We start from the raw sequence: 56,763 nt of genomic DNA, 5'->3' as shown, positions 1-56,763 counted from the left end.
ATAAATATCCAACAAGAAAATGTCAAATACTCTTCCCCGTTCAAGCTCTTCGCTGAGAAGAAAAGAACTGTCATAGAGCGTATAGCGGATTTCTTCCGTGTGATTTCGCAAGCAACGTTCACACATCGACTTTATATCATGAAGCTGCTTTGTGTCATCATCACATATGGCTATGCGTATCATACAGATTTACCCCGTGAATTCCGACTTCATTACATGATATATAAGTACAATATATTTTAGTTATTTAAATTATAACATATATTTATATATACAGTCCATGTTTTGTCATAAAACGGCGTCTATTTATCCTGAAGCGACGAGGCGGAAAATCGATTTACAGGAATATTAAAAAACGGGCACCTCCATGATATGTTCATGAAGATGCCCGTTCGCTTACAGTTGTGAAAACAGCCTGTTTTTTGTGTATTCCGCGTCCGCTTTGATGCGTTCAATATCCAGGGTTACGAATTCTTTGTGTTTCATCAGGATGTTCCCGTCCACTAAAACCGTATCTACGTCCATGCTGTTAGCCGCGTACGCCAGCAGGGACAAGGTGTCGTTGCGCGGGTACCAGTGAAGCCCCGAACGGTCGATAAGCGTAATATCCGCTTTATAACCTTCTTTGAGCTTGCCGATATCCGTGTAGCCGAGCGCTCTGGCCCCGTCTTCGGTAAGCATGCGGACCGCCCGTTCCGCAGGGATTGCGGTCGGATCCAGCGTGTCGGCTTTATGTATAAGGGCGGCCAGATGCATTTCTTCTAAAATATCGAGATTATTGTTGCTTGAAGCTCCGTCCGTGCCCAGGGACACGGTAATGCCCTTGGCAAGCATTCTGCCGAGCGGCGCAATACCGCTGGCGAGCTTTAAGTTGCTGCCGGGATTATGGGCGACGCGGACCTTTTTTGCCGCCATGATATCTATGTCGGCTTCATCGACCCAGACGCAATGTGCGGCCAGGCAGCCACAGTCGAACACGCCCGCGTCATTTGCCCATGCAATAGGGGATTTGCCGTACTGCCTGCGGATGTTTTCGACTTCCCCTTTTGTCTCGCAAAGATGCATATGGATTTCCGCGCCGACGGACCGTGCCGTTTCGACTACTTTGCGCAAATAGTCTTCAGGGCACGTGTACGGCGCATGCGGACCGAACATGACCGTAATACGGCCGTTGCAGCTGTTATGCCAGTCCATGAAGAAGTCTCTGTTTTCGGCCAGCGCTTCGGCCGCATTAGGCGTAATACCGGTGAGGCCGCGGCTGAGGCAGGCACGGATCCCCGAATCGCGGACGGCTTCGGCCACGTTGTCCATAAAAAAGTACATATCCGCAAAGCTCGTCGTACCGCAGCGCAGCATTTCCGCAATGCCGAGCAGCGTTTGCGCATAAACGGTTCTGCCGTCCAATTTCGCTTCGGCAGGCCAGATTTTGTTTTCCAGCCAATCCATGAGCCGCATATCATCGGCGTAGCTGCGAAAGACGGTCATGGCGATGTGATTATGCGTGTTTACAAATCCCGGCGTTGCCAGCATGCCTTTTCCGTCTATGATTTCGGCGTAACCGGTTACGTCGGCAATATCTGTAGGGAATGCGGTAATCCGATCGTCCGTGATTTCAATATTCCGGCCTTCTTCTATTACGCGGTTACGGTATACCGCAACATTCTTCAGCAGTTTTTTCGACACGGTATGTCCCCTTTTCAATCCAGATTTAAATAGGCGCGCTGTTCTTCGGTGAGCGAGTCTATGGCATAGCCCATGGACTGCAGCTTTATCATCGCTACGGAGATATCCGTCTCACGGGGCAGGACGTAGACGCGGTTTTCCAATGTCCCTGCGTTATCGAGAATATATTTGGCTGCCAGTGCCTGAACGGCAAAGGACAGGTCCATGATTTCCGCGGGATGGCCGTCTGCGGCCGCCAGATTTACCAGGCGGCCCTCGGCAATGAGATTGATAATATGGCCGTTTTTAAGCTCGAATCCTTCAATATTATGCCGGGCTTCAAACTGCCGCACAGACAGGGCCTTTAATTCGGCCTTATTGATTTCCACGTCGAAGTGCCCCGCGTTGGCAAGGAGCGCACCGTCTTTCATCTTCGCCATGTGTTCGCCTCTGATGACATCCTTGTTGCCGGTGAGCGTGACAAATATGTCGCCTATTTCGGCGGCTTTATCCATGGGCATGACGTCAAAGCCGTCAAAGACGGCTTCAATAGCCTTTATGGGATCCACCTCCGTTACGATGACATGGGCCCCCAAGCCTTTTGCGCGCATGGCGCAACCGCGCCCGCACCAGCCGTAGCCGGCAATAACCACTTTTTTACCGACAACGGTCAGATTGGTTGTGCGCATAATGCCGACCCAGGTAGACTGGCCCGTACCGTACCGGTTATCGAAAAGATATTTGCAATAGGAATCGTTGGCCGCTATCATGGGGAACTTCAACTCGCCCGCTTTAGCCAGGCCGTGCAGCCTGACAACGCCTGTCGTCGTTTCTTCCGTTCCGCCGAGCAGCCGTTCCGCCGCATCTGTACGCGTCGTGTGTAGGAGATGCACCAGGTCGCCGCCGTCATCGATGATAATGTGCGGTTTGTGATCGAGGGCCTTATGTAAATACATAAAATATTCCTCTTCCGTACAACCGTGGGTCGCATAAACCGTGAGGCCTTCGTCAACGAGAGCTGCGGCTATATCGTCCTGCGTAGATAACGGATTGCTGCCGGTTACGATGACGTCGGCGCCGGCACGGTGCAGGACAATTGCCAGATACGCCGTTTTAGCCTCTAAATGAACGCTTATGACTACGGTTTTCCCCTTGAACGTCTGTTCCTCTTTCAAGGTTCTTCCGATAGCGTTCAGGGTCGGCATATAGCGGTCGACCCAGGAAATTTTTTTATGGCCGCCCGGAGCGGCGCCGATGTCGTGAATAAGGGAAAGCATACGGGCTCCTTTCTATGTTCTGAAAAATGCGGAAACAGTTGTTTCGGACGGTTTTTCTATCGTCCCTTTTTCCGTAAAGATAGCTTCAATATTTTGATGCGGCGTTACGTCGAAGGCGGGATTGAAGACATCCGCGTCGGCTAACGCGAGCTGTACGTCCCGCAGCCTTCGCACTTCATCATGATGCCGTTCTTCAATAGGTATTTCTTCGCCTTTTGTCATGGACAGATCAAAGGTGGATAGGGGGGCGGCTACATAAAAGGGTATCCTGTGTTCTTTGGCCAGGACGGAAACGCTGTATGTGCCGATTTTATTGGCCGTATCCCCGTTTGCCGTAATCCTGTCCGCGCCGACGATAACCGCGTCCACCCTTCCGGTTTTCATTACCCAGCCGGCCGTGCTGTCCGTTATCAGGGTTACAGGAATCCCGTCGGCTTTAAGTTCCGTTACGGTCAGGCGCGCGCCCTGCAGCAACGGCCGCGTTTCATCCGCATAAACGCGTTCAATGAGGCCGCGTTTATGAAGGGCGCGAATAACGCCCAGGGCCGTCCCGATATCGGCCGTTGCCAGGGCGCCGGCATTACAGTGAGTGAGGACGGTCAGTTTTTTTGCTCCCTTTTGCATGATAATCGCCGCTGCGCCGTATGCGGATATGGACCTGTTGATCTCTATGTCCTTCGCATGAAGCGTTACGGCTTCCCTTTCGAGAGCAAGCGTAATTGCCGCGCTGCTCTTTCCCGCGGCCAGTTCTTTTTCGGCCGTCTTCAGCATGCGTGTTAACGCCCAGTGCAGGTTTACCGCCGTAGGACGCGCCGCGTCAAGGGCTGCGGCAACGGTTGCCAGACCGGCCGAGAAGACGGCGGTATCCGTGATTTTGCGGCGCAGCAATTCCGACGCCCCTAAAACGAGGCCGTAAGCGGCGGCCACGCCGATTGCGGGAGCGCCTCTCACGGCGAGGACGGAAATTGCGTCTTTTACGTCCTGCCAGGATGTACAGCGGCGGTATGTTTCTTCTGCCGGCAATTTCGTCTGATCCAATATGATCAATTCGTTACGGCGCCATTCAAGTGTCTTCATTATGCTTTAAACCCGCCGTACTCCGCCAAGACGTGGCGGCAAGGACAATCGTCGTCCCCGTATAACTCAATGGCGCGCATTAACAGGGTTTGAATGCGCTTGGCATTATCTTCCATACATTCGTTGACCTCCGCATGTGTTTGGACCTGTTCGGAAACGCCGGCAGCGTAGTTGGTAATCATCGAAACGGTAGCGTAACAAAGTTCCGCTTCTTTGGCCAGGCATACTTCCGGTACGGTCGTCATGCCGACGAGGTCGCCGCCGAGGCGGCTCAGCATCTTAATTTCCGCAGGCGTTTCGAAACGCGGCCCTTCCGTGCAGGCATACGTGCCGCCGTTATGAACGGGATACTTCAATGCGGCGGCGGCTTTGCAGACGGCTTCGCGCACTTTCGGGCAGTACGGCGTCGTCATATCGACGTGCACTACGCCGTTGGCCCCGCCGTCAAAGAAGGATTCATGCCGGGAATGAGTGAAATCGATAAATTGATCGGGCAGGACAAAATCACCCGGTTTATATTTTCTCGTCATGGTGCCGACGGCAGTTGTCGAAAAAACGGCCGTGACACCGAGCTTTTTTAAGCCGAGTATATTCGCTCTGTAATTAATCAGGTGAGGCGGGATGGAATGGGCCTTGCCGTGACGGGGTAAGAAAATGATTTCCTTACTGCCGTATGTACCGCGTAAATAATGGATCATGCCGTAGAAAGTGGGCAAACGTTCCTGCCGTACATTGTTCAACATTTTCACGTCGCAGACGCCCGTACCGCCGATGATAGCAATCAGACTCACAGGGATCACTCCTTAGTATCGTTTTCGGACCGTTTTTTTTCCTGCCGCAAACAGGGCTTCCAGTTCATCATGACTGATTACGTATTTTGTACCGCAATAGTGGCAGGTCATTTCCACCTGAGGATCCGTCAGAAGATCTTTTTTGTCTTCCTCCCGCAGTGAAAGGAGCACATTTTCTATGCGTGCAAGTGAACAGGTGCAGCGCCAGTACAGGGGCCGGCGGAAGATCTCTTTGCAGTGAAAGCCGGCCATAACGGTTTCGGCCAGTCCTTCTCCGTTTGTATGTTTCGTCAGATAAGCCGTGATCGGGCCGATTTTTTTAATGTTCTCTTCTATTTTTGCCAAATCGTCGTCCGCAGCGCCCGGCAGCGCCTGTACAAGGAACCCTCCCGACGCGGCGACGGAATAATCGCGGTCGACGAGAACGCCGAGGCTGATCGTCGCCGGTATCTGTTCGGACGTATACAGATAATACGCCAGATCTTCCGCGATCTCCCCCGATACGACGGGCGAGCGGCTCGTATAGGTCGTTTTTTCGGGCGTAAAGCGTGTTACCGTCACTTCCCCGTCCGTACCTACGGCCGTGCGGACGTCCAATTTCCCGTTAGAGGCCAACGGCAGGTCGATAACGGGATGGTCCACATACCCGCGTACCCGGTTCGAGTTGAAGGCGTCGACGTGAATGACGCCCAGAGGGCCTTTGCCGTCGATGCGGATCGTCACGCCTTCGCGGTTTTTATAATCGCCTGCCAGAAGCAGGGCGCCCGTCATCGTCCGGCCTAAGGCCGCACAGGCCACGGGGGCCAGCGTATGCCGCTGCCGCGCCGTTTCGACGCAGTCTCTGGTTACGGCGACGGCAAGGCGGATATTTTCATCGCTCGTATAATGAACGATACTGTCTCTGTATTCCATGCAATCCTCATTTCCGGGAAACAGCCCGTTGACCGGTCTTCGCGGCCGGCTGTCCTTATAATCCTTGCAGAACCGTCAATTCTGCCGCTCAGGTATAGCCCCCCTGCCGAAAGGGGGACGGCATATTTCGGTACATGCGGGGCGTGCACCGTTTCTCCGGGCTTTTATTGTATTGCCGTTTCCAATGCAACGGTCACCATGTCGTTAAATCCGGTCTGCCGTGCTTCGGCGCTTGCCCTCGCGCCGGTGAGCAAGTGGTCACTGACCGTAAAAATACCCAGGCATTTTGCCCCGTATTTGGCGCCCAGCGTATACAGCGCGGCCGTTTCCATTTCTACGGCCAGGATGCCGTACTCTCTTAATTTATCGTTATCGATTTCATCATCGTAGAACCGGTCGACAGAAATGATATTGCCGACTTTTACGGGAATACGCCGCGCTCCGGCTGCGGTATACGCCTTGCATAAGAGTCCGAAATCACCGAGGGGCGCATAGTTTATGGAAGCCCCGAAAATATTCCGGATAAGGGAGGAATCGGTCGTCGCACCCTGTGCGATGAGAACGTCGCCGATGTCCAGCTCCCGGTTCATGGCGCCGCATGTACCGACGCGGATCAAGGTGCGCACGCCATAGTCGCGCATCAGTTCCGTAGCGTAGATGGAAATTGACGGTATACCCATGCCCGTTCCCTGCACGGATATACGTTCACCCCTGTACATCCCCGTATATCCGAATATGTTGCGCACCGTATTGTAACAGACGGCGTCTTCCAAAAAATTTTCTGCAATATATTTGGCCCGCAAAGGGTCGCCGGGCAATAAAATCCTGTCCGCTATCGCACCGGCCTGTGCCTCGATATGAATGCTCATGAATGAGTGTTCCTCCTATGCCGTTATATTTATCCGGTCGTGTACGCAAGAAAGACTCCCGCCGTACAGATACAGGGAGTCTTCCCGAATTTTGGGACAGGGGTTACATTTCTTTTAATAAGTTTGCCATTTCAATAGCGGCCGCGGCAACATCAAAGCCTTTATTGCCGGCTTTCGTACCTGCCCGTTCAACGGCCTGTTCGATATTTTCCGTTGTAACGATGCCGAAGAGGACGGGAACTCCCGTATGCAGGGAGATCTGGGCCACGCCCTTGGCCACTTCGTTGCAGACGAGATCATAATGGCTCGTCGCGCCGCGGATAACGGCGCCGAGGCAGATGACGGCGTCGTATGCGCCCGATTGGGCCATCTTCTGCGCGGCCAGCGGGATTTCGAAAGCGCCGGGGACCCATGCCGTCGTAATATCATCATCGTTTACACCGTGGCGGTGCAGGGCGTCGTATGCGCCGCCGAGGAGACGGCTGCCGATAAATTCGTTGAAACGCGCCACCACAATGCCTACGCGGAGACCCGCACCGAGCAGTTGACCTTCTTTAATATGTGCCATGAATAAACACTCCTATCCGTACAGTATGATTAAAACCCGTTTTCCAAAAGCATATCCCATGAAAGGGAGCCGCTTTTTCCCTCATGGGGGCCTGTAAATTTTTTTACATATTTACCGACAATATCGGTCTCCAAATTGACACAGGTGCCCGTCTGTTTTTCCGTAAGCGTCGTATTTCCCAGTGTATGGGGAATGACGGAAACGGAAAACTCCCTGTTCGTGACGGCGACGACGGTAAGACTGATGCCGTCGATGGCGACGGAGCCTTTCTCCACGATATATTCAAGCAGTTCCGGCGCCGCGCCGATATGATACACCTGAGCTATACCGTCTTTGTCAATGCGGGAAATCGTCCCCGTGCCGTCGATATGGCCGCTTACGATATGGCCGCCCATACGTCCGCCCATTTGCACGGCCCGTTCAAGATTGACCCTGGAGCCGCTGCGGATATCTTTGAAAGAGGAGCGGCGTATCGTTTCATGCATCACGTCGGCACAAAACGAAGCGTCGGTCATAGCCGTCACGGTCAGGCATACGCCGTTTACGGCTATGCTGTCGCCCGTCCTTGTGCCGGCCAATACCGTATCGGCAAACACGGTCAGGCGCATCGAATCGGGCCGTCTGTCCATTGTGCCGATCGTTCCCAGTTCTTCAATGATTCCAGTGAACATACGCGCCCTCCCTGTTCCTGTTGTATGCCTCGATATACACGTTGTTATCGTGGATTTCGGCCGTTTCGTAATCAAGGGTGACGCTTTCCGACAAATCATCGGCGCCCAGGCCGCCGACAGAGGTCTTGGAATCAACGCCGCCGATAACTTTAGCCCCGATAAAGGCATATATTTTATCGACAAGATTACTGTCGAAAAAGGTTCCCTGTACGGTACTGCCGCCTTCGACGAGGATGCTGTGAATCCCCTTTTCATACAGCGTATGTACCATGGCCGGCAAATCCACCCTGTCGTCATCACGAAGAGGGGCGACCAGCACTTCCACGCCGGCCCGCTCCAGGGCTTCCTTTTTTTCAACGGGGCAATGTTTTGTCGTAATGACCATCGTTCGGGCCTGTTTGTCCGTTACCAGCAAGGCCTGCAGGTCAATACGCCCCGTAGAATCCAAAATGATGCGGAACGGTTGGTGCGGCGCGTCATGGCCTTCACGAACGGTACGGCTCGTCAACAAGGGGTTATCCGCTTCAACCGTGTTGATACCGACAAGGATGGCGTCATAGAGAGAGCGTAAATAATAGCCCCGCTTACGTGCCCAATCATTGGTGATCCATTTCGATTTGCCTGTCCGGGACGCCGTTACGCCGTCGAGGCTCTGCGCCAGCTTGACGGCAATAAAGGGTTGCTGCGTAATCATGTTCTTGATGAATACTTCATTAATTTTGATCGCTTTCCCCGACAGCAGGCCGACGATGACGGGGATGCCGGCATTGCGTAAAATTGCGGCGCCCTTGCCGGCTACCAGCGGATTGGGGTCCAGCATTGCGCAGACGACCTTGGCGACACCCGCTTTGACCAATGCCCGCGCACATGGCGGCGTTCTGCCGTAATGAGCGCACGGTTCCAAGGTTACGTAAACCGTGGAACCTGCGGCGCGCTCCCCCGCTTCGCGCAGAGCCCAGACTTCCGCGTGAGGCGTGCCCGCGCGGTGATGGTAGCCGCGGCCGACAATTTCGCCGTCCTTGACGATAACGCACCCGACCGAAGGGTTCGGCGATGTATAGCCCAGCCCCATCCGTGCCAGCGCAAGGGCTTCTTCCATATATGCAGCTTCATCCAACGGATTTCACCTCTTTCGATCATGTGAAAAGGCTATCGGTACATAAACCAATAGCCTTTAGTTGCATTGCCGTAAAAAAGGATGTCTTTTTCATCCAGACTGTTACTGTCGGTACCGGGTTCACACCGGTTCAGCCCCTCAGGGCTCGCGGACTGTCACCGCCGGTCAGGACTTGAAAGCAGTGCTTTCTCACCTTGCCTCAAAGACTATGAGTACATATGGAAATTCTCTGTAAATTATATCATAGCCGTACCGGCAAAACAAGGCCGCTATGCCTTTAACGCGGCAATTGCGGCCGCCCTGTCCGCCCTGCCGAAGACCGCGCTGCCCGCAACCAGCCACGTAGCCCCGGCGGCCGTTACATGACCGATCGTGTCCGCCGTAATGCCGCCGTCCACTTCGATTACGGCCGCCGTATTTCCCGCATTTTCCAGAAGTTCCGCCGCGTCTCCCACCTTGGCGACGGTATAAGGGATGAATTGCTGGCCGCCGAACCCGGGATTGACACTCATAATAAGAATCATGTCCAAATACGAGGCAACGCATTCCAGTGTACTTACCGGTGTAGCGGGGTTCAGGGCCGCGCCGCATTTCATCCCTTTTTCCCTGATCTGCTGCAATACTCTGTCCAAATGGGGGCACGCCTCCTGGTGAACTGTTACGTACTGCACGCCTGCGGCGGCCAGAGCGTCAATGTAGGTTTCCGGATGTTCGACCATGAGATGGGCGTCAAAAACGAGGGCCGTGTGGCGGCGCAACGCCGCCACAAGAGATACGCCGAAGGTCAAATTGGGAACAAAATGGCCGTCCATCAAATCGAGATGGAGGAAATCGGCGCCGCCTTTTTCGATATCGCCGATTTCCTCTGCAAGGCGGGAAAAATCCGCCGCTAAAAGTGAAGGACCGATGTGAATCATAAATACTTATTTCCTTTCCGCAATAGAATCCTCTATTTTGCAATAGGTATCGTAACGCTCCCGTAAAATTTTGCCTGCCGCCAGCGCCTGTTTGACGGAACAATCCGGCTCGGAACGGTGAAGACAGGAAGAAAAGCGGCAATGACCGCTGTATTTTGCTAAATCGGGCATGAGCGACGTAATTTCTTTTTCTTTCAGGTGTGTAAAATCAAGCGCGCTGAACCCCGGCGTATCGATGACGTACGTATGCTCCCGCAGCTTCATGATTTCAGAATGACGCGTTGTATGACGGCCGCGGCCGATCTTGTCGCTGACCTTGCCGACGGCCAGTTCTCTGCCGATAATGCGCATTAACAGGCTTGATTTGCCGACGCCCGAAGGCCCTGCGAAGGCCGTAACTTTGCCGTCAAGGAGCGCCTTAAGGCTGTCGATTCCTTCTCCCGTGCAGGCGGAAACCGGATACGCGGCGTAACCGCAGCGCCTGTAAAAGGCCGCGTATTCTTCGGCCAGGGGTTTATCAAGATCACATTTATTAAAGCAAAGCGACGGATGTATGCCGTCGTATTCGCAAGTCATCAGCATCTGATCGATCAGAAACCTGCTCGGATCCGGCGCGGCGGCCGCCATGACAATGAACATGGCATCAATATTGGCTACGGCCGGGCGGCGCAGCGAGTTTTTACGGGGTTCCGTTTTTTCAATCACACCCTTCTGCGCGCCCGTTGCCGTAAATTCGACCATGTCGCCGACGAGGATTTTTTCTTTCATCTTGCCGCGACGGCGGCATTCCACGGCCCCGCCGCTCCCCGGATCCACATAGTAATAGCCGTTATAGTTTTTTATGACTCTTCCTCTGGGCATATTTTACAGTTCCTCTTCCTGTACAAGGGCATTGTTAATGTACACTTTAACTCGCGTACGCCCCGTGCCCGTCACGTTTTTACTGATATTGTCGCCGCCGGACTGCATGCGGTCGTACACCGTTTTTGAACCGGTATCGTCTTCCACGATAATTTGAACGCGCTGGTTCGATGCGCCTCCGGGGATACTGATGCTTACATTGCCCGTGTGGGTGGCGCCGCCCGACGGCGAGGTGCCTGACGCGTATTCAATGCCCATGTCGACCGTATTGCCGCTGCCCGGCGTCTGAGAGGTTACCTTTGCCTGATTGTTCGATTTATTTGCGTCTATGCCGCTGATGGTACCGATGGTATAGCCCGCGTTTTGGAGCGTTTGAATCGCCGTATCCAGGGTCATGCCGATAGTGCTGGGAGCGTCTTTGGCCTTTTTGCCGTCGTTTTTGCAGACGACTACGTCAATTTTAGCGCCTTTCGACGCTTTTTCCGGAGACGAGGGGGTCTGGCCGATAATCTTGCCGTCCGGATATTCATCACTGGGGGCATAGGTGACACTGCCTACGGATAAATGAATTTCCCGCAGTTTCCTGTCCGCCTCCGAAACGGTCAGGCCGCGCAGATCGGGAATGAGGACTTCCGCCCCTTCATTACCTTTGCTTACTGTCAAATAAATGGTCCTGTTCGCTTTTACGACGGCCCCCCCGCCCGGTGTTTGGGCCATGACCTCTCCAATGGGGACATCGGCGCTCTCCACTTCTTTTACGGAAACGGAAAGATGTTTCTTTTCCAGCATGGAGCGGGCAATTTCCACCTGTTTTCCCGTAACGTCGGGAACGGTTATACTCTCGGTACTCCAGAAATTACCGAACGAAAAGAAGGCCCACAGAAATGCGATAAGGAAAATCCCGATCATACTGAAAACAATGGTTTTCTTTGAATGATTGCTGATGTTGTCGACTGCCCGGATAAAGAGATTTTTTTTCTTCTCTTCTTCCGCCGGCGGCCTGCGGACCGTCTGCAGCTGCTGCGTGTTGAAGTTATTCTTGATAATCGGCAGGGCCCCTTTATTGCTGTTTACGAAGCCTTGCGAGAGACGGAGCTCGGACATCATTTCACTGACGGTCTGGAAACGGTCGTCCGGATTTTTGGACATGGCTTTTAAAATACACCGTTCGACAAGATGAGGGATCCGGCGATTGTATTTTGTCGGCCGCACCACGTCGTCCTGCACATGCTGTAAGGCTATCCCGATTGCGGTATCTCCTTCAAAGGGGACGACACCCGTCATCATTTCGTACATGACGACCCCTAAAGAGTAAATGTCCGTGCGTTCATCTATCGGTTCGCCCGCCGCCTGTTCGGGAGAAAAATAGTGAACCGAACCGACCACGGAGTCGTCCTTGAGATTATCCGTGTTGGCGTTGACTGCGCGGGCGATGCCGAAATCCGCCACTTTGACTTTTCCCGCCTCCGTCACGAGAATATTGTGCGGCTTGATATCGCAGTGGACAATGCCGTTGGCATGGGCATGTTCCAGAGCGTCGCCGATATCAAAGGTAATCTGCATCGCCGTGTTTATCGGCAGATGGCCGTGTTTGTCGATATAATCTTTGAGGGTCTCGCCGCGTACAAATTCCATGACTAAATAGTGTACGTCCTGGTCGAACCCGACATCGTACATATTGACTATATTGGGATGGGATAATTTTGCCGCCGCCTGGGCTTCCTGATGGAACCGGACGACGAAATCCCTGTCTTTCCCGTACTTGCCGTGTAATATTTTCACGGCCACGATGCGGTCCAGAAGGATATCCTGTGCTTTATAGACACTGGCCATACCGCCGGAACCGACTTTTTCCAATATTTTATATCTGTTATCCAATATATGACCGATCATATCAGAATTTCCACCACTTTCATTCCAATCGAATTATCCGAACGCAATCTCTAGAGTGTCTTGATAATGACCGTTGCATTATCCGGAGCGCCTTCATCATAAATTCTTGCAAATAAGGATTTTACCGTTTGCCGTTCTTTGCCGGCGGCATGTTTGAGATACGTCGCTATCTCCCGCTCGTCAAGGCATCCGGTCAGGCCGTCCGAGCACAGGAGGATACAATCGCCTTTTGTAACCGTAACGGTCCCGCTGTCGACAGGCATGTCCTTATCGACGCCGACGGCACGCGTAAGGACATGCTTTTGCGGATGTGACTGCGCTTCGTCCGCCGTAATACGGTGGCCTTCCATGAGGTCGTGAATAACCGTGTGATCCGTAGAGATCTGTCTTAATTGGCCCCGGCTGTAAAGATAAATACGGCTGTCGCCGACATGGCCCCAATACGCCTTGTCGCCGACGACAGTGACAACGGTCAGCGTCGTCCCCATTCCCTGCAGGGCGGGATCTATGGTAATTTTGCTGAGGATGCAGTCGTTGGCATAGGCGATGGCCTTTTCCAATTGTCTGGCGGAAGCGTACGTATAATTGGAAAAATAATAGGCTACGGATTTAACGGCTGTCCGACTGGCTATTTCGCCGCCCACATAGCCGCCCATCCCGTCCGCGACGGCCATAATGTCGGCCTTTTCACTGATATAGAAAGAATCTTCATTTACACTTCGAACCAGACCGATCCGAGATTCACCGTATATACCCAATACTTCACTTCCTTCCGGCTGCCTGCATGCGCATTGCTGCAACCTTATACACGTTCTTTCCGGCGTTTGCTGCGGAGCTGTGCTCGGACGGCCTGTATGCCGCTTCCCATTTCCCGGCGCAGCGTGATATGTACGCCGTGATTTTTTACATAACGGCAAAAATCGTCTATTTGTTTCTTTTCCGGGCGATGGAGGCCGACATCGTAATTATCATTAACGGGGATCGCCTTGACGAGGATATTTTTCCCGGCTAAAAGCCTGACCAGCTGTGTCGCACAGTCCGGGGTGCAGGTGACATCCCGGATGAGGATATATTCAAACGTAACCCTTCGTCCGGTAGCCTTAAAACAGCGATCCGCCGCTGCCAGAATATCTTTCAGCGCGTACGTCCCGGCAACGGGCATGATGCGCCGTCTGATCCGGTCATTCGGTGCATGAAGCGATACGGCCAGATTGACGGGAAGCCCTTCGGACGAGAATCTGTCCATGGCCGGGACGATGCCCGATGTGGATAGAGTCATGTTCCTATAGCCCAGATACAGCGTTTCTTTTTCGTGAATGAGCCGCATAAAGGCAAGCACATTGTCATAATTGAGCAGCGGTTCCCCCGTCCCCATAAGGACGATTGAATGCAGATCAGCGGTTACATATTTCCGAAACGCGAGAAGCTGGCTTACCATTTCGCCGACAGTGAGATTTCGGATAAACCCGTTTTTCGCGGAGGCGCAGAAGGCGCAGTTGACGGCGCAGCCGACCTGTGACGAAAGACAGACGGAATTACCGTAGTCATGCTTCATAAGCACCGTCTCGACGGTCTGCCCGTCGATAAGTTCAAGTAAAAGCTTTACCGTATTGCCGTCGCCTGAAATTTGTTTAGCGACTACGGCGGGAACATAAAGAGGCAGCTCTTTTTTTAGAAGCGTCCTGTCGCTCTTGGGCAGAAGGAGCATATCGTCCCAATCATATACATGCTCCTTGTAAATGTAATGTAAAATTTGATCGGCCCTGAATTTCTTCATTCCCTGAGAAAAGAGAAAGTCTTGCAAAGCCGGGCGGTTCATTGCGAAAATATCGTTCATATCAGGCTTTCTGCATTTTTGCGATAAAAAATCCGTCCAGGCCGTCGCGCTGCGGTAATATGCACAGATACGGAGTATCCTGCCGAAAGCCCAGGCTGTCTCCTACGGGTACGGCTTTGAACTCTGCGTGAGCGGCGAGGAAAGAATCGACAACGGCGCCGTTTTCCTCTTCGTTTATGGTACAAGTGCTGTATACCAGGATGCCTCCCGGTTTAACGCATTTCGCCGCGCTTTCAAGCAGCTGCCGCTGGAACGGGGGCAGGGCTTTCAGGTCCTCGGGGCGTTTGCGCCAGCGTAAGTCCGGCTTGCGCCGTAAGATGCCCAGACCGGAACACGGCGCGTCTACGAGCACGCGATCCGCTTTGGCCGCGTACTTACGGCCGAGCAGAACGGCATCCTGAAGAACGGTCCTGATATTTTCCAGTCCCAGCATGCGGGCATTTTCTTTGATGAGTTTCAATTTATGTTCATATATGTCAAACCCGTAAACCAGACACCCGCGGCCGCCCAGGGCGGCGAGATGCGTCGTTTTTCCGCCCGGCGCGGCGCATACGTCAAAGATGACTTCACCGGCCTGTGGGGCGACAACATGGGCGACGAGCTGAGAAGGCTCGTCCTGGATCATACCCAGGCCGCCGGCAATTTCCGTAAGCGTACGGATACCGGGATTTTTCTCCAGATAAATCCCTTCCGGTGCATGCAGCGCGCAACGGCAGGGCACCCCTTTTTGCGTGAAAAGGGTCATCAGCGCCTCCCGTGTCGTACGCGTCGTATTGGTACGGATGCATAAGTCGGGCACACGGTCGAAGTAACGGCATAATGCAGTCGTTTCTTCTCTGCCGAAGTCCTTTACCCACTTGCGCACCAGCCAGGCCGGCTGATGGTACGTTAAGGACAGATGCAGGATCGCATCCTCTGTCGGCGTCGGGACAGTGAATGTTTCTTTTTTCCGCAGACTGTTACGCAAAAGGGCGTTCACAAATTTAGCCATGCCGGCGTTGCCGAAACGACGCGCCGTTTTTACCGCTTCATTACAGGCGGCGGACGGCGGTACTTTATCCATAAAGAAAAGCTGGTATAAGCCGCAGCGCAGGATGGCCAGGCATACCGGATCGAGCTTTTTTATGTCGCGAGTGCTGACCGTACTGATAATGTGATCCAAATAATTAAGGGTCCGCAGGGTACCGTATACGAGTTCCGTATAAAATCTGCGGTCCCGGTCGTCGAAATTTTGCTTTTGTATGGTTTTCGATACGATAATATTACTGTAGCCGCCGTCTTTGCAGACTGCGAGTAAACTGTGAAAAGCCGCCTCACGAACGTTCATTTTCATTCTCCCGCCGCCGGTCAACGCCGCAGCCTTCCGTCAGAACCGTACCCGCCGTCAGCCGGTGGCTTTGCAGGAACTGCGCCGAGCTCATCCGTTTACGGCTTTCCGGCTGCACTTCTTTAATGCAAAGCGCGTCTTTTCCCGTCTGGACAGTGAAAAATTTCTTTGTGACCTCAAGGATCGTGCCTGCAGGGGCATTTTTCCCGGGAACTACGTCGGCCGACCAGATTTTCAGGCGTTTTCCGTCAAAAAAAGTATAGGCGCCCGGCTGCGGGTCAAGCGTGCGCAGCAACCTTTCTATTGTGACCGCTCCGTCCCGCCAATTGATACATGCCGCGCTTTTATCGATTTTCTTTGTATACGTCGCTTTTTCCGGCTCCTGTTTTACGGCCCGCCGTTCATATGTATCCAAGTCGTCAAGAACGGCGAGCAGCGTATCTTTCCCGAGAACGGCGAGCGTATTGAAAAGCGTTCCCGTCGTTTCCTTCCCGTCAAGCGGGAGTCGGGCCTGAGCCAGTATATCCCCCGTATCCATGCCCTCATCCAGCTTCATTATGGATATCCCCGCTTCCGTTTCGCCGTTCATGACGGTATATTGAATCGGGGCGGCGCCGCGGTATTTCGGTAACAGTGAAGCATGAACATTAAGGCAGCCGTGCGGCGCAAGCGTCAGCAGTCCGGCAGGCAGTATTTTTCCGTAAGCGATGACGACGATGACATCCGGGGTAAGAGAACGAAGCGCTGCAAGTACCCGTTCGTCACGGAGCGTTTGAGGTTGTAAGACGGATAGTCCCAGTGCCGCCGCTTTTTCTTTTACCGGCGGAAAGGAAACGGTCTTGCCCCGGCCGCGCTGTTTGTCCGGCTGTGAAACGACGCCGACGATCTCATGGCCGGCCTGGACGAGTGCCGTCAGGGAAGGGACAGCAAACTCGGGCGTGCCCATAAACAGTATTCTCATTGTCCTTCATCCACTTTTCGCAGATTTACCGCTTTTTCGGTAAATAAATGTCCCGCCAGATGATCCATTTCATGCTGGAAGATACGGGCTAAAAATCCTTCCGGCTCATACTCAACCGCTTCGCCCCGCCTGTTTTGGGCACGTACTTTTATTTTTGTATGACGGCGGACCTCTCCGTAAATCCCCGGCACGCTCAGGCAGCCTTCCGGTCCGTATTCCATCTCTTCCGATATTTCGAGAAGTTCGGGATTGATTAATTCAATTAAGCCGTTGCCGTCATCCAGGACGATTAACTGCAGCGATTCGTTGATTTGCGGGGCGGCCAGGCCGACTCCTTCTGCGGCATACATGGTTGCGGCCATATCGTCGAGAAGGTGTTTAATGCGTTTCGTAATTGCTTTTACAGGTTTCGCCGTAGCGTTTAATACAGGCGCTCCTGCTTTGACTATGCGTAAAGACGCCATTCTGTATATCTCCTCAGGGTAAATCCGGATAAACACACATTTTCAGTGTATTCATTATTATATCGCATTTTTTTTTGTAATACCAGTCAGGCAACGGAAAGACCCGACTAAAAAGCCGGGTCTACATCAATGAGGACGCCTCGCTCAAAAAAAGCCGCATTGTCCCGCATATATGCTTTAATACTGGTAAGATCCGGCCCGCGCAATAAAATGACTGCTCTGTATTTGTTACGTATTTTTTTTATAATATCGACATACGGGCCGATTATTTCCGGGGCGGGATCAAGCCGGATATCCTTGTAACGGCGCAGCTCATCGTACAGGCGGCGCCCTTTTTCCCAAAGGGCGTTTTCGTCTTCGTCGATAAGCACGATTTTAACGAGCTGCGCAAAAGGCGGATATGCCAATTCCCGGCGATACGTTATCTCTTCCTCGTAAAATCCTTTGTAATCCTGATTTTTGCTGTGTCTGATGACATAATGATCCGGCGCGTATGTTTGCATTACCACTTTACCGGGAGCGGTGCCGCGTCCGGTCCGTCCGGCCGCCTGCGTAAGCAGTTGAAAGGTTCGTTCTCCCGCCCAATAGGCCGGCATGTTGAGCAGGCTGTCGGCAGCCAATATGCCGACGGCCGAAACTTCGGGGAAGTCATGGCCTTTAGCCACCATCTGTGTCCCCAAGAGAATATCGTAATCATGGCGGCGAAAGGCTTCTCTATTATGGCGTCTCCGCTGTTTTTCCGCATTGCAGTGTCCTGATCCAGCCGGATAACGCGCGCCGAAGGAAAGGTCTGCCGCAGCTGGGCTTCCGCTTTTTCCGTGCCCGCCCCGAAAAACTTGATGTATTTACTGCGGCATGCCGGACAAAAAGCGGGCGCTTCTTTTACGGCTTCACAATAATGACAGCGTAAATGTTCGGAATCCTTATGATATACCATCGGCACGTCACAGGTATCGCACTTGACCACGTAACCGCATTTACGGCACATCACAAAGGTGGAAAACCCTCTTCGGTTCAAAAGGACGATGGCCTGCTTTTTTTGTCGTAACGTTTCGCGTAAAAGGTCGCAGAGCTTAGCGGACAGGATGTTGTAATTGCCGCGTGCCAGTTCATCACGCATGGTCGACAACGTCTATCTCCGGCAAAGGGTGGTCGAGAACGCGGCGTTTGAGTTCAAGAAGCCCGTACTCACCGGTGAGCGCCTTATGGTAATCGCTTATCGCCGGCGTCGCGCTGCCGAGTACGACGGGGCAGCCGTAATAGGCGGCACGTTTTCTCGCGACGGCAACGGCATGGTAACGGGGCGACTCATCCTGTTTGTACGAACTGTCATGCGCCTCGTCGACAATGAGCAGTCCCAGATCCGCAAGCGGCGTAAAAACGGCCGACCTGGCGCCGATACATATATGGCTTTCACCGTTTGCCATACGCCGCCTGTTGTTGATACGCTCCCCTTTTGAAAGTTTGCTGTGCATCACGACCACATCTTCGCCGAAACGGGCTGTGAACCGCCGTACGATCTGTCCGGTCAAGGCGATTTCCGGGACCAGGAGAAGCACCTGCTTTGCCGAAGCGATAACCTCCCCGGCCAACTGCATGTACACTTCCGTTTTTCCGCTGCCGGTAATACCGTGCAGCACCCAGGTCCTGCCGTCCCTGTCCTCTTGCACCCTGCGGATCGCTTCTTCCTGTTCATGCATGAGCCGCCAGGTTTTGTCCGTGCCGACGGCCAGTGAAAGATAATCGGTTTTCTTTTCGCGTTCTTCAACGGCAAGGAATCCGGCCGTTATGAGGTTGCGGACCGTATCCCGGCTGAAGCCCGCGGCAAGAACGGCCCGCAAGGAGAGGCACTCTTTGCCTTGCAGCAGCAGAAGCAGCTCGGCCTGCCTTTTTTTTCGCATCAGCGTGCCGTCATCAGGACGCTTGAACCGCAGCCATTTTTCCGTCTTGGGCGCCACTTTATTGCGTAATATCTCCAGTTTTCGAACGGTTCCTCTTTTGACGAGTTCTTCTACCGGGAGCGGCCCGAAGAGCTTATACATAATTTTTTCGGACGCTCCCGGATGTGTGTCCAGGTAGCTTAAAATCTTCTTTTCCTCCGGGCTCTCCCGGCCGTCTTCATGGCCCTTGAAAAGCCGATAATCCCAGGAAATCCCTTTTTTTTCGACTAAAAAAAGGCGCAAGGCGTCTGCAAGGCTACAGAGATAATACGTACTTATCCAAAGGGCCGTTTCAATAATTTCAGCCTGAGCGCCCGCCTGGACGGACAATACGGCTTCAACGGGCTTTAATTCAAAATCCCCCGTCCTTTCTGTATCATCCCCCGTCCGTATGACAATGCCCTCTTCCCGTCGTCTGCCGAAGGGGATGAGGACCCGGCTGCCCGGCCTGACTGTTTCCGCCAACGCCGGCGGGACTGAATATGTAAATGTTTTTTGTAAGCGTTTGGCCGTTATATTGACAATAATCTGGGCGATCATACAGGCTCCTGAAAAAAAGGGGAGACACGGCGGCCTCCCCCAAAAACAGTATTCTTATACCCCCGCTTCTTTGCGGAGAATATCGGCTTTATCCGTTTTTTCCCAAGGCAAATCGAGGTCGTTGCGGCCGAAATGACCGTATGCGGCAACCTGCTTGTAAATGGGACGCTGTAAGTCCAGCATTTTGATGATGCCCGCCGGACGAAGATCAAAGTGCTTGCGGATGAGTTCAACCATCTTAGCGTGAGCGCATTTTCCCGTGCCGAACGTTTCCACGTGAATGGAAACGGGATGTGCCACGCCGATGGCATAAGCAAGCTGTAATTCGCATTTATCCGCCAGGCCTGCCGCGACGATGTTTTTCGCCACATAACGTGCCGCATACGCTGCGGAACGGTCGACTTTCGTAGGATCTTTACCGGAGAAAGCGCCGCCGCCGTGGCGGGCCATGCCGCCGTACGTATCGACAATGATTTTACGGCCCGTAAGCCCGGCATCGCCCTGCGGCCCGCCGATTACAAAACGGCCCGTAGGATTGATGAAGAGTTTCGTCTTTTCGTCAAAGAGGCCGTCGGCAAGTACCGGTTTGATAACGAACTCTACCATATCTTTTTCAATTTGGTCACGCGTTACTTCCGGACTGTGCTGTGTGGAAATGACGATTGTATCGACATGCACGGGCTTGCCGTCTTCATATTCTATCGTAACCTGCGTTTTGCCGTCCGGACGGAGATAGGTCAGGATCCCTTCTTTGCGGACCTTTGCCAACCGACGGGCCAATTTATGTGCCAGCGAGATCGGCAGGGGCATATATTCCTCCGTTTCGTTCGTTGCGTACCCGAACATCAACCCCTGGTCGCCGGCGCCGATAGCGTCGAATTCGTCTTTATTTCCTTCTTTCGCTTCTTTCGCTTCGTCTACGCCCATGGCGATGTCCGACGACTGTTCGTCGAGAGAGACAAGCACGCCGCAGGTGTCGCAGTCAAAGCCGTATTTAGCGCGCGTATACCCGATGTTCCGTACAGTTTCACGGATGATATGGGGAATATCGACATAACATTTTGTGGAAATTTCCCCTACTACGTGGACAAGCCCCGTCGTCACAAGCGTTTCGCAGGCAACGCGGGCGCCGTTATCCTGGGCCAGAATGGCGTCCAGGATACCGTCCGAAATCTGATCGGCCATTTTATCGGGATGCCCCTCCGTAACCGATTCGGATGTAAAAAATTCACGATTTTTTGTCATTTACTGTAACTCCTCCTGTAGTACACTCCTTTTGGCTAAAAAAAATCCCTCTGTAAAGAGGGGTTCAAAGACCCATCTTCCCGCCTGACGGCTGTTGGACTTAGCACCTTTTCCTTTTAGAAGGTTGCTGCGGCATCATGGGGCCAATCCCTCCGCCGACTCTTGATGGAACGATATGTTGTTTTGACTGTCTATCATTATAAAGGAGATATGCTGTAATTGCAAGCAATAAATTTATGGTGTCAGCATACGCTGCACCGGGCAGGCAAATTGTGTAAAAAAGACGTCCGTAAGCGGAAAGTCCGGCTCGCGGGGACGGGCTTATTCCCGCTGCCGCTTTTTCTCGCATATAGACGCCACGCGTTTAATGATTTCTGCCGCCAAGGCATCTTTCGACATCAGCGCTAAAGGCTCGCTTGTACCGTCCGCATACAGGAAGGTTGCAATATTCGTCGTGCCTTTAAAGCCCGCTCCCTCGGCCGTAACATCGTTGGCGACGAGCATATCCAGGTTCTTTTTCTTTAACTTCTCCCTGCCGTGTTCTATGACATTCGTCGTTTCCGCCGCAAAGCCGACGAGGATCTGATTTTTCTTACGCTGTCCCAGCGCAAGAAGTATATCCGGGTTTTTGACCATATCAAGCGTCAATACATCGTCATTTTTCTTGATTTTCTGCGGCGACGGTTCGGCCGCTCTGTAATCCGCCACGGCCGCCGCTTTTATCACTATGTCGCAGTCATCATATAAGGCGTCTACAGCCGCTTTCATTTCGTTCGTCGTCAGGACGTCGACGCGCTTAACGGCGGACGGCGTGGGCAGATTCACCTGCCCGGCCACCAGGGTGACGTCCGCCCCGGCAAAGGCGGCCGCTCTGGCTATGGCAAAGCCCATGCGCCCGCTTGAATGGTTGCCGATATAGCGAACGGGATCTATCGCCTCGCGCGTACCGCCGGCCGTTACAATCACTTTTTTTCCCTTTAAGCAATCCGTGCGCATAACCGCGTACTCAATATACTCGGCAATATGTTCCGGTTCGGGCAAGCGTCCGGCGCCGACCGTGCCGCACGCGAGAACGCCCGATTCGGGGGGCATGATCATATAACCGAGCTTTTCCAATTTGGCCATATTTTCCTGAACAATCGGATTGGCGAGCATATTTGTGTTCATGGCCGGTACGATGATTACCGGTACGGTTGTAGCCATAACGGCCGTCGTCGCCAAATCATCGGCGATACCGTTGGCGATCTTTCCGATAATATTTGCCGTAGCCGGTGCGATAACGAACAAATCGGCCCATTGTGCCAGCGCAATATGTTCCACCCGAAATTCGGGCACATCCCCGAACAGGGAAACGGCTACGGGATTACCCGATATTTCTCTGAGCGTCAGGGGGGTAATGAATTCCGCGGCATGAGCCGTCATGATACATTTGATTTCCGCGCCTTTTTTACGGAGCAGGCTGATAATCACCGCGGCCTTATAGGCGGCAATACCGCCGCTGACCGCCAAAACGATTTTCTTGTGGTCTAACGACATGCTGAAAGCACCCTCTCTTTATTTGATGCCGGACTGAGGTGATTCATACGTGATTTTACCTTCATCTATTTCGTCCATCGCGATGGAGACGACTTTATTCGTTTTCACTTCGACAAAGGGCGCATCGCCGTCCGTAAGCTCACGGGCGCGTTTCGCCGCTAACGTTACGAGCGTATATTTACTGTCTACCTTTTTCATTAATGACTCCAACGTCGGTCTGATTAACATAATTTATCTCTCCTGTTTTGTCATATACATTTTTTTGATGGAAGCAATGAGATTATCATTGCGGCACGAGCGGCATTCTTCCGCGCGGATAATGGAAGCGGCCAAATCTACGGCCGTTTTTAGATCATCATTAATGATGACGTAATCATAGTTGCCGATCCAGTCAAGTTCGGCGCCGGCCTTTGCCAACCGTTTGGCAATGACGGCATCGGAATCGGTGCGGCGCAAATGCAGCCGCTGTGACAGGACTTCCATACTCGGCGGCACTATGTAAATAAATACGCCTTCAGGATATTTTTCTTTTACCTGCATCGCTCCTTGAACGTCGATTTCCAGCATGACATGATTTCCCTTTTCCAGCTGGCTGAAGACGTAGTTTTTCGGGGTGCCGTAATAATGGTCGTATACTTTCGCGTGTTCGAGAAAAGCGTCTTCCGCAAGAAGCTCTTCAAAACGGCGGGTATCGGCGAAGAAATAGTTTACGCCGTCAAATTCCCCTTTTCTCGGTGCGCGGGTCGTCATGGAAACAGAATAATGTATCGACGGAAACCGAAGACGCAACGCATCGCAGATAGTCCCCTTGCCGGCGCCGGACGGCCCCGAAACAACCAGCAAAAGACCTTTATCCTTCATGGGCGTTCCCCTTTTTGCCGTCGTCTCCGCACTCATCATGAGGTTCATCACCGACATGCAGGATGCGGTGGGATACCGTTTCGGGCTGCAAGGCGGAAAGAACGATTTGTCCGTGATCCATCACCAGGACAGACCGTGTTTTTCTGCCGAAAGTCGCGTCGACAAGTATATTATGTTCCCGCGCATCCTGGATCATGCGCTTTATGGGAGCCGATTCGGGACTGATAACAGCCACTACTTTATGGCCCATAACCATATTTCCGAAACCGATATTTATGAGATCCAAAGTTCATGTTATCACCGTTATTCAATATTTTGTATTTGTTCGCGAACCTTTTCCAGTTCGTTTTTAATATGTAAAACCGTCTCCGTGACGTCCATATCCTGTGTTTTGGCGCCGACCGTATTTGTTTCCCTGTTTATTTCCTGAATGAGAAAATCAAGGGAACGGCCGACATCGCCGCCGCTGTTCAATAATTTTTTTAATTGTAACACATGACTGCGAAGACGTACAACTTCTTCCGTGAAATCCGATTTATCCGCAAAGACGGCAACCTCCTGTAAAATACGACCTTCATCAACCGGCACACCGGCAGGTTCCAGGAGATTGACGATACGGTTATGGAGACGTTCGGCATAGGCCGTCACGATATCTTCCCGCTTCCCGGCGATGGAATCGATATACTCCTCCATGAGGTCGGCGCGTTTTAAAAGATCCGTATGGATAATTTCGCCTTCTCTGTCCCTCATGGCGGTAATCGCGTCAAGGGCTTGTGTAACGGCGTTGTCAAAAACGGGCCGGACCGCTTTCGTGTCGATGACGGGAGGTTCCTGCGTGAACCAGTCGCTGCAAAGGGAGATGATTTCGCCGAGCGTAGCCGGCTCATCATTGAAAAATCGTTGCTTGGCCGTATCGAGGGCAACTTTGCAAGCTTCAAGGGCCGCATAATCAATACGAATTTCTTGCGGCTGCCGTTCCAACTCCGTCACCGTTACGAACATATCCACCTTGCCGCGGTGGATCGTTTTTTTTACGGCGTTCCGCAACCTGTCTTCCAAGGCCATGTAAGCACGAGGCATACGAATATTAAGTTCGAGAAAACGTTGATTGACAGCCTTTATTTCTATCGTAACGGACAATTTCCCGTCACTGAACGTGCCGCTGCCGAACCCGGTCATGCTGCGCAATGTTGAAGTACCTCCTTCTGCGAGAAGCTCGGAATATGTTTTATCGTAATACGTCCCGCCGGCGCTGTCAATAAGGCGGCGGCATACCCCGTTTCCTCAGCGGCCGGGGCCTATATACTATTACAGCCAAATCGCCTATAATAAGAAGCACAGTAAAAGGAGCAAACGGAAATGAACTTGGACGGCATCACTTTACATTCTATCGTACGCGAATTGGCGGAGGCCCTGCAGGGCGGTCAAATTTCAAAAATATACCAGCTTAACGGGCGGGGGCTCTATTTTCGGATTTTCAGCGGCTCCGGGCCGCACCACCTTGTTGTTACCCTTGACGGTTCACCGCGCGTGTATCTGGCCGATACTCCGCCGGCCACGCCCGATGTGCCTACGGCGTTGGTCATGTTCTTACGCAAATATTATGAAAACGGCGCATCGCATCGATAAAACAACTTCACCTCGACAGAATCGTGGAAATCGGTATAGACATACTCGACAGGTCCGGCCGTCTGGCAGCGCGTAAAATCCACGTCGAGCTGATGGGCAAATACAGCAATGTCATTTTTACGGAAAACGGCGTAATCCTTGAAGCCTTGATCAAAACGCGCAGGGATAAGTCCGCGCTGCGCACGATCGCGCCGAAAGAGGCGTATGAATTCCCGCCGAATTTTATGCGCATGGATCCGTTTGAATTTTCCGCCGATGAGCTTTGCAATATGATGACGGCCGGTACGGATGAAGAGCTGGGCAAATGGATGATGCGCCGTTTTAACGGGATGAGCACGGTAGTCCTGGATGAGCTTTCCTGTATGACCGGCCTGGATAAAAACACATATCTGCGGGATTTAACGGACGCGGAAAAACACATATACGCCCGGGCCGTCGCCACCCTGGGAGAACGCTTGCAGGGCGCTCGCGGAGCCTATGTATACTGCAAAGGCCAAAAAGAAATCCTGTTCCCCCTTCGCTTGCAAAGTCTGGCCGATTACGATATACGCTATTATCCGTACATTGAAGAGTATTTAAAAGAATTCCAGGACACCCGGGGAAGCCTGAACGGCGAACAGGAATATCTGAAGAAAAAAACGGGAAAACTCATAGAACGGCAGATCCGTAAAATGAAGCGGATTGACGGCGAATTACAGGAAACCGGTAAAATGGATATATACAAGCTCTACGGCGATCTGCTCATGATTTATGCCTATGAAAAGCACGACCATAAAAAATCGGTTACTGTGAAAAATCTCCTTTCCGAAAAACAGGAAAATATAGAAATAACCCTGGATCCGTCCCTTTCTATGACGGACAATGCCAACAGGTATTATAAAAAGTATATGAAGCTGCGCAACCGAAAACAAAAGTCCGCCGAATTACTGGCGGAAAATGAAAAGGAACTGGCCTATTTGCAATCGTTGGAATACGCCCTGCAAACTTCCGTGACAAAAGACGAGTTGGCCGATATTAAGGCGGAAATGCGCCATGTCGGGCTTTTACCGCCGGCCGGTAAAGAAAAGCTGAAAAAAGACTCTTCCCAACAAATTCTTACGTTACATACGGACGGCATGGAAATCTGGATAGGCCGCAACAACAGGCAGAACGATTTCTTAACAACCAAAAAGGCCCGCCCCCGTGATCTGTGGTTTCACGCCAAAAATCAGCCCGGTTCACATGTCATTCTGGTCAGCCACAACGGTACACCGACAGCTGAACAAATAAGGGCTGCCGCCGAATGCGCCGCTTTTTACAGTAAAGGTAAGGACAGTTCCAAAGTGGAGGTTGACAGCACCCTTGTCCGCCATGTAAAAAAGCCGGCCCACGCCGTCCCCGGGTTCGTGATCTTCGAAAATCAGACCACCTATGTCGTCGAACCGAAAAAGCACGTCGAACTGGAGTGAAAAAGAAAGACGGCCGCAAGCAATAATCAGGTAAACACCTCATTATGCTTACGGCCGCCTTGTTATGTCAGTCCGTAAATATATCATCGTATTCTTTGTGCCGCTTTGCCCATGCCGAGGCATAAGAACAGGTAACGGCGGCTTTACGCCCTTGTCCGCGAATATAATCGGCAGCTGCCTGTACGATTTTTCCCGCAACGCCCTGCCCGCGTAAACTGTCATCCACAAAGGTGTGTGTAATAACATATGTACCGTCAGGCTGCAGGGGGAAGTCAATTTCCGCGACAACTTTGCCGGAATCGTTTTCCAACCAGATTTTGGAAGGACCATATTTAAAATCCATATACATCATCCCTTCGTATTATATTATAGCACAAAGGACGATAATGCAACAGCTTAACCGACCGCACGCTCCGCGTGTTCTTCCAGGATGGAAGTCAACGCGTTGGCGCTGCTCGTATGGGAGCGGATCACTTCCACGTTTTTGCGTTGCGCTTCTTTTATGGCGCAGCGTACCATACTGTGACTGACCGTGCTTGTAAACAGCACTACCAGATCGGGGGAACCGATTTTAGATTTGAAGTCACTGGGTACTTGCGTAAACACTTTTGCTTTATAAGAATATTTTTTACAGATATTTTTATATCTGCACACCATACAGTCATTTCCGCCTACAATGACGACGCTCATAATACTCTCCCCTTTTCACGGATGTATAAATTAATATTGATAATGCGTTTCAATTACAGTTAAAAGTATACTGAATCAAACTATACCTTGTCAATAGATGATGAGAATTATTAATAATACTGTCTTCCAATATACTTTATATGCATTAAAATAGCAATTACATGTAAAATAATTTATTTTAATTAAGAATTAATTTTAATTTTCATATTAAATTCTGAAAGTTTAATATAAAGCGCTGTATGGAATCCTTCACCGCTTACGACAGCCGTACGCAAAAAAAGACGCCTCCGAAAAATCGGAGACGTTTTTTGGTGACCCAGTAGGGATTCGAACCCTAGACCCACAGCTTAGAAGGCTGTTGCTCTATCCAGCTGAGCTACTGAGTCATGATACATATGGGTGCGGACAGTACGGTGTAATTGTACCATTAACATATGGACAATGCAAGGGATAAGCCTGTCCGGACAAGGGGCACCGGGCAGGCTTATTCTTTTGAATATTTCAGAACGAAAGGAGGAACTGTCGGGAAAATCGCGTTATCCGCGGACAAACATCAAGAATAAAAAAGAGGCTCTGTAAAGAGCCTCTCCGCTTTATGTTGTCGGTACTATCGTGCCCGTAACGGCTTCAATGACTACTTTCATTTCGTTGCCGCCGTCATCGAACATTTTAACTTCGTAATACGTATGACCGTCTTTAGAAGCTTCGACTTCCCATTCGGCGATCTGGTAAGCGGGACCCGCTTTTTTCAACGCGGCGGCCGTAACGAGTTGAGGCGGCAGGATACCGTCCGTATCAATGCTCTTTTTTTCCCGGTCTTTATCCGGAGCATCCGTTTTTATGGAAATAACTTCCCCCGTTTCCGCTGAAATTTTCATTTCCTTTTCCGCGTCCTGCGTATAGCCTCCACTTCGTAGTATGGATGATGTTTGCCGTCATAAGAGACGGATTTAATTTTTGCAGCGGCACCGTAGTATTGTTTAAAGAGATTGACGGCGCCGCTGTAGCCGACGGCATCTTTGTTCATGACGGCGTGCGCGGCGGCCGGTGCGGTCCCTTTTGCGTTTTCCGGAAGTGCAGTCCCCGTGTCTGCCGCAAGGGCGGTTGCCGTCAACACGGCGGCCGCTGCCGCTGAAAGTGCGTATGCTCTGATCTTTTTCATAGAAACCTCCTGTATCTGCTCTTACATGCGGGTATATATAAATTATACGACTATGCGGAAAACTCGTAAAGACTGATAAGTTTTCAGTTTTATAACAAAAAAAGGACTTACGTGAGCCCTTTTTTACAGTTTAGAATGATGCCGTCATCGTTGCCGCCAGACCGAAGATAATACCCGGAATGTTGGCAAAGACAATCGGCCAGTCACGATCCCTTTTAAAGAAGCCGTAAATAACCCAAAACGTGCAGTTTACAAAAGCGACTGCCGCTGAATCGGATCCCCCCTGTGACCGGACAGATTGCCCATGATCTGCGGAATATACGATACGTACATACAGATCGACATGGCGGAAGCGACTGTTCCGAGCTTTGCCATCTTGCTTTCCATATGCTCTCCCCCAATTCAGAAAAAAATGATTTCTCAAAAAATGGAGCGGGTGATGGGAATCGAACCCACGTAACCAGCTTGGAAGGCTGGCGCTCTACCATTGAGCTACACCCGCATTGATATAAACTATAACCGCTTTGGTCGGAGCAGCAGGATTTGAACCTGCGACCCCCTGGTCCCAAGCCAGGTGCGCTGCCAAACTGCGCTATGCCCCGCCAACAGTAGTTATTATACTTAATTTATAGAACTCTTGTCAAATATTCTAGCGAATTGTCGGCATATTACGCCCGTTAAAAATCTCCAGCATTTCCTGCTGCAATTGTCGGCGAATATTGTCACAATCTTTCGCTTTCAGCTGATCTTTCGTGATATCGAAAAGATAATTGTTCAAATCGAAATCTTTAAGCATCATCTTTGTATGGAAGATATTTTCCTGATACACATTGACATCGATCATATTATAACGGTGCCGCGTTTCCCTGGCTATATAATTTTGAATCGAGTTGATGCGATGATCGATAAAAAGCTTCTTGCCGCCTATATCACGGGTAAAGCCGCGGACCCGGTAATCCAGCGTCACAATATCCGAATCAAAAGAATCAAGCAAGTAATTCAGGGCGTTAAGCGGTGAAATCCTGCCGCATGTCGATACATCTATATCGGCGCGGAAGGTTGTAATCCCTTTTTGAGGATGACTTTCCGGATATGTATGAACGGTCAAATGGCTCTTATCAAGATGACAGACTACATCCGAATCGGGGATAATTTCTTCTTCCGAAATGAGGATGGTCACGCTTGCTCCCTGGGGATCGTAGTCCTGACTGGACACGTTCAGAATGTTGGCCCCGATAATGGAGGATACGTTTTTTAATATCTCCGTGAGCCGCGCCGCATTGTACGCCTCATCAATATATTCTATGTAATGGCGGCGGGCCTCTTCCGTATCGGCGTAGCAAATATCATACATGTTAAAGCTCAATGTCTTCGTCAGGTTATTAAAGCCGTAGAGTTTCAATTTGTTCTTTTTTACTGTCATCTTCTGTCCTTACCTCTTGCCGTATATTTACCGAGCCTTGCACGGTTATTCCATTTCATAGAACCGGACCGCTTCAATTGTACCGTTTCGTAATGTGCAAATCCCGTAAGTCCCTCTTTTCCCGTCCCGGGGTAAAGAGATGCTGCCGGGATTGATAACGGTACAGCCGCCTGTCCTGCCCTCAAAGCGCCGATGCGTATGGCCGAAAAGAGCCAGAACCGCGCCCTTTGTCAAGGCCCGTTCGGCCAGTTTATCCGGGCGCCGCGGTGCGGGCCATTGGTGTCCGTGTGTCATATAGACGCATATACCTCCGACATCCGCCCATAATTCTTCCGGCGCTTCGGCGCCTCTATAGTAATCGTTGTTTCCTAAAACCGTATAAACGGGAGCAGTCGTACAGAGGGCTAAGGCCTCTGCGTCTTCACAATAATCACCGCAATGGAACCAGACATCGACGGCGGGATTGCGGGCCGCCATTGTTTCCAGCGCCGCAAGGCGGCCATGACTGTCACTGACTATACCGATTTTTAATGATTTCATCGCAGTAAATCCGTCAATTTCCGCAATGCTTTCCCGCGGTGACTGAGCCCGTTTTTTTCGGCAAGACTCATTTCGGCCATGGTTTTTCCTTTTTCGGGTATATAGAAATACGGATCATAACCGAATCCGTTGTCCCCTGCCGGCGTATTAAGAATAATCCCCTCGCAGGTTCCTTCCGCCGTCAGTAATTCCCGGCCGGGCCTTGCCAAAACAAGAACGCAGGCATAACGGGCCGTACGCTTTTCTGCCGGCACGCCGGAAAGCTCCGCGAGGAGTTTCGCGTTATTGTCGGCGTCGTTGTGCTGCGGCCCGGCATAGCGGGCCGAGTAAACGCCGGGCCGGCCGTGCAAAACATCCACGATCAGGCCGGAATCATCGGCAAGACAGGAATATCCGGTTTTATCCATATAATATGTCGCCTTTAAGGCGGCGTTTTCCGCAAATGTCATCCCCGTTTCTTTCGGCTCCGCTATGGCGGCGTCGATGTCGCCGACAGGCACCGCGGAAAATCCGAGCGGCTCCAGTACAGCCTTGAATTCCCTGAGCTTCCCCTCGTTTTTCGTAGCTATGACAAGTGTCCGTGTTTGTTTTTCCATGCTTATCCGTTATCCCTGTGCGCGTTACGGGTGCGGACAGCAGTCCCGTAATTCTTTATAATGACAATCGGCGTCTTTTGGGACGCATTGCCGAAAGGATTGTCAATGAGTATTTTGGCGACTTCCTGCGGCTGTACGCCGCGAGAATATCCGAGCACGGCGGAACGTTTTAAATCGTTTACGTCGGCAACGCAGGCGCCGTAACATCCGAGACGATGTTTGATCTTTTCCGCCACGCCTGCCGGATCGGCCGGTCCGTAAACGATGCATTTATCGAACGGAGGCATCGTACCGGTTACGTCGTCGGTCAATGAAGCCTGACGGCAAAGGCGGTACCAGACGCCGTCTTTACCGAAGAGTTTAGCGATAAAGCCGATGATAAAGCAAAAGAGCATCTTCCATTCCCCTTCCAGTTCCATGGCGGCCTGCATACCGTAAAGGCTGGCCATGCTGCCTTCGCCGGGAACGAAGCGGCGCATCAGGCGCGCCTGCCAGGACGGGGTTAATTCTTCGGGGCGTGTAAAGCGTCGCTGCGTTATGGCGACAACGCTTTCGGCCACGCAGAGAAGATCTTCCGGACCGATCTTGCCGCGCGTATACTGTTCGATCGTATCTACAATATCATCCTTTTCCGTAAGGATGCGGGTTTTTACCGGTACTAATTCCAATTCTGCCATTGCAGTGCCTCCTATGCCTGTTCCATTGCCTGCTGAACTTCAGCGGCTTTCAACGTAATACGAGCTTTGTGGATATACCATTCGCTGCGGGAAACGGCTTGATATACGAGGTCAATCGGCATATCGGGAAACAAGCGCAAATCTTCACGGATGTTGCCGCCCTTGCTCGTGAGTGTGACGGTAACACGAATACGGCCGCTGTTATGAGGATAGTAAATAACGGCTTCCCAATATCCGTCATCGCGTTCGGCCGCCTTATTGGCAAGCTGAGCGCTCACCGTGACGAATCGTATTGTTCGCGCGGCAAAAGCGTACGCGGATAGAAGTCCATAATCGTCCCCAATTGTCTGCCGCCGTTGTGAAAAGGGACTTCCGTTTCGAAAACAGCCGTAGCGTCCGTCAGGGATTTTAACCTGAACGGTTCGCGACGGCGCGCTTCAATAATGAATCTGGCATCGCCCTGCTTCCACGAAAAAATGCGGAATAACAGGTACATTACGGCAAAGATGCCGATAAGAGCGATGATGACATTCAAGAATACGTACAAGTACACGGGACAGGACTCCTTTTTCAAAAAAAATAATTGACGACTTATGTCAGCGAAACTTCCGCTGCCGTAAATTCTTCAGGACTGATAAGTTCTGATGCCAGCGCCGCGCCGCGTCCGGCTTCGGCCGTAAAACAAAGATGTAAATATCCGGGCCGCCGCTGCGTGTTTAAGAGATTTTTCTTTTTTAAAACCGCCAGCGTCTGCAACGCGGTTTCATGGGCCGGATCGACGAAAACGACGGATTCGCCGCAAAGCTCTTCGAAGATGTGCCGGACAAAAGGATAATGGGTACAGCCGAAAATCGCCGTATCAACGCGGGCTTTTAAAACGGGTGCGACATCATCCCGCACGGCCTCTCTTATTTCGGGACCGTCCAGCTTGCCGCGTTCAATCAATCCCGCCAGGGAAGCGCAGGGCTGTTCCACTATGGTTAAAAAAGGATCCGTTTTTTCGGCTTCTTTTTTATGGATGTGATTGGCTATCGTAAGAGGTGTGGCGAAAACGGCAATCCGTTTTTCAGTCGTCGTGTCTTTTGCCGTTTTAATGCCGCGGCTCATGCCCAACAGAGGGATATCGGTTTCGTTTACAACGATATCGTATGCCGTTGCCGTTGCCGTGTTACAGGCGAAGGCGATAAGTTTCACATGTTGTCCGGCAAGAAAGGCAATGATTTCCCGCGTAAAAGAAAGAATTTCCTCTCTCGTCCGAATGCCGTAGGGGTTACGCCTGGTATCTCCCAAATAGACGATATCTTCATGCGGCAAGAGGTGACGCAATTTGTTAACCACCGTGAGCCCGCCTACGCCGGAATCGAAAACGCCGACAGGCTGTGCCGTATTAGCCACGATCACAATCCTCCGCCGTAAGAATCCGGTCTTTTCTATATGCGGCCTGCAATTTACTGTAGTGGCGATCGTCAAGACGGGCAACGGTATTTCCCTTGCGGTGCGTAAAGACATTTTGGGAAGTGCCCTTGCAAAGCATACGGCCGTCGTCATGCCGTCTGATGATATAGGAAAAAACCGTTTGAGCGCGTGACAGCTTGATCAGCTTCGTTTCGATATCAATGACATCGTTAAAGTGTATGGGATTGATGTATTCGCAGGATACATTTTTTATGGGAAAAAGGATCCCTTCGTCCATGAGTTCGAAGAGACTCAGCCCGGCTGCGTCAAAGTATGCGCAGCGGCCGCATTCAAACCAGCGGATCTGATTCGAATGATGCACAATTCCCATCATGTCCGTTTCATAAAAACGGACTTTTTCCGTCGTAATAACCATTTTACCAGGACTCCCTGTCGGTACTGAAACAATAAATTAATTGTACCCTCAACGGGTGCGGCTGTCAATTTTCCGGCGCCTTTCGGGGACGGCGTACGTGCAGCCGCCGCACAAACAAATTCCAACAGGCGCGAATACCTGTTGGAATTTAAATGCTCCTTATAATTTTGCCAACGGAAACAGTTTGCGTACCTTCTCTTTGTGTTCCGGCTTGATATAGGTGCCGGCAAATGATAAGGCTGCCGCAATAACGGCGGCGTCATCAAGCCACCCGATGCCGGGAACGATATCGGGAATCAGATCAAAGGGAAGAATCGTATAGCCCGCGGCACCCATGAGAACCAAGCGCACGAAAGCAGGCGTGTCCTGATCTTTTATACAATAATAAAGCATCATAAGCCGCGGCAGGAAGCGGATTTTCTTTCCCGCCGATTTGATAAAGGCGATGAATTTAAAGGGTGAATAGAAACGTGCAAAGAAAGTCAGCCATTTAATCATAAAACCGTCCTTCTTATTCCAGCGGTTTTTTTGCGTCTTCCACGGCGGCGCGTACCTGTTCTTCCACTTCTTTGTCGGGGTTACCGCTGTCCGTGAATGCTTTTACAGCGTCTTCCACTTCTTTTTCTTCCGCTTTATCCGCCGCCTCTTCCGCAAGTTCATCGGCAAGGCTCTTGTGATTGCAAACGTTCTGGTACAATTCGCAGCCTTTTTCCTTGGCGTCCATGACGGCGTCCTTAGCCGCGCTGCCCCATTTGGCGAGGAAATCTTTTGTTTCGTCGCCGAGAGGGACATTCTTCAACGGGTTATCTTTCAACTTTTCAACCTGTTCCTTGGCCTTTTCCTTCCATTCGCCGAACATTTCCACGTACGGCGTCACGTCGCTGGGCATCCCGTCGCGAAGCCAACGCTGTGTGACGCGGCCGAGACTGTATGTAATTCCCACCGCTACAGGGACCTGGATCGCGGAGAACGGGATAAGCGTTGTCAAAAGATTGCCGGCCATGCGGCTGCCCATGGCTCCCAGAAAGGCAAGCAGCGCGCGTTCCGTAAGTTTAACATTGTATACGCGGGCTATACGGCTTACCAGATACACTTCATTAGCCATAAGCGCGACCGTTCCCACCAAAGGCGCAATAACAATGGCGCCGGCGCGTGCGGCCGCCCAACGGCAAAGCGTTTCGACCTTGAGGTTTTTATCTTCCGTCGTTTCGTCCATTGCATCCAAGACCGTCAAAGCCTTTGCGTCGGCATCTTCTCCGCGCGCTGCATTTAATTTCGCGACTTCCGCTTTTAATTCGGCAATTTCTTCCTGCAAACTTTTTAATTGTTCCATTTCTTCGTTGGTCATCAGAAACACCTCAAATCCCAGTAAAATGATTTAATTGATTAAATTATATTTTCCCATTTTTCTACCAGCTTGTCAAACCGCCGTCAACAGGCAGGGCGACCGCCGTAATAAAGGAAGCGTCCTCGCTCAAAAGAAAGGCGACGGCTTTTGCGATTTCCCGCGGTTCCGCAATTCGCCGCAGCGGATAAAGGCTGCCCATCGCCTGCAGCGTAAGCGCTTCATCGGCTGCAAGCTGCCGCTCTACGAGCGGTGTCCTGACATCACCGGGACAAATGCAGTTGACCCGTACGTCATGCGGGGCCGTTTCCAGGGCAAGAGAACGGGAAAAGGCGACAACGGCCCCCTTCGTGGCGGCATAGACCGAACAGCCTATATTCCCCTGCAGGCCGGCGTCGCTGGCGACGGTGACGATAGCGCCGTGCCGCTCTTTTATATACGGCAGCGCTTCCTTACAGAGAAAAACCGTACCGTATGCATTAACCGAAAAAATCCGTTCCGTTGCTTCTTCGGTCATGTTTTCAAGCAGGGTTTCTTCATAATATCCGGCGGAGGTGACCAGCCCGTCTATGCGTCCGAACGCGCGGACGGTTCGTTCGACAATCTCACGGCAACCTCCGGCCGCGGCCACGTCGCCTTCAATGAAAACGGCTCTGTCCGAAGCGCTTAAAGAGGCCAATGCCGTTTCTCCCCGCTGCGCGTCCCGGCCGTTTACCGCTACGGACCAGCCTCCGGCTAAGAGGACACGGGCCGTTTCCAGGCCGATTCCGGACGTACCGCCGCTGATCAGAGCAACCTTTTCACTCATTTTTCCTCCATCACTACATTAAATCCGTTACAAAAACGAAGTCTATACCGTCGTCGATCATTTCAGCGGCCATGTCCCGGAGGGCACGCATCGTGCCGGCTCTACAGTGACCGATGGCAACGGCGCTGCCGTTCTTTTTGGCGATCCAGGCCGCCTGCCGCAAGCGTTCTTTAACAGCCGGTACAGACGGATCGTTATCAAGAAAAAGATTGTTGCGCGTCGTCGGGACGCCCATAGCGGCCGCCGTTTGCGCTCCTACGGACTCGGTACTGGTGCGGCTGTCGAGAAACACGAGACCGCGTCTTTTGAGGACGGACATGACGTCTTTCATGAGCCTGCCGTCGGCAGTAGCCTTCGACCCCTGGTGGTTATTGATACCGACGGCGTACGGCACTTGATCTATCAATTCGTTTGTCGTTGCCGTGATCTTACTGTCTCCCATATCCGAGCTGAGGAAAATTTCTTCTGACGACGGGACATTAAGCGGTTCCATCGGTAAATGGACAATAATTTTACGGCCTGCATTATACCCGCTTTCGGCACTGTCAATCGTATGGGCTTTAAACGGCATGACAGCGTACGTCAAATCAACGGGCACGGCGTTATAGGCTTCCAACACGTCCATATCGCTGCCGCAATCATCAATGACGACAGCCAGACGGCCTTCTACGCGGGAGGGATGTCTCCCCCCCTTTTTACGGGACCCTTTGTCCTTTTCGGATACTGCGTTCTTCCCGTCTTTCTTTAAAGCCGCCACGACGGTGTCAAACGCGGCATCGGCCGGTACGAATACCTTCAGGGCGATCAGATATACCTGTTCCGTATCAAGCAGATCAAAGAGCGCAATATCATATTCTTTGACGGACGCACCGCCGATCGTTGTGTCCGCCGTCCGATACAGGGTTGCTTTCCCGTCGGATTTTCCCAGTTCCTCAGTGAGGGTTTCTTTAGTAAAAATGTCGGCGCCCTTCGCCACAACGCTCTTTGTCGACCAAATGATTTTACCGCCCGTTTTATGCCGTGTTTCCTCGCGGTTTTCCGTCTGTACCGTTTCAACGGTACAGTCTTTGCTTTTAAGCCATGTAATTACACCGTCCTGCAGCTCTTCGGCCGCAGCGGTATAATCCGCGTTTTTGCCGTCGTCGGCAGGCTTGTCCAAAGATGAAATTTTCGTGTCGGCCGTCTGCGTGTCGTTGCCTTGATGAAAATAGGCAAAGCCCATTGCGCAAAGGGCGATGAAAAGGCCCAGTACGAAATAGGCCCTGCCGGAAATTTTCTTTTGCTTTGCCGGCGCTCTTCTCCTGGCCATGCTGTCCTCCTATGAAAAAAAACGGCGTAAAAAGAACGTCCTTCTACGTCGGCTATACTTATGAAATTACGTCCGGTTCATCTGTCCTGCAAACAGAAATTGTTTTCTCTGCCTGCGGCTGTAAAAGCTCCGCTACACGCCTGCCGATGATCTGTGCGCCGTCCCGGCGGCAAAAGCGGCAAGCCCGGGACATATCGCCCAGGCGTTCCGGGTGCCTTAACAAATCCGATACGGCAGTGATCAGCCGAGCCTGCGTTTTGACCCAACGGGCGCATCCTTTTTCCTGCATATAAGCGGCGTTGGCTTCTTCCTGTCCCGGTATGGGACTGAAAAAAACGGACGGAACGCCGACCGCCGCAGCTTCCGTACAGGTCAGGGCCCCCGGTTTGGTAACGAGGAGGGACGCCTCGGCCATCAATGCGGCTATGCGGTTCGTATAGCCGAAAATACGTACGGGATGGCGCAATTTTCGCTGCAGCTGTGATAAATCGTCGAAGAGATCCGCATTGTGTCCGGTCACGACGGTAAACGTATCAACGCACTCTAATTTATCCAAGAGCATGAGCGATTCTTTGATGGCTCCCATACCGAGACCGCCGCCCATAATGAGAACGTTTTTTTCCGTTTGAATCCGCTTTCTTCCCGACCATTGTTCTTCTGTAAAAGCCGTGCGCACGGGAATCCCGGAAATAAATATCCTTTCTTCAGCCACACCCTGTCCGACGAGCATATCGCGCAAATGAGGCGCGGCGACGAAATACCTGTCAATCTGCGGATATACCCACAGCGAATGAACGGCAAAATCCGTAATGACGCCCGCAATGGGGATATTCATCTTGCTGCGGCGCTTTAACAGTGCCGCGGCACCGGCCGGAAAGGGGTGTGTGCAAACGAGAAGATCCGGTTTTTTTTCTTCCAGAATCCGTGACATACGGCGTTTCAGCCCCCATGCAAAAAGGGTCTTTACAATCATGCCCTTTTTGTATCCCTGGGATGAATAGTACATCAAATCGTAGAGAAGGGGAAATACATCAAGTATCTTTATATACGTTTCCTTGACAAGATTGTCAATGGACAAAACGTCGTTGGAAATAAAATCCAGCTGTTCCACTTCATAACCGGCACAGTTTTGGCTCATATATTCTTCTATCGCTCGCGCGGCCTGTGTATGACCAGTCCCTATTGATGCGGACATGATCAGAATCTTTTTTGCCATCGGCATACCTCATCGACCTTCTCGTTGCGTCTTTTGCAGGCAATCATGCTTGTCACATACATATTACGCTATTTACAAAAAAAAATAAAGAGTCGTATTTGAAATACGACTCTTTAAAGGTAAACTCTTATTTTTTATTTACCATGTCTTTCAACTGTTTGCCGGCTTTGAAAGCGGGTGTCTTGGATGCGGGAATCTTAATGGGTTTGTTGTTGCGAGGATTACGGCCTTCACGAGCTTTACGAGCGCGTACTTCAAATGTGCCGAAACCGATAATCTGTACTTTGTCACCTTTTTTCAAGGATTCGCTGACAGCTTCAAAAACGGCTTTAACCGCTTTTTCAGCGTCTTTTTTTGTCAGATCGGATTTCTGTGCAACACTAGCAATCAATTCTGTCTTATTCATCAATAAATCCTCCTTTAAATAAGTTACATCTATAAATTACCGGCCGACTAGGTTCTGTCTGATGAATGCTCTTCCTGTTTCGCTTCATTCCAGAACGCGTCCAAATCGTCAAGGGAGAAGTTACTCCATTGACGACCCGAGTTCGCGACTCTGTCTTCTACATGAGCAAATCTCCGACGAAATTTGGTGTTGGCACGATGTAACGCACATTCAGGCTCAATCTTATAGTAACGAAAAAGATTGGACAGAACAAACAGTATATCACCGGCTTCTTCTTCCATGTGATCGCTGTTTCCTTCCTTTACGGCTTCCTTAAACTCGTCCAGCTCTTCCGCCAGCTTCCGCCAGACGCCGTCTGCGGAAGGCCATTCAAAGCCCGCTTTACCCGCCTTGTCTTGCAGTTTATAGGACTGCAGTAGCGAAGGCAACCCTTTGGCAACGCCGTCCAGCAAGTGTTTATGCTGTTGACGCCCTTCTTTCTGCTTAAGTCTATCCCAGTTTATCATACTCGTATCGGTATTTTCAAGGCTTTTTTCAGAAAAAACGTGCGGGTGCCGCCTGATCATCTTGTCCGTCACATGATCGACTACATCCTGTGCATTAAAAAAGCCTTTTTCTTCGGCGATTTTCGCATGAATTGCCACCTGATAGAGAATATCCCCGAATTCTTCACAAATGCCCTCCATATCGTTGTCGTCAATGGCATCAAGGGCCTCATATACTTCTTCCACGAGGAAACGGCGCAATGTCTTATGTGTCTGCGCTTTATCCCAGGGGCAACCGTGTTCCCCACGCAGCGTATCCGTTACCTTGATAAGAGGAGTCATATCAAAAGGCATGGCTTCATTGCGTTTCGCAGAGAAGTCGGGCGGCGGCAGGACAAGACTGGTAAGGTGATCCATATAGTCGAGCCGATCCAGTTCGTAAAGTTTAATCCGTTTAATTCGTTCATCTTCCAGTGATATATGATGCGCAACAAATATTTCATATTCATCCCCGTAGCGATCAGCGAGAAGCAGCTTTATGTTTGACGCCGTTTGCCGGTTACAGACCTGCGTAATGACGACGGGAACGGGCGGCAACAGCCCCGGTTCACTCAGCTCAAAGCCGTCTAAAACAAGGAGGCCGTTGATCGGGTCGATGCCGGTTTCGGTATAAAGAGCTTCCAAAAAGCTCATGCCCGGGAGTATTTCTAATGAAACACCGGCCGCGGCACAACGTTTTTCCAGGATCCGAACCGTATCTTCCGCTACGGCGGGACTGCCGGGCACGGCATAAACGACATCTCCGCCGGCGACTTTAGACATGACATAATCTGTAATCTGAGTATGTACGTCTTCAAAGGGAGCGCCGTTTCCATAAAACCGATCCAACGCTTCATAAGCGATACCCTTTTCATCCAAATAGGCCGCGGCGGGGTGTACCGCCGTGCGCAGCAAGAGGCAGGGCGTGCGTTTCATGATAACGATGGCGGCCATCGTGATGAGTCCGGCGGCACCGGGTCCCAGGCCGACGATTTGTAATTTTCCCATATACTTTCCTTTCTGACGGTTATTTCAACAATTTTCCCATAAACGGGACATTCCGCAGTACGGCAACGTCAACGGCACGTACCAGGAAGAGGCCGGCAAGGTAAATAATGGCGGCGGCCGCGATTGAAACCACAGTGGCTGCCGAATTTCCCGCTACGGCTGAAAGAGGGTGATACAGAATTACGGCGGTCCCCGCCATCGCCGCGGCAGCGATAAACAATTTGCCGATATACGCCCACTCCGGCCTATACCCGATATATTTGCGCACAAAATATATATTCAACGTCGTCGCCAAGGCGATATCCGCATTTGTCGCCCATGCGGCCCCAACTTCACCGAGCCAGGGAAGGGCCGTTAAATACCAGGAGAGAATGATTTTGACGACGGCCGCTATGCCCATGTTGAGCAGAGGGATGCCCGTACGCCCCATTCCCTGCAACAGCCCGTTCGTAACCTGCTGCAACCCGATCAAAAAGGCGGCCAGCGCAAGCACCCGTATGGCAGGTCCTGCGGCGGCGGTATTATATAACAGCTCGGAAATAGGCGTTGCCAGGACGGCCAAGCCCAGGCATGCGGGCACAGTGATAAGATTGGCTATGCGCATGGCCGTATCGGTCCGTTCTTTCACCTCCTGTAACCGCCCCGCCGTAAACGCGGCCGAAACGGCCGGCACAAGGCTGGTTGCCAGTGATACGGTAAGGATGGTCGGCACTTGAACGAGACCGTTGGCCATACCCGTCAAATACCCGTACAGGGCGGTTGAAGCCTGTACGGAATGGCCTGCCGCCTCGAGCCGCATCGGCACGATGATCATATCGATACCGGCAACGGCCGGCAGCAGCATATTGGCGGCCGCAACCGGTACGGCGAGAATGATAAAGCGCCGCAGAAGAGAAAACACGGGCTCACCGTTATCAGCGCCCCGAAGGGGCGGCACGGATCGGCGAACGTGGCGCGCATAGAGCGCGCTGATAACGGCAAGACCGGCCAGAGCGCCGGGAACGGCACCGAAAGCGGCACCGGTAACGGCCGTTTCCAAGCCGTACGGAAGGAGCGTATACGCCAGGACGAGCATAACGCATACGCGGACGAATTGATCGCACATTTGCGAGATCGCCGTCGGCGTCATTATCTGTAAGCCCTGAAAATAACCGCGAAAGGTACAGGTGATGATTGAAACAGTCAGTGCCGGAGCCAAAACAACCAAGGGAAAATAGGCACGCACGTCCCGTACCAGGCCGAACGCAATGAGACCTTCGGCGCCGAGAAACAGGCCCGCGCCGAAAAAAACGGCAACGACCGTCATGAAGATCAGAATAATGCGGAATATACGGCGCGCGCCGCCCGAATCGCCCTGAGCGATTTTTTCCGCCACCATGACGGAAAGCGCTATCGGTACGCCCGCTCCGGCGATGCTGAGGCCGAGTACATAGACGGGATAAGCGATCTGATAAAGGCCTATGCCTTCACCGCCGAGAATACGGGATAACAGGATCCGGTTGACGCCGCCGAGGAGCTTGACGACAATACCCGCTGCCGTGAGGGCCATGGCGCCCCGTAAAAACATATTTTTAAGCATCCCTGTCCTCCTGTTTCGCGCAAGCTTTAAGAATATAGTCGATGTATGCGAGAATGTCCGGTATGCCTGTTAAATCAAAGCGAAATGTCGCCTTTAATCCCGGCAGCCTGCGGCAGCGGCGCTTCAGGACCGCCTCGAAAGCGTCCGGGTCCGGAACGCGGGCTTCGTTCCGCCACTTCATTTCCAGGCCAGCAGTCTTTTGGCTGATACGCGTAATTTGTAGATGTTGGGCGCACAGGCGCAGGCGAGTGGCTTTCAGAAGCGTCCGTACCGGTTCGGTCGGCTTGCCGTACCGATCGAAGAGTTCTTCTTCCAGTTCGTCCAGTTGGGCCGTTGTTTCAATTAAAGCCAGCCGTTGGTACATTTCAATCTTCTGCCCGCCGTGCCCGATATATGCATCGTCAATGTACGCGTCGGCCTGCACTTCCATAACCGTACGCACCGGCGGCCGCTCACGGGTTTCTTCACCGCGCAGCCGGGCAATAGCCGTTTCCAGCATGTGTACGTACATGGCGAAGCCTACACTGGCAATATTGCCGTGCTGTTCCCTGCCGAGAAGGTTTCCGGCGCCACGTATTTCCAGATCGCGCATAGCAATTTTAAAGCCCGAACCGAGTTCCGTAAATTCCTTTACCGCCTGAAGGCGCTTTTCCGCCACTTCCGAAAGGATTTTATTCCGCCTGTAGAAGAAGTATGCGTAAGCCATGCGACGGCTTCTGCCGACACGGCCGCGCATCTGATACAACTGGGACAGGCCGAAGCGATCGGCGTCATATACGATAATCGTATTGGCATTAGCTATGTCCAGACCGTTTTCCACCAGACTGGAACACAGAAGAAGGTCATAATTCCCTTCATAGAAATCAAACATCGTCGCTTCCAGGAGTGAACCGGGCATCTGCCCGTGTGCCATGCCGACGGTAATATCCGGCAGCAATGCTTCCAGTTCCGCCTTCATCCGTTCTATCGAAGCGACTCGGTTATATACGAAAAAGACTTGTCCGCCGCGGCGTTTTTCGCGCATTACCGCGTCGCGCACGATGTCCGCATTATACGCGGTCACATATGTCTGCACAGGGATTCGTTCCGTCGGCGGGGTTTCAATAAGGCACAGCTGACGTAAGTGAACGAGCGACATATGAAGAGTTCTCGGAATCGGCGTGGCCGATAAGGTGAGCACGTCGATTCCCGTCGCCCACGATTTCCATTTTTCTTTCTGCGCCACGCCGAAACGCTGCTCTTCATCGACAATGAGGAGGCCTACATCTTTAAACACAACATTTTTATTTAAAATGCTGTGCGTGCCGATGAGGATATCCGCTTTGCCTTCGGACAGACGGGTCAGGATAGCTTTCCGTTCTTTTAATGACCGGAAACGGTTGAGAACGTCACATTCAATGCCGAAGGGCCGAAAACGCTCCGTAAAAGTTTGATAGTGCTGCTGCGCCAGAACGGTCGTCGGCACGAGGACGGCAACCTGTTTGCCGCCCATAACGGCTTTAAAAGCGGCGCGAATGGCGACTTCCGTCTTGCCGAAACCGACATCGCCGCAGACCAGGCAATCCATCGGCAGCGGCTTTTCCATGCTTTTTTTTACGGCCGCCACGGCTTTTAACTGATCCGGCGTTTCTTCATACGGGAACGTTTCTTCAAATTCCTGCTGAAAGGGTGTGTCGGGAGGAAACGCATAGCCGTCGATGATTTCACGTTTAGCGTACAGATCCGCCAATTTTTCGGCTAAACTGTCAATTGATTTTTGCGCTTTTGCGCGCGCTTTTTTCCAGTCGGCGCCGCCCATTTTATGTAAACGGGGGGCCTCTCCTTCATTGCCGATATAGCGCTGCAGTAAATTAAGCTGATCCGTCGGGACGTAGAGAATATCCTGCCCCGCATAGTGGATTTCCAAATAGTCTTTATGCACCCCGTCGCTTTCAATCGTCTTAATGCCCGTATATTTACCTATACTGTGAGTGGCGTGCACTACATAATCACCTTTGTTCAAATCGGTAAAGGCGTTAAGTTCCCGTCCGTTTGCCGTATGCTTGCGCAATCGCTTTTTCTGCGTGCCGTATACGTCCCGTTCGGGGAGACCGCGAGTTTGGCATACGGCAAATCAAACCCGTTCTGAATTTCTCCGTCTGCCATATAGATCCCCGCTCCGTCTTTTCCGTTTTCCAACGGAACTGCGCCGAGATCGTTGCGTTTCAGCCAGCTTTGCAAGGAAGCGGCTCTGTTTTTACCGGAAATAACGAAAACTATCTTGTAGTCATTGCGCAGCCAATGCTGAAGTTCGTCTTTTAAAAGAGCGAACTCTTTGCGGAAGCCGGCTATCGTCTTGGCCGTGAAACTGAGCGCGGCGGCTTCGTCAACATTACTCACGGATTGGGCCAGGACGGACAGGAACAGCTGTACGGCATTATGCTGCCGTCCCGTGATAGTACGCCACTGCTCCGTCCGCCCCTTCCATTCGTCCGCTTCGATACAAAACTTCTTCAGTTCTTCTTTCGACCTATTTCCTTCGTCCCAGATAATAAACGAGTCTTCGCCGTAATCAAGCAGCGTAGACCCGGCATCAATCCCGTCACGGGCCATGGCGAAGGGTAAAATTCTGGCGGAATCGATGTGCTCCCCGGACTTTTGCGACGTACTGTCGAAATAGCGGATACTTTCCACGGTATCCCCGAAAAATTCGATACGGACGGCCCGCTCTTCATTGAGCGGATATACGTCGATAATATCGCCGCGGACAGAAAAGCAGCCGCGACGATCAACGAGTTCCGTCCGTTCATACCCGCCCTCCGCAAGGCCGGCGAGAACCGTTTCACGGGCATATTCTTCATTGACCGCAAACGTCAGCACGGCGGCATCGATTTCACCCGGACTCACGACATGCTGGGCCGCTTCCGCCGCCGTCGCCACAACGATCACCTGTTTATCACCGCGCAGGGCCGTCAGCGCTTCCATACGACGGGCGGCAAAATCCAGGCTTTTCGCGGTTGTCGTGAAAAGGGTCCTATGAACCAGCGGCACAGTATAGGTACGGAGATGAGGCGCAAAAAAATGTAAATCCGTGAGCCATATAGTTTGTTGTTCGCCCGTGGGCACGATAATAATACATTTTTTCCCGGTGTTGTTAAGTATATCGGCAATAAGAGCCGTTTTGGAAGAACCGCCGAGACCGTATAAGCCGTAGTTCTTACCGCATTTAAAAAGCTGAGGCGCACTCTGTACCGTTTTATCCTGTTCAAGCCATTTAAAAAAAAGGTCCATATCCTTATCTTTCCTCATACCAAAGGGGGCTTTAGATTCCTAAAGCCCCGACAGTCCGTCATATAAATAAGTTAAATTATAGCATACCCGGCAAATCGGGACAACAAAAGCCGCTTCCTGCAACCAAATAAAAGAGGCCGGGCGGCGGCCCGGCCTGAATTGGTAAATGGCGGGAAGGTGTGGGAATCGAACCCACCTAAGAAGCTCCTAACTCCTCATGCTGGTTTTGAAGACCAGAGGGCACACCAGAACCCATCCCCCCCCAAACGACAAGATAAATACTATCATATAATAGTTATTTTGACAACAACTTCAGCTGTCCGCCTATATCCATTCCGTACCGGCACGAGCGGCTGCGGCGGCCTCGTAAATACGGGCGGCCGTTACTAAATCCTGAATGCCCGTACCGACGCTTTTAAACACGATGATATCACTGTCCCCGCTTCGTCCGGCACACCGGTTCAGGACAAGTTCGCCCAATTCTCCCGTAATCCGGGCCTCACTGAATTCACCGCGCGACATAGGCTGCAGGAAATCTCCCGCTTCCGCCAGTACGGCTTCGCGTGAGTCGACATAAACGGCTGCGGCCCGTTTCAGGACGGCCGTATCCATTTCTATCATTTCCGGAGTATATGAACCGATACTGCATACGACAGCCCCTTCTTTGAGCAATTCACCTTTAATCACCGGCTCGGAAGCGGTCGTTGCCGCCGTGACCAGGTCTGCCCCCTGTACGGCTTCATCGGCTGAAGAAACGGAAACGATACGGGCGCCGTAAGCAGCAAATTTTTTATTCATAGCCTTTGCGAAAGCTTCCCTTTTTTCCTCGTTCCTGCTGAAGACGCGCACGCTTTTCAGCGCCCGGCAGCATAACATGGCCGCCAGTTGGCATTCGGCCTGTCCGCCCGTGCCGATAAGTGCCCCGCAGGCCGCGTCTTTACGGGCAAGCAGATCATACGCCGCTCCCGCCGCGGCACCGGTACGCAGGGCGGTAACACAGGTTCCGTCCAGCATGGCTAAAAAAGCGCCTGTTTCACCGTCCATGAGTAGGATTACGCCTCGGGTGACGTCAAGCCCCGCCGCCGCGTTGCCCGGAAACACATTGACCGTTTTTAAAGCGGCTTTGTTCAGTTTTTTTGTATATGACGGCATAAAAAGAAATGTCCCGTCAACGGTATCACTGCGTAAAGACGTGCGCAGCGGAACAACCGCCTCTCCCGATGACGCCAGCGCAAACGCTTCCTTGTTCGCCGCGATAGCGGCTTTCATGGAAAATACCGATTCAATATCCGACCTGTTCAGCAAGAGCATATTCGTTCCCTTTCTGACATAAAGAAGACCTGCGCCGTACCTTCATGTCGCAACACTTTATGTTTCCGGTTATCCTACTACCAGTAAATCCTTTGTATAACGGTTCAACACTTCGCAGCCGTCCTCCGTGGCGATGACGAGATCTTCCACGCGAACGCCCAGATTGCCGGGCAGGTAAATCCCCGGTTCGATAGAAAACACGCGGCCCGGAACGACGACATCATGGTTAATGGCGGATACATCACCCGCTTCATGGTCCTCCAGCCCGATAGAATGGCCGAGGCGATGGGTAAAATACTTACCGTAGCCGTGCTCCGTAATATAATCGCGGGCGGCCGCGTCGAGTGCCGCGAACGTGACGCCCGGTTTAACTTTTTCGATGGCTTTCAAGTTGGCATCGCGCGTAATTTCGTAAACCTTCTTCCCTTCTGCCGGGACGGACTGATAAAATACGGTACGCGTCATATCGGAACAATAGGATTTATAAATACAACCGATATCGATGACGACAGTATCGCCCGGCTTCTTACGGGCGCCTTTTACCGTCGTATGATGCGGATCGGCGCCGTTCGCGCCGTATGCGATGATCGGTTCGAACGAATGTCCTTCGGCGCCGAGTTCTTCCCAGATCTCACCGAGTTTTTTCCCCATTTGCGCTTCGTCCAGATCCTCTTTGACAAGTTCGACCATTCTACTGCACGCAATGTCGTTTAAACGGGACGCTTCCCGCATAATATCAAGCTCTTTTGCATCTTTTACCATGCGGACGCGATCGATGATTTCGGAGCCGTTCACAAAGGCGCTGCCTGCATGGCGGTCCATGAGGCCGATGAGGAAACGGGCCGGCCAGTTCTTGTCGACGGCCACAGTCTTGTCCTTTTCAATGTAATCGGCTAAAATCGCGACTGCATCCTGCGTATCGTTGAACCAGACCTTTTCGGCGTCCACCGCGGCGGCAAAGGGAAACAGCTCGTTTACGAATAATTTATGTTTACCGCTCTGTGTCAGGTATAAGACAAGCATGCGCTCGCCGGGATGAATCCATGTTCCCGTCAGATAAAAGACGGCATACGGGTCGGACACGATCATTTGCGGTATGTTCTGTTCCGCCATTAACTGTAATACTTTGTTAACACGATTCTGATGCATAACAACTCCTCCTTAATTTCAACAAACGGCCTCTGTTTACGCGGTATTTACCGTAAAAAGACAATCACTCTTTAAACCCTGTCTTTTTGACGAAACGGCTCCATAAGCCCAAGCCGGCACCGATGACAACAACAGCGCCGAAGATCATTTCCGCCTCATATATCAGATTATCTTCCCATGTCGGCATAACGGGCGCCGCCGAGCAGATAATGCCGATTACGGTAACGATGAGGACCAGTGTAGCCACGGAAACGGCAGTGCCCGTATTTTTCGATATTTCGTACGGACGCTCTTCGTCGGGACGGGTTTTGCGCAGTTTAATGTATGACATAAAAAGCAGCACATACGGGAACAGGGCCGTCAAAGCGGTCATCGTGACCAGTACGTTGTAAATCGCGTCGACGGACGGGATGAATTGAAACGCCAGAATAATTACGGTAACCAGGATCGCCTGCAGATAGACGGCGCGTTCCGGAATATTGCGACTGTTCGTCCGCGTCATCGATTCGGGAAAAATGCCGTTTTTGACACTGCCGAAAAGCATCTTGACGGGAGACGCGATGTACAGGATAATCGCGCCAACCATAGAAAAAGTAATGCCTAAAGCAACGAGTTGGATGAACCATGAGCCGATCCCGAACCATGCGGAAATTGCAGCCAAACTCACGAGAATGCCCTGCGAAGCGGTGATCTGATCGGTCGGCATAATCATTGTAATGGCAACGGAACCGAGCATGTAAATGCCGGCCACAACGGCGGCGGCAATAAAAATCGCCCGCGGGAAATCCCGTTTAGGATTTTCCATTTCCGTAACAAAATTGGCCGTAAGTTCCGACCCGGCAAAGGCAAACATGACGCTGGAAATCGCGCCGAGGGAGTCCCAGTTCAATACGGGAGTCATCGTTTCCACCGTATAGACCGACGCGGACGGCCTGTCGAAGAAAATTGCGGCGCCGAAGGCCATGAGGATCAGAAGAACAGCCGGTACCGTCGAGCCCAACGCGCCGAGATTCGTGAAAATTTTGCCGAAAGTCATACCCTTTGTGCTGATAAAGGAAAGAATCCAGAAAACGGCGAGAGACATGATGAGTACAAACGTTTTGTTTTCCGACAATTCGGGCATGTTAATGGCAAAGGACACATTGATTGTCAGAAAGGTAAGAAAGGACGTGTACCAGAAAATTTTGGAAGTCCAGTTCAGCCAGGAAACGAGGAAACCGAATTTTTCTCCGTACGCTTCCTTCACCCACTCGAAAAGACCGCCGTCACGCGGATAGGTCGATGCCAGTTCCGCACAGATCGGGCGCACGGAACAAAGAAAATAAAAGAGAACAGCACCCATGACGGAATGGCGCCTAAGCCCAACCCGAAGCTGGATGCAGTCGATTTGGCTATCCAGCGAATACCGAACAATGCCGATACGTCCATGAATACCAAATCCCATAAACCGATTTTCTTGCTGTTCATACAGGAATTACCTTCTTTCCTTTTAAGAGTAGTATTGTGCTTGCAGGAACCGACATACTATGCTGAATACGGGTTATTGCTGACGGTTCCAATAGGAGCCGAGAACACGGTAATTTTCCACACGCCTTGTGATATCGAGCGAATCGGCATACTCGAGAATAAGCATTGACGATTTACGGCTCGAATCGGTTATATCGCGAAAATCGCCCAGAGCCATCCGTCCGTGTTCGCGGATATAGTCATGTATAGCCTGAACGGCTTTATTAAAATATTCCCCGGAAATGACATATTCGGGTGTAAGCTGTACAAACGAGCTGCCGCACAGGGCTTCCACGACCCCTTCAGCTTCTTGATCAAGGCTGTAGAATTCCGCTTTTTTAACAGGCGTGTATCCGCTTTTCAGCACTGTTTCTTCTATTTTTTTGCGTAATGCCGTCTGCTTTTCATTGAATTTCACGGTAAAACTCGCGGCCGCAATGAGGCTCCCCTCTTCCTTGCAGGCGCCGTCTGACAACAGCAGTTTAATGAGCGCCGAAATTTCCTTATCCGAAACAGTCTTGTCCCCGCTTTTTTTGCCGCAGGCGGGAGCGGAATTCTTCCGGAGACATGCCTGCCCGCAACGGGAATTTCTGATGATATGACAGGAGGATCTGAACGGCCTGCCCCTTTATCTTCTTATACACGTCCGTATGGATATAGCCGAGAGAAATATGCAGCAATTTTCCCGCATCGGACAGAGCGGTCAATTCACTCTGCAGTTCTTCCCCCGTCATGCCCGTATATTCGGCCAGATCTTTTTCCGTCGTGAAAGATTGCTTTTTATGGATCAAAAAATCTTCCATAATATCGGCGAGATTGCCTTCTTCTTTGGTCTTCAGGCTCGCCAATACATCGGCTTTGAAACGGCGGTGTTTCTTCGGCGCCGCGTCAAGTATCTCACCGCCGGCAATCGTATGCATCGGCGAATAGGTTCTGAGAATGAAACGATCCCGTTCTTTGACGACGACCTGCTCCGTTTCCATGCGAAGCTGCAGAAAGCCCTCCTGCCCCGGTTCAATACGTTCCGTACCTATCGGTACGGCTCTGGCCATGACCTCGCGCGTGCCGATAAGAAGACGCACGCGATCCCAAAGGCCGACAGGGGCGGCGGCATGTTTCAGACACGAGATCTTAACGTCGAGCATCCATGTCGGCTGCAGCTGATCCGAGACCGACAGCACGTCACCCCGTTCTATATCGTCTGTTGTTATATTGGCCAGGTTGAGGGCCGTACGGTGCCGGGACGTGACTCTTTTTACATCCGTTTCGTGTACTTGAATGTTGCCGATACGCGTCTTTTTTTTGCCGGGATAGACAGTAAGCTCATCACCTACGCTGACAGGCCCGTCCAGAAGCGTGCCCGTGACAACCGTGCCGAAGCCTTTGACGGAAAATACACGATCTACATTGAGGCGGGCTTTCCCGTCCTCGGCGGCCTCCGGCACCTTGTCCGCCCATTCCTCTATTTTATTGCGAAGTTCGGAAATACCCTTTCCGCTTATAGCGTCCGTTTCCACGATTTCGGCGTCCTTCAGCGCCGTATTGGCCAATTGTTGACGCGTATCCTCAACGGCAAGTTCACGCAGTTCTTCATCTACTGTATCAATTTTCGTTAAAACGATAAGAAAGTTTTTAACGCCTAAAAGGCTCAATATGTCAATATGTTCCCGTGTCTGCGGCATCACGCCCTCGCCGGCATCGATAACGAGGAGAACGAGGTTAATGCCGGGCAACCCGGCAACCATATTCTTTATGAACTTTTCATGCCCCGGTACGTCGACGATACCGACGCGGCGCCCATGGGTCAGATCCAAATAGGCAAACCCTAGATTAATGGACATGCCCCGCTTTTTTTCTTCTTTTGTCGTGTCCGTTTCAATCCCCGTCAAGGCTTTGATCAGCGTTGTTTTACCGTGATCGACATGACCTGCCGTACCGATTACAATATTCGCCATAAGCAGACTCCTTTACACATGATTGCAAGTAAATGAAAAAACCCAACTTCTATTATAATAGAAATCAGGCTTTTCATCATCTTTTATTGAGATATTGCATAACTTTCATACCGTTAGGACAATGACGGCAGTAAAATTTGCCGTAACGTCCCCGGTTATTGAGCTGCGTTACCCGGGTTTTTCAGGCCTTTGCGAATATACATAAAGGCCGTGTAAATAACGACGATGATAACGAGCCAGGTGAGAAGATTAAGATCCATACTCTGAACCAGTTTAGCGGCAATAATAACGCCGACAATACCGCTCAGTGCAATAAGGACGCTGACTTTACGGGCATATACGCCGGCAACGATAAATTCTTTTGATGCGACCGGCATCAGTGCCGCGCACGATCCCATCATAACCGGAAATGCCACGATCGGATTCAGGCCGAGCAAATAAACCATAGCCATGCACGGCGCATAGAGGCCGCAGCCGATAGTCATGAGCGCACCGAAGATCAGATTCAATACGACGGCAAGAATAAGTTTGGGTCCTTCCAGGCCCATAGCCGTATTACCCGTGCCGAGGAAGTCCATGAGGCCGAGCTGCTTGCCGAGCATCAAGAGCGCCGTAATGAGAAGGGCGAAGCCCAAATAGGTCTGTACCTTCTTTTCCGAAAGGTTCGGCACGGTTTTACCGCCGATAACGGCGCCGACAATGGCTGCGATAATCAGTGAAAACAAGGTTACCGATTCAACTTCCACGACGGAAATAAAGAGGAACGCTTCAATCAATACGGGGATCGTATCGGCAACATTCAGTGTCCCCGGAAGAAGCTTATCGCTCTTGAGCTGTTTGGTCACGCCGAGCAGCATCGTCGTCGTCGCGTAAGAGCCGATACCCAATGTATCGAGGAAGTTGGTAATGAACCCGATAAACAGATTGATGGGAACATTGCCTTCGCCCCAGTCACCCTTGTGTGCAACCAGATCACGGACATAGAAAATCAAATAGTAAATAAATAAAATACCTAATAAACCGAGCAGTGCGTTAACTACCATGGAAATCTCCCCCTATTAACCAAGGATAAAGCCGTCTTTTAAGGGATCGTCAGGATCCACTAAGAACGTGTTGAAGCCGTTAATATAAGCGGAACCCGTGATTCTCGGGATGATGGCTTTACGGCCGGCAAGCGTCGTTTCTTCCAGGACTTCACCTTTGAATTTCGTGCCTAAAATACTTTCATAAATAATGTGTTCGCCCACCTTCAATTCACCTTTAGCATGGAGCGTAGCCACTTTCGCACTCGTGCCTGTGCCGCAGGGAGAACGGTCGACGGAACCTTCGCCGAAGACGACGACATTCTGATACGTTGCGTCGGGACTCTTGGCAGGGCCGTAGAATTCCACAAGATCTACCGTCTTAATATGTTCCAGTGTCGGGTGCTGTATTTCCACCTGTTTGTTGACGGCGTCGCGAATAATCAAACCGATCTTGGAGAATTTGCTTGCATTTTCCGGGCAAATATCAAGGTCCACTTCCGTAGCCGGCAAAATAGCGAAGAAACTGCCGCCGAAAGAAATGTCGCAGTGAATTTTTTTGCCCAGTTCGGGAACGTCTACTTCCACATTTTCCTTGTAGAGGAAAGATTCGACGTTATCAAAAGAAACGGAATCGACGACATAGTCGTCTTTTAAATGTACATGACCGCGGATAATACCGGCAGGCGCGTCCTGAACGACAGAAACTTCGCGCTCGCCCGGCTTTACATGTACCCAGCCGCATTCAACCGCCGCCGTCATGGCCGCGATGGTATTGTGGCCGCACATATTCAAGTATCCGCCGGAATCCATAAAGATGATGCCGTAATCGGCTTCGTCATGAACGGGTTCGCAAATAAACGCGCCGAACATGTCCTGATGACCTCTTGCTTCAAGCATTACCGCTTTCCGCAAATTGTCCTCGTGTTCTTCCAAGTAGATTTTCTTTTCAGCCATTGTCTTACCGGGGAATTTGGTAACACCGCCGATAATCAAACGAGCGGCTTCGCCGCAAGTATGAGAATCAATAGCCGTAAGCATCCTTGAATACTTCATGGTTCTTAACCTCCCTTGTGCTTCCAGATTTTTCTAGAATTTTTTATCTTTGCGCATCACTAATTTGATTGCAGCTAAAGCCTTAATTGCGTCTATGCGGTCCACCGCATTTTCACCTACTATTTCCGTTTCGATGCCTGCAACGGATTTATTCATATCCAAAACCTGATTCGTATATTTATTTTCAACAACGAATTTGGCTTGTTTGCCGATGAATTTGATCCCTATAATACTGATGCCCCGATCGCCGACCTGTTCCATAGTATTGGCAAAGTCCACATCCGAATTGCCCCAGCCGTCGGCAGAAATAACGGCGCCGTCGCAGGCCATTGCTTTCAGCCATACGGCCGCGCGCTGACCGACGAGGTGCTTCATTCTGTTGTCCTGGGGGGTGCCTACAACGACAACACCGCGGAAATCGATTTCCGGGTCATTGGCAAATACGTCGATTAGAGGATCTTGAAAATAGTGTTTTGAAGTTTCCTTGGTTGACGGTCCGATACCCATTTACAACACCTCCTCTTCACTCTTAATCCATCGCGCGGATAGCGCCGTCGCGATACTCGTTGGGTGACAAAAGAACGGGCATATTCTCCATATCGATAATGGAAACGCCCCCTTTGAAACCGCTCGGTTCAAGAGGAAATACCAAGGTGTCGTACATAGCGCCCTGGCCGGCTACTTCTTTGATAATTGCGACCTTAGGCTTGCCGGGATGATAGTTTTCCGTATACGTATGTGATTCCGCCGCGTCACGGCCGTCAAGGAGTTTTAACTGCTCCCTGATTTCCTGAATAAAATTATCTACGAGTTCAAAAACCTTCATGCATGTTTCACGCGTAAAGGCAGTGCCTTTTTTCACAAATGCGTCTATAAGAATAATGTAATCATCATCGCCGGGCGTACCGACCTTATTAAATTTCATGTTTTCGCTCAATCTGCCTTCGGATGAACCGAATTCATGGAGCTGTTCGCCGTCAATGATAGCGCCGCACATGACGACATATACTCCCGTCAGGGTATGGGTAATCCCCGCCCCGATGGGGCCCAACACCTTCGCGGATATGGGGACCACATCCATGATGGTGTTGGTTTCTACATCGTGCTGTCGCGGCGGCAATACTTGAATCTTCAGCTGCTCAATCAAATCGCACGCATGGTTAAAACTCTGCGGTACCGTCAGGCGGTCCGCTTCCAGCTTGAAGCAGTCTCCAAGCCGGACCTCTTTCATATGAAAGACTCTAATCTTCAACGGTTCGCCATGCATGAGTCACACCTGCTTTTCCAAAGTATAGTTGTCGCAACAACAATTAGATCTGAGCTACATATTCATACGGCAAGGGAACGATCTTACCCGGAGTTTCAATGTCTTCCAGGGCCTGGAGCGTATCCTTGACGATACCCGTCTGCATTTCAATATTGTGCGGTTCGCCTGCGTTAGCACCCATCGGGACGATAGGAGCCGTAGCGCGGGGCGTGCCGTTCTGACGTACTACAGGCGGCAGGGCCGCGATAATAATAGTCGGGATACCGATTTCTTCAATTGCTCTCTGCACGATCACGGCAGTTCTGTGGCAAGTACCTCACCCGGCTGTTAAGAGGACGCCGTCGACGCCTTCTTCTTTAAGTCTTCTGGCAATTTCAGGGCCGGTTTTATCGTGGAACGCTTCCTGGTCGCCGCCGCCGCCCATGAAACCGAAGTGTGTCGGAGCGGTAGCTTTGATGAAGCCTTCTTTTACAAGCTCATGCAAACGATCGAGCGGGAACATGCAGTTGATGTCACGGTTGGCATCACTGTTATCGTAACCGCCGTGAGAGATCATCAATTCACTCGTCGGCGTGTCGTCGGGGATTTCGCGGAAAGACGTATCCCCTGCAAGATTGAAGCGGGCATCGCTTTTAAGATGGGCACCGCAAGCGGAAGCGAGTGCAATAGTCATTTCGCTTAAAGGTTTGGTTACAGGCGTGAAAATAGATTTCGGCGTAATAGGCACGTATATTTCAGACTGTAAGCCTTCAAAAACTGTTAAACTCATAACAATGTTTCTCCTCTCTGTTTACTTTCGGAGTTTTTGCGTTTCGCTTCTTCAAGAAGCTTATTCCTATGCTTGATAGCGTTTACATATTCTTCCTTCGGCTCATCATCGAAAACTTCCGGATAAGACATGAGAAATCCCACTTCCTGTCCGAGCTTCAATTCATAATTCGAAATTATCATACGCTTGGGAATGCTCAGGTGGCCTAAGCGGCCTTTGAGGTCAATTCCCACGCTACCGTCATGAAGTTCTACAATAACTCCTTCGTACATTGCCTCACTGGACATGTACTTAAGTTCGTGTTCAGCCATTTTTATCTCCAGAAAGCTTATGCTTCCGGTTCGTATTTTTCAAGACGTTTTTTGGACTTCGGAAGAACCTGTTCGTTTTCAACGAGCTCGATCTTCTTACCGGTTGTCTTTTCAATTACTTCGATGTTATTCAGCTTGACGTTGGGGTTCCATTTGCGTTCGGCAGCCTTGATTTCGCCGCCGCCGAGCAGGGTCTTCAACATGGCCAGCTGACGGATAGCATCTTCCGGGCAAAGCGTGTTGTTCGAAAGGATTTCGTTTTCAATACCCTGTTTGGACTTGTTGTTGTCGCACATAGCACCCATGTACTTGTTGCCGACGACCAACGCGCCCTGGACAGCACAATAAGAAGCGCCGACAACTTTAACACCGCGCTTGCCGATCTGTTCGATATGAGACGAGAAGTCAACGTGGTTGTTGCCGAAGCCTTCAGTCGTTACGATGGCGCCGTCGATGCCCATGCATTCAACGGTCTGGCCGAGACGACGGGAAACATAGAATTTATCAGAGTTAGCCTGCGGTGAGCCTACAAGCATGATGCCGACCAGGTCGATTTCTTCATCGCGCATTGCCGCATGAACCAACGGTTCTCTCCAGTAATGACGGGACATTTCCTTGGAAGCAGGGCCGATGCAGGTCAATGCATGGATGCCGCCGTCGACGAGTTCAAGCGGGTTGAGCAGGACCGGCAGGTTGCCGAGGTCAACATTCGGTTTCGCTCCCAATGTGCCTACCGGTTCAACCGGGAGAATCAAGTTGTCATGCATAGCGCCCTGGCCCATGATTTCCTTGACAATGAGCACCTTCGGCTTGCCGGGACGACGATACTGAACGATTTCTTCTTCTTCCACCACAAGAGACGGGTCCGCTTTCTTAATCGCTTCGCGGATTTCCTGCGCAATGTAGTCGGAAGCGCGGTGTGCGGCCAAGGGGCCCGGCCGTTCCATGTTGGAATGGGCCTTGATGGTCACATTCGTCTTAACGAAGATTTCACCTTTGTCGGGAGCGCCCGGACGGCCCCACATGATATTTTTGTCCATTTCGCCTTCGGAAGAACCGAATTCGCCGATCTGGACGCCCGTGGAGTCGGTACCGGAAACGATGAAGACGACACCGTCAAGGACACGGGTAACGCCTTCGCCGAGCTCTCCTTCGACCTTGGTTGCCAGAGGCTGTACGTCCATGATCGTGTTGGAGAATTCATTATAACGGTCCGGAGTGATGATATCCAGTTCGAGGGCTTCTACAAGTTCCTGTGTTTCCACGGCTTCCTCGCAGATCCCTTCTTTACGGATGAACAAGGTTGTGCCTTCGATTTTTGTTTCTTCACCGAATTCCACCTTTTCAATTTTCAAGTGGTCATGGCGGAGCTCGCGCACCTTGACAGGTTCCTGAGCCGCTTCGGCCGCTACCGCCGCCACTGCGTCACCCGTTACGGCGGAAGTTGCGCCTGCCGCCGCGGCTACTGCCGGAGCGGCAGCTACGGGAGCGGCAATACCGCCGCCCAAGGGGAATTCGAGGTCAATATCCTTGCCTTCGCCGATGTGAATGCGCACGGAACCGCCTACGGCAGCTACGGACGCGACAGCAGCCGGAGCCGCTGCGGCGGGAGCGACGGCAACTGGAGCGT

The 56,763-nt window shown here is 51.6% G+C and carries 63 protein-coding genes, 4 tRNA genes, 1 pseudogene and 2 riboswitches (1 of these 70 only partly in view); of the genes and pseudogenes, 2 read left to right on the top strand and 66 right to left on the bottom strand.

Annotated elements, in window-relative coordinates; translation table 11 throughout:
* From HMPREF0080_RS03215 to HMPREF0080_RS03095, 26 genes are all read right to left on the bottom strand, one after another.
* A protein-coding gene (locus HMPREF0080_RS03215; protein WP_006789766.1) for a LytR/AlgR family response regulator transcription factor crosses the window boundary here: on the bottom strand, positions 1–183 show its 5' portion. 564 nt of this gene lie to the left of the window's left edge; 183 of the gene's 747 nt are visible here — the first part of the coding sequence; the start codon lies at positions 181–183; its stop codon lies beyond the left edge, outside the window.
* A gap of 213 nt (positions 184–396) precedes the next feature.
* Positions 397–1,683, bottom strand: coding sequence for an amidohydrolase (locus tag HMPREF0080_RS03210; RefSeq protein ID WP_040347032.1), 1,287 nt, complete (start codon positions 1,681–1,683; stop codon positions 397–399).
* 14 nt (positions 1,684–1,697) lie between these two features.
* Positions 1,698–2,939 carry an adenosylhomocysteinase gene (locus tag HMPREF0080_RS03205; protein ID WP_006789764.1) on the bottom strand — a complete coding sequence of 414 codons (1,242 nt, stop codon included), beginning with the start codon at positions 2,937–2,939 and terminating at the stop codon, positions 1,698–1,700.
* A gap of 12 nt (positions 2,940–2,951) precedes the next feature.
* On the bottom strand, positions 2,952–4,016 hold the full coding sequence (gene mtnA / locus HMPREF0080_RS03200; RefSeq protein WP_006789763.1) for an S-methyl-5-thioribose-1-phosphate isomerase: 1,065 nt from the start codon (positions 4,014–4,016) through the stop codon (positions 2,952–2,954).
* Positions 4,016–4,807 carry an S-methyl-5'-thioadenosine phosphorylase gene (gene mtnP / locus HMPREF0080_RS03195; RefSeq protein ID WP_040347029.1) on the bottom strand — a complete coding sequence of 264 codons (792 nt, stop codon included), beginning with the start codon at positions 4,805–4,807 and terminating at the stop codon, positions 4,016–4,018. The genes mtnA and mtnP overlap by 1 nt, the downstream gene beginning before the upstream one ends.
* Before the next feature lie 12 nt (positions 4,808–4,819).
* Positions 4,820–5,719, bottom strand: coding sequence for an Hsp33 family molecular chaperone HslO (gene hslO / locus HMPREF0080_RS03190; RefSeq protein ID WP_006789761.1), 900 nt, complete (start codon positions 5,717–5,719; stop codon positions 4,820–4,822).
* A 164-nt stretch (positions 5,720–5,883) separates the two neighbouring features.
* On the bottom strand, positions 5,884–6,588 hold the full coding sequence (gene deoD, locus HMPREF0080_RS03185) for a purine-nucleoside phosphorylase (protein WP_006789760.1): 705 nt from the start codon (positions 6,586–6,588) through the stop codon (positions 5,884–5,886).
* A gap of 103 nt (positions 6,589–6,691) precedes the next feature.
* Complete coding sequence (ribH, locus tag HMPREF0080_RS03180) at positions 6,692–7,156, bottom strand: 6,7-dimethyl-8-ribityllumazine synthase (RefSeq protein WP_006789759.1); 465 nt, start codon at positions 7,154–7,156, stop codon at positions 6,692–6,694.
* Between the two features lie 29 nt (positions 7,157–7,185).
* Positions 7,186–7,827: a riboflavin synthase gene (locus HMPREF0080_RS03175; protein ID WP_006789758.1), complete on the bottom strand. Its 642-nt coding sequence runs from the start codon at positions 7,825–7,827 to the stop codon at positions 7,186–7,188.
* Positions 7,808–8,944, bottom strand: coding sequence for a bifunctional diaminohydroxyphosphoribosylaminopyrimidine deaminase/5-amino-6-(5-phosphoribosylamino)uracil reductase RibD (gene ribD, locus HMPREF0080_RS03170; protein ID WP_040347026.1), 1,137 nt, complete (start codon positions 8,942–8,944; stop codon positions 7,808–7,810). The genes HMPREF0080_RS03175 and ribD overlap by 20 nt, the downstream gene beginning before the upstream one ends.
* Before the next feature lie 79 nt (positions 8,945–9,023).
* Positions 9,024–9,155, bottom strand: a riboswitch (FMN riboswitch).
* A gap of 58 nt (positions 9,156–9,213) precedes the next feature.
* Positions 9,214–9,861 carry a ribulose-phosphate 3-epimerase gene (gene rpe, locus HMPREF0080_RS03165; protein ID WP_006789756.1) on the bottom strand — a complete coding sequence of 216 codons (648 nt, stop codon included), beginning with the start codon at positions 9,859–9,861 and terminating at the stop codon, positions 9,214–9,216.
* A 6-nt stretch (positions 9,862–9,867) separates the two neighbouring features.
* Positions 9,868–10,722 carry a ribosome small subunit-dependent GTPase A gene (gene rsgA, locus HMPREF0080_RS03160; RefSeq protein ID WP_006789755.1) on the bottom strand — a complete coding sequence of 285 codons (855 nt, stop codon included), beginning with the start codon at positions 10,720–10,722 and terminating at the stop codon, positions 9,868–9,870.
* Positions 10,723–10,725: 3 nt separating this feature from the next.
* Positions 10,726–12,615 carry a Stk1 family PASTA domain-containing Ser/Thr kinase gene (pknB, locus tag HMPREF0080_RS03155; RefSeq protein WP_006789754.1) on the bottom strand — a complete coding sequence of 630 codons (1,890 nt, stop codon included), beginning with the start codon at positions 12,613–12,615 and terminating at the stop codon, positions 10,726–10,728.
* 50 nt (positions 12,616–12,665) lie between these two features.
* Positions 12,666–13,373 (bottom strand): Stp1/IreP family PP2C-type Ser/Thr phosphatase, encoded by a 708-nt coding sequence (locus HMPREF0080_RS03150; protein WP_006789753.1) that lies wholly within the window; start codon positions 13,371–13,373, stop codon positions 12,666–12,668.
* Between the two features lie 44 nt (positions 13,374–13,417).
* Entirely contained in the window at positions 13,418–14,452 is a 1,035-nt protein-coding gene (gene rlmN, locus HMPREF0080_RS03145; RefSeq protein ID WP_006789752.1) for a dual-specificity RNA methyltransferase RlmN, read from the bottom strand.
* A 1-nt stretch (position 14,453) separates the two neighbouring features.
* Entirely contained in the window at positions 14,454–15,785 is a 1,332-nt protein-coding gene (rsmB, locus tag HMPREF0080_RS03140) for a 16S rRNA (cytosine(967)-C(5))-methyltransferase RsmB (protein ID WP_006789751.1), read from the bottom strand.
* On the bottom strand, positions 15,766–16,740 hold the full coding sequence (fmt, locus tag HMPREF0080_RS03135; RefSeq protein ID WP_006789750.1) for a methionyl-tRNA formyltransferase: 975 nt from the start codon (positions 16,738–16,740) through the stop codon (positions 15,766–15,768). The genes rsmB and fmt overlap by 20 nt, the downstream gene beginning before the upstream one ends.
* A complete protein-coding gene (gene def / locus HMPREF0080_RS03130; protein WP_006789749.1) occupies positions 16,737–17,204 on the bottom strand; it encodes a peptide deformylase in 468 nt (155 codons plus the stop codon). Before def ends, fmt begins: the two co-directional genes overlap by 4 nt.
* 107 nt (positions 17,205–17,311) lie before the next feature.
* Entirely contained in the window at positions 17,312–18,049 is a 738-nt protein-coding gene (locus tag HMPREF0080_RS10635; protein ID WP_245527213.1) for a helicase-related protein, read from the bottom strand.
* Positions 18,050–18,316: 267 nt separating this feature from the next.
* The gene (locus HMPREF0080_RS10625) at positions 18,317–19,684 is read right to left on the bottom strand and encodes a primosomal protein N' family DNA-binding protein (RefSeq protein ID WP_006789746.1); all 1,368 of its coding nucleotides are present in this window, start codon (positions 19,682–19,684) and stop codon (positions 18,317–18,319) included.
* A gap of 54 nt (positions 19,685–19,738) precedes the next feature.
* Positions 19,739–20,929 carry a methionine adenosyltransferase gene (metK, locus tag HMPREF0080_RS03120; RefSeq protein WP_006789745.1) on the bottom strand — a complete coding sequence of 397 codons (1,191 nt, stop codon included), beginning with the start codon at positions 20,927–20,929 and terminating at the stop codon, positions 19,739–19,741.
* 69 nt (positions 20,930–20,998) lie between these two features.
* A riboswitch (SAM riboswitch) is annotated at positions 20,999–21,101 on the bottom strand.
* Between the two features lie 149 nt (positions 21,102–21,250).
* A complete protein-coding gene (gene coaBC, locus HMPREF0080_RS03115) occupies positions 21,251–22,465 on the bottom strand; it encodes a bifunctional phosphopantothenoylcysteine decarboxylase/phosphopantothenate--cysteine ligase CoaBC (RefSeq protein ID WP_006789744.1) in 1,215 nt (404 codons plus the stop codon).
* 18 nt (positions 22,466–22,483) lie between these two features.
* Complete coding sequence (rpoZ, locus tag HMPREF0080_RS03110; RefSeq protein WP_006789743.1) at positions 22,484–22,693, bottom strand: DNA-directed RNA polymerase subunit omega; 210 nt, start codon at positions 22,691–22,693, stop codon at positions 22,484–22,486.
* Between the two features lie 3 nt (positions 22,694–22,696).
* A complete protein-coding gene (gene gmk, locus HMPREF0080_RS03105; RefSeq protein ID WP_006789742.1) occupies positions 22,697–23,326 on the bottom strand; it encodes a guanylate kinase in 630 nt (209 codons plus the stop codon).
* On the bottom strand, positions 23,316–23,612 hold the full coding sequence (gene remA / locus HMPREF0080_RS03100; RefSeq protein ID WP_040347023.1) for an extracellular matrix/biofilm regulator RemA: 297 nt from the start codon (positions 23,610–23,612) through the stop codon (positions 23,316–23,318). The genes gmk and remA overlap by 11 nt, the downstream gene beginning before the upstream one ends.
* Positions 23,613–23,629: 17 nt before the next feature.
* On the bottom strand, positions 23,630–24,505 hold the full coding sequence (locus tag HMPREF0080_RS03095; protein WP_006789740.1) for a YicC/YloC family endoribonuclease: 876 nt from the start codon (positions 24,503–24,505) through the stop codon (positions 23,630–23,632).
* A 180-nt stretch (positions 24,506–24,685) separates the two neighbouring features.
* Here HMPREF0080_RS03095 and HMPREF0080_RS03090 point away from each other — a divergent pair.
* Together HMPREF0080_RS03090 and HMPREF0080_RS10620 are read left to right on the top strand one after the other, a co-directional pair.
* A pseudogene (locus HMPREF0080_RS03090) lies at positions 24,686–25,974 on the top strand (Rqc2 family fibronectin-binding protein); the annotation flags it as partial.
* A gap of 6 nt (positions 25,975–25,980) precedes the next feature.
* The gene (locus tag HMPREF0080_RS10620; protein WP_342610076.1) at positions 25,981–26,403 is read left to right on the top strand and encodes an NFACT RNA binding domain-containing protein; all 423 of its coding nucleotides are present in this window, start codon (positions 25,981–25,983) and stop codon (positions 26,401–26,403) included.
* Positions 26,404–26,470: 67 nt separating this feature from the next.
* On the opposite strand, the gene HMPREF0080_RS03085 is transcribed toward HMPREF0080_RS10620, so the two are convergent.
* The 40 genes from HMPREF0080_RS03085 to prdA form a co-directional block, all read right to left on the bottom strand.
* On the bottom strand, positions 26,471–26,746 hold the full coding sequence (locus HMPREF0080_RS03085; RefSeq protein ID WP_040347061.1) for a GNAT family N-acetyltransferase: 276 nt from the start codon (positions 26,744–26,746) through the stop codon (positions 26,471–26,473).
* Between the two features lie 53 nt (positions 26,747–26,799).
* A complete protein-coding gene (locus HMPREF0080_RS03080) occupies positions 26,800–27,093 on the bottom strand; it encodes a DUF2325 domain-containing protein (protein WP_006789736.1) in 294 nt (97 codons plus the stop codon).
* A 309-nt stretch (positions 27,094–27,402) separates the two neighbouring features.
* Positions 27,403–27,479, bottom strand: a tRNA-Arg gene (locus tag HMPREF0080_RS03075).
* Positions 27,480–27,686: 207 nt separating this feature from the next.
* The gene (locus HMPREF0080_RS09065) at positions 27,687–27,971 is read right to left on the bottom strand and encodes a PepSY domain-containing protein (RefSeq protein ID WP_006789734.1); all 285 of its coding nucleotides are present in this window, start codon (positions 27,969–27,971) and stop codon (positions 27,687–27,689) included.
* Positions 27,968–28,255, bottom strand: coding sequence for a hypothetical protein (locus HMPREF0080_RS09060; RefSeq protein ID WP_006789733.1), 288 nt, complete (start codon positions 28,253–28,255; stop codon positions 27,968–27,970). Before HMPREF0080_RS09060 ends, HMPREF0080_RS09065 begins: the two co-directional genes overlap by 4 nt.
* 249 nt (positions 28,256–28,504) lie before the next feature.
* Entirely contained in the window at positions 28,505–28,642 is a 138-nt protein-coding gene (locus HMPREF0080_RS10615) for a hypothetical protein (protein WP_006789732.1), read from the bottom strand.
* 41 nt (positions 28,643–28,683) lie between these two features.
* Positions 28,684–28,757: transfer RNA gene (locus HMPREF0080_RS03060), tRNA-Gly, on the bottom strand.
* 23 nt (positions 28,758–28,780) lie between these two features.
* Positions 28,781–28,857: transfer RNA gene (locus HMPREF0080_RS03055), tRNA-Pro, on the bottom strand.
* Between the two features lie 47 nt (positions 28,858–28,904).
* On the bottom strand, positions 28,905–29,678 hold the full coding sequence (speD, locus tag HMPREF0080_RS03050) for an adenosylmethionine decarboxylase (protein ID WP_006789731.1): 774 nt from the start codon (positions 29,676–29,678) through the stop codon (positions 28,905–28,907).
* A gap of 45 nt (positions 29,679–29,723) precedes the next feature.
* Positions 29,724–30,218, bottom strand: coding sequence for a metallophosphoesterase family protein (locus HMPREF0080_RS03045; protein WP_006789730.1), 495 nt, complete (start codon positions 30,216–30,218; stop codon positions 29,724–29,726).
* Positions 30,215–30,814, bottom strand: coding sequence for an XTP/dITP diphosphatase (locus HMPREF0080_RS03040; RefSeq protein ID WP_006789729.1), 600 nt, complete (start codon positions 30,812–30,814; stop codon positions 30,215–30,217). The genes HMPREF0080_RS03045 and HMPREF0080_RS03040 overlap by 4 nt, the downstream gene beginning before the upstream one ends.
* Before the next feature lie 2 nt (positions 30,815–30,816).
* Positions 30,817–31,491: a coenzyme F420-0:L-glutamate ligase gene (locus HMPREF0080_RS03035; protein WP_006789728.1), complete on the bottom strand. Its 675-nt coding sequence runs from the start codon at positions 31,489–31,491 to the stop codon at positions 30,817–30,819.
* An 11-nt stretch (positions 31,492–31,502) separates the two neighbouring features.
* Entirely contained in the window at positions 31,503–31,769 is a 267-nt protein-coding gene (locus tag HMPREF0080_RS10610; protein WP_006789727.1) for a hypothetical protein, read from the bottom strand.
* Positions 31,766–32,044: a hypothetical protein gene (locus HMPREF0080_RS10605; RefSeq protein ID WP_006789726.1), complete on the bottom strand. Its 279-nt coding sequence runs from the start codon at positions 32,042–32,044 to the stop codon at positions 31,766–31,768. The genes HMPREF0080_RS10610 and HMPREF0080_RS10605 overlap by 4 nt, the downstream gene beginning before the upstream one ends.
* A gap of 38 nt (positions 32,045–32,082) precedes the next feature.
* Entirely contained in the window at positions 32,083–32,886 is an 804-nt protein-coding gene (gene murI, locus HMPREF0080_RS03025; protein ID WP_040347018.1) for a glutamate racemase, read from the bottom strand.
* Positions 32,879–33,322: an acyl-CoA thioesterase gene (locus HMPREF0080_RS03020; RefSeq protein WP_006789724.1), complete on the bottom strand. Its 444-nt coding sequence runs from the start codon at positions 33,320–33,322 to the stop codon at positions 32,879–32,881. Before HMPREF0080_RS03020 ends, murI begins: the two co-directional genes overlap by 8 nt.
* Positions 33,323–33,481: 159 nt before the next feature.
* Positions 33,482–33,820, bottom strand: a complete 339-nt coding sequence (locus tag HMPREF0080_RS03015; protein ID WP_006789722.1) for a YkvA family protein — start codon at positions 33,818–33,820, stop codon at positions 33,482–33,484.
* 13 nt (positions 33,821–33,833) lie between these two features.
* The gene (locus HMPREF0080_RS03010; RefSeq protein ID WP_006789721.1) at positions 33,834–34,670 is read right to left on the bottom strand and encodes a hypothetical protein; all 837 of its coding nucleotides are present in this window, start codon (positions 34,668–34,670) and stop codon (positions 33,834–33,836) included.
* 61 nt (positions 34,671–34,731) lie between these two features.
* Positions 34,732–35,475 (bottom strand): SDR family NAD(P)-dependent oxidoreductase, encoded by a 744-nt coding sequence (locus HMPREF0080_RS03005; RefSeq protein ID WP_006789720.1) that lies wholly within the window; start codon positions 35,473–35,475, stop codon positions 34,732–34,734.
* A 13-nt stretch (positions 35,476–35,488) separates the two neighbouring features.
* Positions 35,489–36,784: a divergent polysaccharide deacetylase family protein gene (locus tag HMPREF0080_RS03000; RefSeq protein ID WP_006789719.1), complete on the bottom strand. Its 1,296-nt coding sequence runs from the start codon at positions 36,782–36,784 to the stop codon at positions 35,489–35,491.
* Positions 36,785–36,842: 58 nt separating this feature from the next.
* Complete coding sequence (locus HMPREF0080_RS02995; protein WP_006789718.1) at positions 36,843–38,006, bottom strand: MGDG synthase family glycosyltransferase; 1,164 nt, start codon at positions 38,004–38,006, stop codon at positions 36,843–36,845.
* 121 nt (positions 38,007–38,127) lie between these two features.
* Positions 38,128–38,406 carry an HU family DNA-binding protein gene (locus HMPREF0080_RS02990; RefSeq protein WP_006789717.1) on the bottom strand — a complete coding sequence of 93 codons (279 nt, stop codon included), beginning with the start codon at positions 38,404–38,406 and terminating at the stop codon, positions 38,128–38,130.
* Positions 38,407–38,453: 47 nt separating this feature from the next.
* Positions 38,454–39,938 (bottom strand): bifunctional methyltransferase/pyrophosphohydrolase YabN, encoded by a 1,485-nt coding sequence (yabN, locus tag HMPREF0080_RS11505; protein WP_006789716.1) that lies wholly within the window; start codon positions 39,936–39,938, stop codon positions 38,454–38,456.
* A 19-nt stretch (positions 39,939–39,957) separates the two neighbouring features.
* Positions 39,958–41,517 carry a putative polysaccharide biosynthesis protein gene (locus tag HMPREF0080_RS02980; RefSeq protein WP_006789715.1) on the bottom strand — a complete coding sequence of 520 codons (1,560 nt, stop codon included), beginning with the start codon at positions 41,515–41,517 and terminating at the stop codon, positions 39,958–39,960.
* On the bottom strand, positions 41,510–43,567 hold the full coding sequence (gene mfd / locus HMPREF0080_RS10590) for a transcription-repair coupling factor (RefSeq protein ID WP_245527208.1): 2,058 nt from the start codon (positions 43,565–43,567) through the stop codon (positions 41,510–41,512). The genes HMPREF0080_RS02980 and mfd overlap by 8 nt, the downstream gene beginning before the upstream one ends.
* Positions 43,516–44,787 (bottom strand): transcription-repair coupling factor family protein, encoded by a 1,272-nt coding sequence (locus HMPREF0080_RS10585; RefSeq protein ID WP_245527207.1) that lies wholly within the window; start codon positions 44,785–44,787, stop codon positions 43,516–43,518. The genes mfd and HMPREF0080_RS10585 overlap by 52 nt, the downstream gene beginning before the upstream one ends.
* A 167-nt stretch (positions 44,788–44,954) precedes the next feature.
* Positions 44,955–45,051 (bottom strand) — tRNA-Sec (locus tag HMPREF0080_RS09880).
* Positions 45,052–45,111: 60 nt separating this feature from the next.
* Positions 45,112–46,098 carry an ornithine cyclodeaminase family protein gene (locus HMPREF0080_RS02970; RefSeq protein WP_006789711.1) on the bottom strand — a complete coding sequence of 329 codons (987 nt, stop codon included), beginning with the start codon at positions 46,096–46,098 and terminating at the stop codon, positions 45,112–45,114.
* A gap of 69 nt (positions 46,099–46,167) precedes the next feature.
* Positions 46,168–47,247, bottom strand: a complete 1,080-nt coding sequence (locus tag HMPREF0080_RS02965; protein WP_006789710.1) for a M24 family metallopeptidase — start codon at positions 47,245–47,247, stop codon at positions 46,168–46,170.
* 64 nt (positions 47,248–47,311) lie between these two features.
* Positions 47,312–48,691: an APC family permease gene (locus tag HMPREF0080_RS02960; protein WP_006789709.1), complete on the bottom strand. Its 1,380-nt coding sequence runs from the start codon at positions 48,689–48,691 to the stop codon at positions 47,312–47,314.
* Between the two features lie 96 nt (positions 48,692–48,787).
* Entirely contained in the window at positions 48,788–49,171 is a 384-nt protein-coding gene (locus HMPREF0080_RS10580; RefSeq protein ID WP_245527206.1) for a SelB domain-containing protein, read from the bottom strand.
* A gap of 85 nt (positions 49,172–49,256) precedes the next feature.
* Positions 49,257–50,708, bottom strand: coding sequence for a selenocysteine-specific translation elongation factor (selB, locus tag HMPREF0080_RS02955; RefSeq protein ID WP_006789707.1), 1,452 nt, complete (start codon positions 50,706–50,708; stop codon positions 49,257–49,259).
* Positions 50,709–50,863: 155 nt separating this feature from the next.
* A complete protein-coding gene (locus HMPREF0080_RS02950) occupies positions 50,864–51,751 on the bottom strand; it encodes a sulfite exporter TauE/SafE family protein (protein ID WP_006789706.1) in 888 nt (295 codons plus the stop codon).
* Positions 51,752–51,766: 15 nt separating this feature from the next.
* Positions 51,767–52,786, bottom strand: a complete 1,020-nt coding sequence (locus tag HMPREF0080_RS02945) for a proline racemase family protein (protein WP_006789705.1) — start codon at positions 52,784–52,786, stop codon at positions 51,767–51,769.
* A 33-nt stretch (positions 52,787–52,819) separates the two neighbouring features.
* On the bottom strand, positions 52,820–53,293 hold the full coding sequence (locus tag HMPREF0080_RS02940; RefSeq protein ID WP_006789704.1) for a glycine/sarcosine/betaine reductase component B subunit: 474 nt from the start codon (positions 53,291–53,293) through the stop codon (positions 52,820–52,822).
* A gap of 22 nt (positions 53,294–53,315) precedes the next feature.
* Positions 53,316–54,053 (bottom strand): proline reductase cluster protein PrdD, encoded by a 738-nt coding sequence (gene prdD / locus HMPREF0080_RS02935; protein WP_006789703.1) that lies wholly within the window; start codon positions 54,051–54,053, stop codon positions 53,316–53,318.
* Positions 54,054–54,096: 43 nt separating this feature from the next.
* Entirely contained in the window at positions 54,097–54,348 is a 252-nt protein-coding gene (locus HMPREF0080_RS11810) for a hypothetical protein (protein ID WP_006789702.1), read from the bottom strand.
* Between the two features lie 21 nt (positions 54,349–54,369).
* On the bottom strand, positions 54,370–54,822 hold the full coding sequence (locus tag HMPREF0080_RS11805; protein WP_006789701.1) for a glycine/sarcosine/betaine reductase selenoprotein B family protein: 453 nt from the start codon (positions 54,820–54,822) through the stop codon (positions 54,370–54,372).
* Positions 54,819–55,133 (bottom strand): CBO2463/CBO2479 domain-containing protein, encoded by a 315-nt coding sequence (locus HMPREF0080_RS02920; protein ID WP_006789700.1) that lies wholly within the window; start codon positions 55,131–55,133, stop codon positions 54,819–54,821. Before HMPREF0080_RS02920 ends, HMPREF0080_RS11805 begins: the two co-directional genes overlap by 4 nt.
* Before the next feature lie 17 nt (positions 55,134–55,150).
* The coding region (prdA, locus tag HMPREF0080_RS02915; RefSeq protein WP_006789699.1) for a D-proline reductase (dithiol) proprotein PrdA at positions 55,151–56,763 on the bottom strand (1,613 nt) is incomplete at its 5' end.

Source organism: Megasphaera geminata F0357 (genome assembly GCF_000239275.1).
Lineage (GTDB): Bacteria > Bacillota > Negativicutes > Veillonellales > Megasphaeraceae > Megasphaera > Megasphaera geminata.
This window is presented reverse-complemented; position numbering and strand designations above follow the sequence as displayed.

Coding starts and splice junctions, on each gene's coding strand:
- HMPREF0080_RS03205 (WP_006789764.1), bottom strand. CDS start 2,939: ATGCTTTCCCTTATTCACGACATCGGCGCCGCTCCGGGCGGCCATAAA.
- mtnA (WP_006789763.1), bottom strand. CDS start 4,016: ATGAAGACACTTGAATGGCGCCGTAACGAATTGATCATATTGGATCAG.
- hslO (WP_006789761.1), bottom strand. CDS start 5,719: ATGGAATACAGAGACAGTATCGTTCATTATACGAGCGATGAAAATATC.
- deoD (WP_006789760.1), bottom strand. CDS start 6,588: ATGAGCATTCATATCGAGGCACAGGCCGGTGCGATAGCGGACAGGATT.
- ribH (WP_006789759.1), bottom strand. CDS start 7,156: ATGGCACATATTAAAGAAGGTCAACTGCTCGGTGCGGGTCTCCGCGTA.
- HMPREF0080_RS03175 (WP_006789758.1), bottom strand. CDS start 7,827: ATGTTCACTGGAATCATTGAAGAACTGGGAACGATCGGCACAATGGAC.
- rpe (WP_006789756.1), bottom strand. CDS start 9,861: ATGATTCACATCGGTCCTTCACTTTTAGCGGCGGATTTTTCCCGCCTT.
- rsgA (WP_006789755.1), bottom strand. CDS start 10,722: ATGCCCAGAGGAAGAGTCATAAAAAACTATAACGGCTATTACTATGTG.
- pknB (WP_006789754.1), bottom strand. CDS start 12,615: ATGATCGGTCATATATTGGATAACAGATATAAAATATTGGAAAAAGTC.
- rlmN (WP_006789752.1), bottom strand. CDS start 14,452: ATGAACGATATTTTCGCAATGAACCGCCCGGCTTTGCAAGACTTTCTC.
- rsmB (WP_006789751.1), bottom strand. CDS start 15,785: ATGAAAATGAACGTTCGTGAGGCGGCTTTTCACAGTTTACTCGCAGTC.
- fmt (WP_006789750.1), bottom strand. CDS start 16,740: ATGAGAATACTGTTTATGGGCACGCCCGAGTTTGCTGTCCCTTCCCTG.
- def (WP_006789749.1), bottom strand. CDS start 17,204: ATGGCGTCTTTACGCATAGTCAAAGCAGGAGCGCCTGTATTAAACGCT.
- HMPREF0080_RS10625 (WP_006789746.1), bottom strand. CDS start 19,684: ATGATCGCCCAGATTATTGTCAATATAACGGCCAAACGCTTACAAAAA.
- metK (WP_006789745.1), bottom strand. CDS start 20,929: ATGACAAAAAATCGTGAATTTTTTACATCCGAATCGGTTACGGAGGGG.
- coaBC (WP_006789744.1), bottom strand. CDS start 22,465: ATGTCGTTAGACCACAAGAAAATCGTTTTGGCGGTCAGCGGCGGTATT.
- rpoZ (WP_006789743.1), bottom strand. CDS start 22,693: ATGTTAATCAGACCGACGTTGGAGTCATTAATGAAAAAGGTAGACAGT.
- gmk (WP_006789742.1), bottom strand. CDS start 23,326: ATGAAGGATAAAGGTCTTTTGCTGGTTGTTTCGGGGCCGTCCGGCGCC.
- HMPREF0080_RS03095 (WP_006789740.1), bottom strand. CDS start 24,505: ATGACCGGGTTCGGCAGCGGCACGTTCAGTGACGGGAAATTGTCCGTT.
- HMPREF0080_RS10620 (WP_342610076.1), top strand. CDS start 25,981: ATGCGCCATGTCGGGCTTTTACCGCCGGCCGGTAAAGAAAAGCTGAAA.
- HMPREF0080_RS03085 (WP_040347061.1), bottom strand. CDS start 26,746: ATGGATTTTAAATATGGTCCTTCCAAAATCTGGTTGGAAAACGATTCC.
- HMPREF0080_RS03080 (WP_006789736.1), bottom strand. CDS start 27,093: ATGAGCGTCGTCATTGTAGGCGGAAATGACTGTATGGTGTGCAGATAT.
- HMPREF0080_RS09065 (WP_006789734.1), bottom strand. CDS start 27,971: ATGAAAATTTCAGCGGAAACGGGGGAAGTTATTTCCATAAAAACGGAT.
- HMPREF0080_RS09060 (WP_006789733.1), bottom strand. CDS start 28,255: ATGAAAAAGATCAGAGCATACGCACTTTCAGCGGCAGCGGCCGCCGTG.
- HMPREF0080_RS10615 (WP_006789732.1), bottom strand. CDS start 28,642: ATGGAAAGCAAGATGGCAAAGCTCGGAACAGTCGCTTCCGCCATGTCG.
- speD (WP_006789731.1), bottom strand. CDS start 29,678: ATGACAGTAAAAAAGAACAAATTGAAACTCTACGGCTTTAATAACCTG.
- HMPREF0080_RS03045 (WP_006789730.1), bottom strand. CDS start 30,218: ATGAAATCATTAAAAATCGGTATAGTCAGTGACAGTCATGGCCGCCTT.
- HMPREF0080_RS03040 (WP_006789729.1), bottom strand. CDS start 30,814: ATGGAAAAACAAACACGGACACTTGTCATAGCTACGAAAAACGAGGGG.
- HMPREF0080_RS03035 (WP_006789728.1), bottom strand. CDS start 31,491: ATGGCAGAATTGGAATTAGTACCGGTAAAAACCCGCATCCTTACGGAA.
- HMPREF0080_RS03020 (WP_006789724.1), bottom strand. CDS start 33,322: ATGGTTATTACGACGGAAAAAGTCCGTTTTTATGAAACGGACATGATG.
- HMPREF0080_RS03015 (WP_006789722.1), bottom strand. CDS start 33,820: ATGATTAAATGGCTGACTTTCTTTGCACGTTTCTATTCACCCTTTAAA.
- HMPREF0080_RS03010 (WP_006789721.1), bottom strand. CDS start 34,670: ATGACCAACGAAGAAATGGAACAATTAAAAAGTTTGCAGGAAGAAATT.
- HMPREF0080_RS03005 (WP_006789720.1), bottom strand. CDS start 35,475: ATGAGTGAAAAGGTTGCTCTGATCAGCGGCGGTACGTCCGGAATCGGC.
- HMPREF0080_RS03000 (WP_006789719.1), bottom strand. CDS start 36,784: ATGGCCAGGAGAAGAGCGCCGGCAAAGCAAAAGAAAATTTCCGGCAGG.
- HMPREF0080_RS02995 (WP_006789718.1), bottom strand. CDS start 38,006: ATGCCGATGGCAAAAAAGATTCTGATCATGTCCGCATCAATAGGGACT.
- HMPREF0080_RS02990 (WP_006789717.1), bottom strand. CDS start 38,406: ATGAATAAGACAGAATTGATTGCTAGTGTTGCACAGAAATCCGATCTG.
- yabN (WP_006789716.1), bottom strand. CDS start 39,938: ATGGGAAAATTACAAATCGTCGGCCTGGGACCCGGTGCCGCCGGACTC.
- HMPREF0080_RS02980 (WP_006789715.1), bottom strand. CDS start 41,517: ATGCTTAAAAATATGTTTTTACGGGGCGCCATGGCCCTCACGGCAGCG.
- HMPREF0080_RS10585 (WP_245527207.1), bottom strand. CDS start 44,787: ATGGACCTTTTTTTTAAATGGCTTGAACAGGATAAAACGGTACAGAGT.
- HMPREF0080_RS02970 (WP_006789711.1), bottom strand. CDS start 46,098: ATGCTCTTGCTGAACAGGTCGGATATTGAATCGGTATTTTCCATGAAA.
- HMPREF0080_RS02965 (WP_006789710.1), bottom strand. CDS start 47,247: ATGCATCAGAATCGTGTTAACAAAGTATTACAGTTAATGGCGGAACAG.
- HMPREF0080_RS02960 (WP_006789709.1), bottom strand. CDS start 48,691: ATGGGATTTGGTATTCATGGACGTATCGGCATTGTTCGGTATTCGCTG.
- selB (WP_006789707.1), bottom strand. CDS start 50,708: ATGGCGAATATTGTAATCGGTACGGCAGGTCATGTCGATCACGGTAAA.
- HMPREF0080_RS02950 (WP_006789706.1), bottom strand. CDS start 51,751: ATGGTAGTTAACGCACTGCTCGGTTTATTAGGTATTTTATTTATTTAC.
- HMPREF0080_RS02945 (WP_006789705.1), bottom strand. CDS start 52,786: ATGAAGTATTCAAGGATGCTTACGGCTATTGATTCTCATACTTGCGGC.
- HMPREF0080_RS02940 (WP_006789704.1), bottom strand. CDS start 53,293: ATGGGTATCGGACCGTCAACCAAGGAAACTTCAAAACACTATTTTCAA.
- prdD (WP_006789703.1), bottom strand. CDS start 54,053: ATGCATGGCGAACCGTTGAAGATTAGAGTCTTTCATATGAAAGAGGTC.
- HMPREF0080_RS11805 (WP_006789701.1), bottom strand. CDS start 54,822: ATGAGTTTAACAGTTTTTGAAGGCTTACAGTCTGAAATATACGTGCCT.
- HMPREF0080_RS02920 (WP_006789700.1), bottom strand. CDS start 55,133: ATGGCTGAACACGAACTTAAGTACATGTCCAGTGAGGCAATGTACGAA.